Genomic DNA, 57,671 nt, shown 5'->3' with positions numbered 1-57,671 from the left:
CCATCATGCCCGCGCCCGTCTTCTCCCGAAGCGTCTTCACCTGTTCTGCTGTGATAGCCATGGTGCTACGGTCTCCGATGTACGCAAGAAGCGCCGGCCAGGGAACGGTTCCGGCCGGCGCGGAAGTCCACTCTCATCATCCCCGACACGCTGTGGCGTTCCGGGGTGTCAGGCAATCAGGCCGATGCCGGGGCCGCCGCTGGTGCCAGCGGCGGGGCCGGAGGCGGGGCCGGAGGCGGGGCATCCGGTTTCGGCCGCCGCGCCGCGACTCTCGCCGCACGTTCGGTCACCGCTGCCGCGTCGGCTTCCGCCTGCGCCTCGGCGCGAGCCGATTCCCTCATGCCGCGTCCTGCCATGATCGCATCGGCGATGTGCGAGGTGAACAGCCGGATCGACCGCAGGGCATCGTCGTTACCCGGAATCACGAAATCCACATCTTCGGGATCGCAATTGGTGTCGACCACGCCAATGACCGGGATCTTCAGCTTGCGGGCCTCGTCGACCGCGATCTTCTCTTTCCGCGTGTCCACGACGAAAATCGCGTCGGGCAGCTTGGTCATCTGCCGGATGCCATCGAGGTTCTTCGAGATCTTCTTCTTCTCTTTCTCGATGCCCGCGATTTCCTTCTTCGAGAGCGACTCGTACCGGCCGTCGGCGTTCATGGCCTCGAGTTCGCGTAAGCGCGCCAGGCTGCGCTGGATCGTCGTGAAGTTGGTCAGCAGTCCGCCCAGCCACCGCTGGTTCACGAAGTGCATGCCGCACCGCTGCGACTCGTCAGCCACCGCGTCCTGTGCCTGACGCTTCGTCCCGACGAAGAGCACCGTGCCACCATCGGCCGCCAGGTTCGTGACGAAGTCCTCCGCTTCGCGGTAGAGCTTCGACGTCTTGCCCAGGTCGATGATGTAGATGCCGTTGCGTTCCCCGAAGATATATGGCTTCATCTTCGGATTCCAGCGCTTGGTCTGGTGGCCGAAATGCACGCCGGCCTCCAGCAGTTCCTTGATGGCGATCCCGCTCAAGCGTCCTCCCTTTAACCGAAAAAACAGCTCTCGATTACCGTTTACTGAACTGGAAGCGCTTGCGCGCGCCGGCCAGCCCGTACTTCTTGCGTTCCTTGGCCCGCGCGTCACGCGTCAGCAGGCCTTCCTTCTTCAACGCCCCGCGCAGCTCCAGGTTATAGCGGCACAAAGCGCGCGAGATGCCAAGGCGGACCGCGCCCGCCTGGCCCGCAATGCCGCCCCCCGCGACCGTCGCCAGAATGTCGAACTTGTCGGTGGTTTCGGTGAGCACCAGGGGCTGCCGGATCTCGGTGCGCAGCACTTCAGTGGGGAAGTAGTTCGCGAACTCGCGGGCGTTGACGGAGATCGTGCCGTTTCCCGGCCGAAGGAAGACGCGGGCAGTAGAGGTCTTACGGCGCCCGGTGCCGTAGTACTGGATCAGAGTCAAGTTACGCTACCTCGAGCTTGATTGGTTTCTGCGCGGTATGCGGGTGGATGGCCCCCGCGTACACCTTCAGCTTGCGATACATCGCGTCGCCCAGCTTTGTCTTCGGCAGCATGCCCCGAACGGCTTCTTCGACCATACGAAGCGGCGTCCGCGCGCGCACGACGCTGGCGCGTTCCTCGCGCAAGCCGCCTTCGTAGCCGCTATGGCGGCGATAGATCTTGTCTTCTTCCTTGCGGCCCGTCAGCTTGACGCGACTCGCGTTGACGACGATGACGAAGTCACCAGTGTCGAGAAATGGCGTGTAGATCGGGCGATGTTTGCCCATCAGCATCCGGGCGGCACGTGTGGCCACGCGACCCAGCACTTTTCCGTCGGCGTCGATCTCGATCCACTGCCGATCCAGTTCGGCGAGTTTCGCCGTATACGTTCGCATCTGCAAGTCCCTATGTTTCAGTCAATTTCGGCGACGGCAAACCAAAATCGTACCAGTCCTTTCGTGCCTTGTCAACCGCTCCGCCTCATCCTCCGAGAGGCTACACGGGGCTTCGGCAAAAAATCCTGCAGCAAATCTCGTCACGCGCCGATAAGCAGAAGCGAAGTTAGTGCGTGAGGGCTCTCACGCACCGGGTCGATGCCTGGAGCGGTCGTGCAAGTCGCACCCAGGCAGACACTTACGGGATACCGGCCACAGGCAAGGGCCCCGGAGCTTCGGAAAGGGCAGGGAACACCGACGTGTTCGGCATCGGCAAATCCAGAACGGTCGTCGGGCTCGACATTGGATCGAGTGCCGTCAAGGCGGTCGAACTCAAGTCAGCTGGCGGGGGGTACCGCATCGCCGCGATTGCGAGCGAAGCGATCCCGCCCGACAGCATCGTCGATGGCGCCATCATCGACGGGGCCGGGGTCGCCGACGCCATTCGTCGCGTGCTCGACCAGGCCGGCATCAAGTCCCGCGACATGGCGGCATCGCTCTCCGGCAACGCCGTCATCGTCAAGAAGATCAGTCTTCCGCAGATGACCGAGGCGGAGTTGGCCGAGACGATTCGCTGGGAGGCTGAGCAGTACATTCCCTTCGACGTGCAGGACGTCAATCTCGACTATCAGATTCTCGATGCGGGCGGCGCGAGCGGGAAGACGGCGATGGATGTGCTGCTGGTGGCGGCCAAGAAGGACAAGATCGGGGACTACACGAGCGTGATCGCACAGGCCGGTCGCGTGCCTGTCGTGATCGACGTCGATGCCTTCGCGATGCAGAACGCCTTCGAGGCCAACTACGACACGGACCCGGCCGCAGTGAACGTGTTGATGAATGTGGGGGCCAGCGGCATCAACATCAACATCGTCTGCGGCGGAGCCTCCGCGTTCACCCGCGACATCTCGGTCGGCGGCAATGCGTTCACCGAAGCCATCCAGCGCGAGTTCAACCTGCCGTTCGGGCAGGCGGAGCAGGCCAAGCGCGGCGAGGCCGTCGCAGGCGCGCAGATGCAGGAGATGCGTCCGGTGCTGAAGGCGGTGACCGAGAACGTGCTGCTCGAAATCCAGAAGACCTTCGACTTCTTCCGCGCGACGGCCACCTCCGATCGCCTCGACCGCATCATGCTTTGCGGCGGCGGCTCCCGCGTCGACGGGTTCGTCAGCGCGCTCAGCGAGCGATTCGGGCTGCCGGTGGAACCGCTCGATCCGTTCCGGCGCATTCCGTTCGACGCCGCGAAGTTCGGCGTCGCCGCAGACGAGGTGGCCCCGACCTCGGTCGTGGCCGTGGGGTTGGCGCTGCGGCGGGAGGGCGACCGATGATCCACATCAATCTGCTGAGCCCCGAACGCGAGCAGCCCAGGCATCGTCGGGCCGTCTCCTCGTTTGACGGGTCCGGCCAGAAAGTCACGGTCGCATGCACGCTGATTCTCGCCGTGGCTGGCGTCGGTGTGGCCTGGTGGTACTGGTCGCTGCAACAGGAGTCGAGCCGGCTGGCGGAGCAGCTGGCGAATGCCCAGCAGGAGAGCCAGCGGCTGCGGTCCAACATCGTCCAAGTGCAGAAGTACGAGGATCAGCGGGCGCAACTGCAGCAGCGGGTGACCCTGATTGAGCAGTTGCGGCGCGGACAGAACGGTCCGGTCCACATGCTGGACGAGATCAGCCGCAGCCTGCCCGACCAGCTATGGCTCACGCAACTCGAACAGAAGGGCAGCGACCTGACGGTCGAAGGGCGGTGCATCGCGTTGACCTCGCTGTCCGATTTCGTGGGCAACCTCGAGCGGAGCGGGTGGTTCAAGAAGCCTGTCGAAATCATCGACAGCCAGCTGGATCAGGTACAGGGGGCCGAGACGACTCTGATCCGGTTCACGATCAAGGCCCGATTCGCGCCTCCGGGCGCCTGACGTTGTGCAATTCCGGTAAAGCCGGACAGGGTTGACCCCGATACGACTGAAGAAGTCATGGACCTGAGTCTGAATAAATGGCCGTGGTACACCCAGGCTGGAGCCTTTGTCGCCCTCGCCATCTGCGGCGTGGCGGCGTTCTACTACCTGTACGCCACGCCCGTGATCGCCGAGCAGACCGAGCAGCAGGTGCAGCTGGACGCGCTTCGGGTGGAGATCCGCAAGGGGATGGCCATCGCGGGCAAGCTGCCGCAGTTCCGAGCCCAGGTGGCGGAGTTGCAGAAGCGGCTCGACGGACTTCGGGCGGTCCTGCCGGAAGAGAAGGATTTCGGAGACCTGCTTCGCAGTCTCCAGACGCTGGCGATGCAGTCGAACCTGACGATCAGATTGTTCACGCCTGCGCCGGTGGTGGCCAAGCAGATGCACGCCGAATGGCCCATCAACGTCGAGCTCGATGGGACGTACCACAGCCTCGGGATGTTCTTCGATCGGATCTCGAGGTTCTCGCGCATCATCAACATCGGCAACGTGCGCATCCGGGCCAAGGACAAGCCCGATCCCAACACCAGCATCCAGGTCGCGTTCGTGGCGACCACGTTCGTGTTGGTGGACGCCGCCAAGCCAGATACAGGAGTCAAGAAGTGAGGCCCTGGTTGCTGGCGTTTCTGCTCGTGGCCGTGTCGGCGAGCGGTCAGGAACCGGCGCGCCGGATGGTGCCGCCGCAGCCCAGCGCGACCGCGCCGCCGGCGTACGCCTACAACCCGGAAGGGCGCCGCGATCCGTTTGTCAGCCTGCTGCGCCGTGGCCGGGAGACGGTGCGTCGGCCCGACGGCAAGGTGGTAGATGGGGTCCGCAGCCTGCTGGTCAACGAGATTGCGCTCAAGGGCATCCTGCAGAGCCGCGGCGACAATATTGCGCTCGTCCAGGGGCCGGACAACAAGACGTACCTGGTGCGCGTCAACGATCGATTTCTTGACGGGTTCGTGCGAGCTATCACGGCGAACGCGCTCATCCTGATGCAGGACGTCAATGATCCGCTGTCGGTGACCAAACAGCGAGAGGTGCGCAAGACGCTGCGCCCCATGATCGAGCAGAAGTAACGCCGAGAGGAAGGCTGTGATGTCGATGGGCCGCCAAGAATCGTCGAATCGCCGGATGACGCGAGCGGGCCGCCTGGTCTGGCTGGTGGCAGGCGTAGTGCTTCTGATCTCGCCCCTGCACGTTGCCGGCGACGGCTTGGGCAGGGCACGGCTGGTGAATGTCTCGACCCGGATCGAGGGGCGCGCGACGGCCGTCGTGATCGAGACTAGCGAGCCGGTCGCCTACGTGACGGCGCAGCCGGACCCCCTGACGCTACTGGTAGACCTGCGCGATGTCACGATCGGATCATCACCGTTCCTCGAGAAACAGAAGGGCGTGCTCTCTGACCTGAGCGTTGAAGCCGCGAAAGCCGATGACGGCACCAGCATCGCCCGCGTCAAGCTGACGCTCGCCAAGCCCGGCAGACCGACCGTGCGCAGCAGGTGGAACACGGTGATCGTCGAGTTCGGCGCGCGCCTCGGTGATGCGGCCATCGGAGCCTCCGGCGCGGGCCCGCGTGCGGCGTCCGCCGTGCCGCAGGGCGAGTCGTCGGCTCCGGCAGCAGCCCCGCAGACCGTCGTCAAGCCGCCCGTCAAGGCGCCGGCGGAGTCTGCTTCACCGGCCGCCCAGAAGCCGTCGACGGCCGAGCAGCCAGGCGTCGTAGGTACGTTGACCGGGATCGAAATCACGACCGGGCCCGACGGCACTCGCGTGCGATTCACCGGCACGGGCCGACTAGAGCCCTCGTCGGTCGAGCCAACCAGGTTGCTGCCAGCCCGACTCGTGATCGACTTCCCGCAGGTCCTCACCAAGGTGCCGGCGGTCACGGCGGTGGGGAAGGGACCGATCGATAAGATCCGAGTGGCCATCAACAGTTGGCAGCCGCTCGTCACGCGCGCCGTCATTGATCTTAAATATCCGGTCGCGCATCGCGTCGAGACAACCGAGTCCGGCCTCACGATCCTCCTTGACCCGACGCCGGCCGTGCCGCCAACCCCTGCGCCATCGCCGACGCCTGGCGTGGTGCCGCCCCAGACTCCTCGACCCGAGCCTCCGCCTGCGGCAGCCCCGCAGCCCGAGGTGAAACCCGCACCGCCGGCTGCCCCGGCCCCGAACGTCACAATACCGGCTCCGGCCCAGGCAACGCAGGCCGATCCGTCTGGCCAGGGCGTCAAAAAGTACACCGGCCACCTGATCAGCTTCGACTTCCAGCAGGCCGACTTGCGAGCGGTCCTGCGCAGCTTCACCGAGATCAGTGGTCTCAACGTCATCGTCGATCCCAGCATCAACGGGACCGTCGACATCGTCTTGAAGGACGTGCCGTGGGATCAGGCGCTCGAGCAGATCCTCGGCGCCAACAAGTTAGGCTACACCATTGAGAACAACGTCGTGCGGATCGCGAAACTGGACGACCTCGCCGCCGAAGAAGCGGCACGCCAGAAGCTGAAGGAAGCGCAGGCCACCTCGGGCGAGCTGAAGGTGCTGACCAAGACGTTGAGCTATGCGAAGGCTGCCGACATGCAGATGCTGTTGCTGAAGAGCGTGCTGACAAAGCGCGGCGACGTGCAGGTGGATCCGCGGACAAACACGCTCATCATCAGCGACCTGCCGGCGGCGCTCGAACGGGCCTCGCAGTTGGTCAACACGCTCGATCGCCCCGAGCCGCAGGTGGAAGTCGAGGCCCGCATCGTCCAGACGTCGCGCGACAGCGCCCGCGCTCTTGGCGTGCAGTGGGGCCTGTCGGGCAGGGCCGTGCCGCAACTGGCCAACACGACGCCGATCACCTTCCCGAACCAGGTCGGGGTCAGCGGCCGCAGCGGCGGCACGTCGCAGACCGCGCAGGGCGGGGCCCTGAACAACGCGGTCAACCTGGGCGTCACCGCCGCCAGCAGCGCGGTCGGCCTGGCGATGGGCTCGGTCAACGGCGCCTTCAATCTCGACGTGGCGCTCTCCGCGCTCGAGCAGAAGGGCAATCTCCGCGTGCTTTCGTCACCCCGCGTGATGATGCAGAACAACTACGAAGCGGAGATGACGCAGGGCATCCAGATCCCGATCCAGGTGGTGTCGAACAACACCACGACGGTCACTTTCAAGGACGCCGCGCTCACCTTGAAGGTGCGGCCGCAGATCACCGCGTCGAACACCGTCATCATGGACGTCAAGCTCGAGAACTCGAGCGCTGACTTTTCGAAGGCGGTCAACGGCATTCCCCCGATCAACACGCAGCGTGCCTGGACCCAGGTGCTCGTCAACGATAACGACACCATCGTCATCGGCGGCATTGTCGTGAGCCAGGAGCAGGCACAGAACGACAAGGTGCCCGTGATGTCGCGGATCCCGCTGCTCGGGTGGCTGTTTAAGCGTGACTCGTTCACCGACGAGAACCGTGAGCTTCTGATTTTCATCACGCCGCGGATCCGCCGGTAGCCGGCGGATAGAGGGCAGGAGAAGGCGATATGCAGGACAGATGGCACACCCGACGCGCCGCTTCGCGATGGATCGGCTGCGGCTTCCTCACCCTGGCGCTGGCGGCGATCAGCGCGTGCGGGCAGATGAATTCGACGGGACGGGCCTCGTCGTACCTCCTCATCGATTTGCTGCAGGCGGCATCGGGCGCTAAGCCCGACACCTTCTCGACCACTCTGCAGTCCGACGTGCTGACCAAGGGCAGCATCTACGAGGACCCGGGCAAGGTCACGTTGCGCATGGCGCTCAAGGACCCCGGCACCGCCGCGTCGCCCAACGCGCCGACGACCACCAACTGGGTGACCGTGACGCGCTCCCACGTGTCGTTCCGGCGATCGGATGGCCGGAACACGCAGGGCGTCGACGTGCCCTATGCGTTTGACGGCGCGGCCACCGGCACCTTCGACTCGGCCGGCGGTTCGCTGGTCTTCGTCCTGGTCCGGGCGCAGGCCAAACTCGAGTCGCCGCTGGCGGAACTGCGCGGCAGCGGGGGAGACATCATCATCTCCACGCTCGCCGACGTGACGTTCTACGGGCAGGACCAGAACGGCAATCAGGTGTCCGTGACGGGCACCATCTCGGTGAACTTTGCCGACTGGGCCGACCCGGCCTGACGGGCGTGATTGAGGCGACCCGATCTGACGTGGGTGATTGGGACGACCCGATTTGACGTAGGGGCGCGATTGATCGCGCCCGCAACGGATGCGAGCGGCCGGCCGGAGAGTTCGTAATGAGCGCAGCACGGGCTGCATGGGGACGGGGCAGGACCATGACGCGTAGAATCAACGTCGTCGCACTGATCGCGGGAGTGGCGTTGGCGGGCAGCCTTGGCTGCAAGGCCAAGACGCAGGATGCACCGCCGCTGGCGGGGCCTTCGGAACTGGCGACCGCGATTACGATCTACGCGAGCCCGGACACCATCACGCAGGACGGCGCCTCGCAGTCGCAGATCACCATTCAGGCGCGCGACGCCCGCAGTCAGCCGATTGCGAATCTGCCCATCCGTCTGGAGACCAGGGTAAACGGCGTGGTCGCCGACTTCGGGCAACTCTCCAGCAAACAACTCGTGACCGGTGGTGATGGGCGGGCCACGGCCTCCTACACCGCGCCCGACGCGCCACAATCGGCGGCCGACGTGTTGTCGTCGGTCACGATTCTCGCGACGCCGGTAGGCGCCGACGCCGCCGGAGCGACGGCCCGAAGCGTCACCATCCGCCTCACCTCGCCTGGCATTGTTATTCCTCCCTCGAACGCGCCCAAGGCCGTCATGGCCTTTACGCCCAACAACCCTCTCGCCGGAACTGACGTCGTGTTCGATGGCGGGCTCAGCACCGTCACCGGCGCGCGCATCGTCACGTACGCCTGGGACTTCGGCGACGGTTCGACCGGAAGCGGTTCGCCGGTCACACACCGGTTCGTGGAGGGAGGCACCTTCACCGTCCGGCTGACCGTAGCAGACGACCGGGGCCTCACCGGGACCACGACCGGAGATGTCACCGTCAGAGATACCTCGTCGCCGACGGCGAGTTTCGTGTTCTCGCCCACCAATCCGGTGGTCAACCAGCGGATCTTCTTCAATGGAACCGGGTCGACCGCGGCGGCCGGCAGGACCGTCGTCAGCTACGCATGGGACTTCGGCAACGACCAGACGGCAACCGGTGCGAACGTATCCACGAGCTATCCTGCGGTCCAGGAATACGTTGTGTCGCTCACGGTCACCGATGATCTTGGTAAGAAGAACACCGCCACGAAGACCGTCGGGATTGGAGCCGGCGGATCTGTGGCGCATTTCAGTTTCTCGCCGACGGCGCCGACCACGGGCCAGGTTGTGTCCTTCAACGCCAGTGGGTCGTCCAGTCAGTTCCCGATCACCGGCTACACGTGGGACTTCGGCGATTCGTCCACCGGCACCGGGGTGAACCCGACGCACACGTACGCATCGGCGGCGACCTACGTGGTGCGGCTGATCGTGACCGACAGCAACGGCAGCACGGCGAGCACCACGAACAATGTGACCGTCACCGCGTCTGGTGCGACTCCGCCGACGGCAACCTTCACCTTCTCGCCGTCGTCTCCCGGCGTCAACGAGAGTGTCTTCTTCAATGGTTCGACATCCACGCCTGGCGCGGGACACACAATCGTGTCCTACGCATGGTCGTTCGGCAACGTCGCTGGCTTCACCGGGACGGGGGTGACGACGTTCACCTCGTACACGACCGCCGGGACGTACTCGGTTCAGTTGAAGGTGACCGATGAAGTGGGCCAGAGCGTGACATCGGCGGTACAGACCGTCACGGTTGGAAATCCACCGGCGCCGACGGCAAACTTCACGTCCTCGCCGACCGGACCGGTCGTTTCCGACAACGTCGTCTTCGACGCGTCGTCGTCCACGACCGCGCAGGGCCAGACGATTACCAACCTCGCCTGGAACTTCGGCGACGGGACGCCGATTGTCACCTGCCCAGGGGATTCAACCTGCGTCGGGACCCGGATCATCTCCCACTCGTACACTCAGGCCGGAACCTACGTCGTCAACCTCGTCGTGACCGACAGCGCGGGCCGAACTGGTGCGAAGTCCGCGACGGTCACGGTCGGGACGGGGAACCCCGAGCCAGTGGTCACGTTCTCGCCGACCACGGGGGCACACCCCATCACCATCGGCTTCAGCTCTGTTGGTTCAAGACTGTACAGCGGTGCGACGATTCGCACGTGGGCATGGGACTTTGGCGACGCCGCCTCCGGGGTCAACAACACGGCGTCCAACGACAACCCCTCGCACCAATACGTCAGCGGGGGCACGTATACTGTCAGGCTTACGATCACGGACAGCCGGGACCGTGTGGGTACAACGACGGTCACGGTTATCATCCAGTAGCGATGCCCGACAACCCGCGGATTGACAATCTTCGGCGCCGGATCCAGAAGGATCCGGCGTCGATTGCCTTTGCCCAGCTGGCCGAGGAGTACCGGCTGGCGGGCAGTTTTCGCGAGGCGATCGAGGTGTGCACGGCAGGCCTGAAACGGCATCCAGGATATACCTCCGCCCGCGTCACGCTCGGGCGAGCCCTCCTGGAGCTTGGCGAAACCGATGATGCCTACCGGGAATTGACCGACGTGCTGAAGCACGCCCCCGAGAATCTCGCCGCGATTCGCGGTCTGGCGGAGGTGCACCGCCGCCGTGGCGAGCTGCCCGAGGCCATTGAGCAATTCAAGAACGCGTTCGAGTTGGCGGGCAGCGATCCGGGCATCGAACAGCTGGTGCGGGATCTCCGCCGCGAGGTCGGACAGAAGACCGCTGCCGGTGCCCCACGGCACGGGGCGTCATGGGGTGACGTGGGCGCCGCTGCGGCGGCGACGGCCGCCGACGGCCCCGATCAGGCTCGCGGACGGCGCGTGTCGGCCTACCTTCATCGCTGGCTCGAGGCGATCATGGCCGAACGGCGGGGCCGACTCTACCCGGCGAAGTCCTGAGCGAACGCGTTTGTGGGCGACCCGTGAGTCGAAGGGCCCAGTTCTGAGCGAACGCGTTTGTGGGCGACCCGTGAGTCGAAGGGCCCAGTCCTGAGCGAACGCGTTTGTGGGCGACCCGTGAGTCGAAGGGCCTAGTCCTGAGCGAACGCGTCTGTGGGCGACCCGTGAGTCGAAGGGCGAAGTCCTGAGCGAATAAATTCGCGGCCGAATTTGTGAGTCGAAGGGCGTAGTTCGGAGACGCCAACGCCGCCGGCCCACGAATTGTGAGAAAATCCCCATCAGAATATGCCTAATCTGACCGCAGACCTGCTGCAGGCCCGCCACGAGCGGGTGCGTCGCACATTTGATACAGACCGGCTCGACGCGCTGGTGGTCACCCACCTGCCCAATGTCCGTTACCTGACGGGATTTGACGGCAGCGCGGCCATCGCCGTGCTGACGCGAGACGAGCTGGTCTTCATCACCGACGGCCGCTACGTCACGGCGGTCCGGGAGTCGGTCGCGCCCACCTGCCCGGCCTTCCGACTCGTGCCGGTCGACCCGACCTACGACGCGACGCTGGTCGGGGTGATCGACCAGACCCGGCTGCTACGGGTCGGCTTCGAATCAGGCTATTTGTCTGTCCGGCGGCACCAGTGGATTGTTGCAGCCCTGGAGGACCTGGCCAGTCATGGGAGCGCCAGGGTCGAGCTGGTGCCAAGCGACCGCCGGGTTGAGTCCGAGCGTCTTCGGAAGGACCCGGCGGAACTGGCGGCGTTCAGGCAGGCGGGCGAGCTGCTGGACCGGGTGGCCGCCGACGTCCTGGCGTCCATCCGGGTGGGACAGGTCGAGCGCGACATTGCCGCGGAGATTGATTTTCGGCTGAAAAAGGGCGGATTTGAGGGGCCGGCGTTCGACACCATCGTGGCGTCAGGACCGAATTCTGCTCTTCCGCATGCCCGGCCAGGGCCCCGGGCTCTCACGCCGGGCGACCTGGTCGTACTGGACTTCGGGGGGGTGTACGACGGATACTGCGTCGACCTGACCCGCACCGTCTGCGTGGGTGAGCCGTCGGCCGAGGCGCAGCGTCTCTACGACGCGGTTTTCGAGGCCCAGACGGCCGCGCTAGCTGTCATCCGGCCGGGCGTACGGGTCAGCGAGGTCGATCAGGCAGCCAGGGGCGTGCTGGAGCGGCACGGTCTTGGCCCGGCGTTTGGACACGCCACCGGGCACGGCCTCGGCCTCGAAGTGCACGAAGAGCCCCGAGTCGGCCCACTTCGCACCGATGTCCCGGGCGTTGCCCCTGTGTCGCGGGACGAGGTGCTGGAGCCGGGTCTGGTCATCACCGTCGAGCCGGGCGCCTACGTCGCTGGCCTCGGCGGGGTTCGGATAGAGGACGATGTGGCTGTGGTGGCGGGCGGAGCCGAACTGTTGACCCACGTCTCCCGCAAGCTTCTGGTGGTATAGCGTCATGAATGTCGACGAGATTCGAAGCATTCTCGAACTCGTGCGTGAGCACGATTTGACCGAGTTCGAGCTCGAGGTTGACGGGACCAAGATCAAGGTCAAAAAGGCCGGACCCCCACAGTTCGTCCAGGTGCAAAGCGCGCCGTCGTATGCGCCCCTGCCGTCGGTCGCAGTGGCCCCGTTTCCTGGCGCGGCCCAGCCAACGGCCGCACGGCTCGCTGAGGCGCGGCCGGCATCGAGCACGGAACCTGTCGGCGCCGACATGGCCATCGTCAAGTCGCCGATTGTCGGCACCTTCTACCGGGCGCCCGAGCCCGGAGCGCCGCCGTTTGTCGAAACCGGTGCGCATGTGAAGAAGGGCCAGGTGCTCTGCATCATCGAAGCGATGAAGCTGATGAACGAGATTGAGTGCGACTACGACGGAGAGGTTGTGGCCGTCTACGTCGAGAATGCCCAGGCGGTTCAGTACGGAGAGCGTCTGTTCGCCGTCAGGGTGAAGTGATGTTCAAGAAAATCCTGATCGCCAACCGTGGCGAGATTGCCCTGCGCGTCATTCTGGCGTGCCGGGAAATGGGCATCAAGACCGTCGCGGTGTATTCGGAAGCCGACGAAGAGACGCTGCACGTCCGGTTTGCCGACCAGGACGTGTGCATCGGTCCTCCCCGCGCGACCGACAGCTACCTGAACGTGCCAGCCATCATCAGCGCCGCCGAGATCACGGGCGCGGATGCCATCCACCCGGGTTACGGGTTTCTGTCGGAGAGCGCATATCTGGCCGAGGTGTGCGAAGCCTGCCATATCAAGTTCATCGGTCCGAATCCGCAGGTGATCCGCCTGATGGGTGACAAGGCGCGCGCGCGCCGGGCGATGAAGAAGGCGGGCGTGCCCGTGCTTCCCGGATCCGAAGGCACGCTGGACAGCGAAGATCAGGCCCTGAAGATCGCCCAGGACATCGGCTATCCCGTTATCATCAAGGCCACCGCCGGAGGCGGCGGGCGCGGCATGCGCGTCGTCCGGAATCCGTCGGAGATGTCCCGGGCCTACCGGACGGCGTCGCGCGAAGCCGAGGCGGCGTTTGGCGTGCCGGACATCTACGTCGAGAAGTACCTCGAGAATCCCCGGCACATCGAGTTCCAGATCCTCGGCGATCATACCGGCCACGTCGTGCACCTCGGCGAACGCGAATGCTCGATTCAGCGTCGGCACCAGAAACTGATCGAGGAGTCGCCGTCGCCCGCGCTCACCGACAAAATCCGCAGGAAGATGGGCGCCATCGTCGTCGACGCGGCGCGCCGCGTTCAGTACACCAACGCGGGCACGTTCGAATTCCTGATGGACGAGGAAGGCAAGTTCTACTTCATGGAGGCCAACACCCGGCTCCAGGTCGAACACGGCGTCACCGAACTGGTGACCAATGTCGACATCGTTAAGGAGCAAATCCGCATCGCTGCCGGCGAACGGCTGTCGTTTCGCCAGTCCGACATCACCTTCAGGGGCCATGCGATCGAGTGCCGCGTCAATGCCGAGTGTCCCGACACGTTCATCCCGTCGCCGGGTACCATCAGGACATTCAGCATCCCCGGCGGGCCTGGGATCCGCGTGGATACGGCGATGTATGCCGACGCCACCGTCACCCCATACTACGATTCCATGATCGCCAAGATCATGGCCTTCGGCCGGGACCGCGACGAAGCGATTGCCCGGATGCGGCGCGCGCTGGACATGACAGTGATCGAGGGCATCAAGACCTCCATCCCGCTTCATCGCAGGATTCTGGAGTCTCCCGACTTCATCGCCGGCAGATTGAATACCGGGTTCATGGAACGGTTCCTCGCCGCACCGAAGTCGAACGGGCTGGCCGAAGCGGTGTAGGCTGCGTGTTGCTTTCACCCCTCTACGCCATCGTTGATGCCGACGTCGCGTTGCGCGCCGGCTGGACGGTGGCCGACCTGGCCGGCGCCTTTCTCGATGGCGGCGCCCGGCTGATTCAACTCCGCGCGAAGCTGGCGTCCGGACGTGATTTCCTGCGCTGGGCCGAACGCCTGGTGGACAAGGCCCGGCCGGCCGGGGCGCACATCATCATCAACGACCGTGTGGATGTCGCCGCCATGGCGGCAGCCGATGGGGCGCACGTCGGGCAGGACGACCTGCCCCCGCGCCGGGTGCGCGACATGCTGGGTGCCAGGGCGCTCGTCGGACTGTCGACGTACACGGACACTCAGCTGAGCGATGGTTTGACCGAGCCGGTGTCGTACCTGGCGGTTGGGCCCGTGTTCACTACCGGTACAAAGGAGACGGGCTACCCGGCGGGAGGATTGGATCTGGTTCGGCGGGCGGCGCGCATCCTTGCCGAGCACGCCACTCAGACAAACGGAGCCAGGATGCCGCTGGTTGCCATTGGCGGCATCACGCTCGAACACGCGCCAGATGTGATTCGCGCGGGAGCCGATTCAGTGGCGGTCGTCTCCGACCTGCTGTCAACCGACGATCCCGCCGGCCGGACTCGCGCTTTCCTTCGCGCCCTTGGCACGCCGTAGCCCTTCGACAAACTCCCTTCGACTACGCTCAGGGAGCCCCGAGCAACGTCCAGGGGCTCAGGGCGAAGGCGGCGATAGGCGCTTCGCCTGCCCTTGCCGTCCATGTATAATGCCCGCACCCTGGCGGTTACTGCGCCTGCGGCGGATGACTGGACCCCGGGCGTTTACGTGTCGCTACTTGGAGGACCATCTGATGTCGATGTGGGCCACGAAGTCGATGGAGCAGTTGAGGGCCGAGGCGGCCGAAACCGGCGAGCATAGTCTGAAGCGCGTGCTCGGACCCGTCAACCTCATCACCCTTGGAATTGGTGCGATTATCGGGACCGGCATTTTCGTCCTGACCGGGCAGGCCGCCGCGCAGTACGCAGGGCCGGCGATCGTGCTGTCGATGGTGCTGGCCGGAGTGGCCAGCGCGTTGGCGGGCCTGTGCTACGCGGAATTTGCGTCGAGCGTGCCGATTGCCGGTTCGGCGTACACGTACGGCTACGCGACGCTCGGCGAGTTTGTCGCCTGGATCATCGGGTGGGACCTGATTCTCGAGTATGCCCTCGGCGCGGCCACAGTGGCCGTCGGCTGGTCAGGATATGTCGTCAGCTTCCTCCACGATTTTGGCATCCAGTTCCCGGCCGCCCTGAGTGCGGCGCCAGGGACCGTGGTGACGCTTGTCGATGGCAGTTCGGTCACGGCGGTCTTCAACCTTCCGGCCGTGCTCATCACGGTGGTTGTCACGATGCTGCTCATTGTCGGGATTCAGGAATCCGCCAACGTCAACTCGGTGATCGTCATCGTGAAAGTGGCCGTGGTCCTGCTGGTGATCATCGCCGGCGCCGCGTTCGTGAACCGCGCGAACTGGACGCCGTTTATTCCGCCCAACACCGGAGAATTCGGCTACTTTGGGTGGAGTGGCATTGCGCGTGGAGCCGGGGTGATCTTCTTCGCCTACATCGGATTCGATGCCGTCTCGACCGCCGCGCAAGAAGCGAAGAACCCGCAGCGTGACATGCCCATCGGTATTCTCGGATCGCTCGTGATTTGCACCGTGCTCTACTTGGCGGTCTCGCTGGTCATGGTCGGGCTGGTGCCGTACACGCAGTTGGGCGTCCCGGCGCCGATGGCGGTGGCCATCGACGCGGCACGCGTACAGGCGCAGGGCACGGCGTGGGCGGGGTTCGTTGGGATGTTGCCCTTCCTCGTCAAGCTCGGCGCGATTGCCGGCCTGAGCTCCGTGATGGTCGTGATGATGCTCGGCCAGCCTCGCATTTTCTACTCGATGGCCAAAGACGGGTTGCTGCCGGCCTGGGCGAAGAAGATTCACCCGCGGTTCCGCACCCCGCACATCACCACGATCGTGACCGGCGTCGCCGTCGCGCTCGCCGCGGGCTTCACGAAGATCAGTATCCTGGGCGAACTGGTCAGTGTCGGGACGCTGCTCGCCTTCGTCATCGTGTCGCTCGGGATTATCTTCCTCCGGAAGAATCGGCCCGACGTCAAGGCGCCGTTCCGAACGCCGCTGGTGCCGCTGGTGCCGATCCTGTCGGCGCTCGTGTCGTTGGCGCTGATGGCCAGCCTCCCGCTTCCCACGTGGGAGCGGCTGATCATCTGGATGGCAATCGGCATCGCCATCTACTTCGGATATGGCCGCCGTCACAGCGAGTTGCGCAAGCGGCTCGCGGCGGGCGCCAAGGGTTAGGCTTTAGACTGAGAGCCTTGGGTATGTCGAAGGGCGACTGGTTCAGCCGGGTCCGCGGGCCGTGGCTGGCCGTCGCCCTTTTGCTTGTCGTGCTGGCCGGCGGCAGCGTGGGCTATGTGGTCATCGAAGGCTGGTCCCCGTGGGACGGCTTCTACATGACCGTGACCACCATCACGACGGTCGGGTTCAGAGAGGTTCATCCGCTCTCGCGGGCGGGCGAGGTGTTCACGGTCGGCGTGATCGTCGCGGGCGTCGGAACGGCCTTTTACACGTTCACGCTGCTGGCGTCACTTGTGGTCGAAGGAGGGCTTCACCAGCGCCTCGAGCGCCGGCGGCGGCAGCGTATGCTCGAACAACTGCGCGATCATTTCATCGTGTGCGGATACGGCCGGATCGGCAGCACCATCGTCGAGGAACTGCGCCGGCAGCACGTGCCGTACGTGGTCATCGAGCGGGACCCGGAGCGGGTGCACGAGGTCATCGAACAGCGCGGCCTCGCCGTGGTGGCCGACGCGAGCAGCGAAGAGGTGCTGAGACGCGTGGGCATCGATCGGGCGCGGGGACTGATCGCCGCCGTCGGGACCGACGCCGAGAACGTTTACGCCGTGCTCACGGCCCGCGACATCCGGCCCGATCTGTACATCATCGGCCGCGCCGAGACCGCGGACGCGGAGCGCAAACTGCTGCGCGCGGGCGCGAACCGGGTCGTGTCGCCGTACCGCATCGGGGCTCGGGAGTTGGCCCAGACGGCGCTGCGTCCGGCCGTCGTGGACTTCTTCGAACTCGCGACCCGATCGGGCAATCCCGAACTCGCCATCGAGCAGGTGACCATCGCCGACCACAGCGGACTGGTCGGACAGACCATCATCGAGGCCAACGTGCGTCAGCGGTTCGGCCTGATCGTGGTCGGCATCCAGCGCCGGGGCGGGCGTATGGAGTTCAATCCTCCAGGAGACGCGGTGATGCAGGCGGGCGACCAGTTGGTCGTGCTCGGCCGCACCGACGGGCTTCGCGAACTCGAAGTGGCCGCCGCCCAGGCGGCATGACGGTTCTCAGGAGGAACGACCCCGATGGCTGCGCGCATCCTTGATGGAACCTCCGTCGCCGCCGCGATTCGCGACGAACTCCGGCCCCGCATCGCGGCTATCGCCGCCGCGATGGGTCGGCCGCCCGGCCTCGGCATCGTGCTGGCCGGCCACGATCCCGCCTCCGAAATCTACGTCCGGAACAAGTTGAAGAAGGCCGAGGAGATCGGCCTCCATGCCGAATTGATTCGCGTCGAGGCTGATCGGCACGTACAGGACGTGCTCGATGCGGTCGGCCGTCTCAACCGGCGCGACGACATCGACGGCGTCCTGGTCCAGTCGCCCCTTCCCGCGGGCATGGGCGACGAAGCGGAGATGCGCGTGATTGACGCGATCGATCCGGCGAAGGACGTGGACGGATTGACCACGGTCAATGTCGGGCGGCTTGTCCAGAACCGGGGAGGCCTCGCCGCCTGCACGCCCACCGGCGTCATCGAGATGCTCGAGCGTGCCGGTGTGCCCATCAAGGGCGCCCACGCGGTCGTGATCGGGCGCAGCGACATCGTGGGGAAGCCGATGGCCATGATGCTGCTGCATCGTCACGCGACCGTCACGATCTGCCACTCGCGGACGCGGGATCTGCCGGCCGTCGCACGGACGGCCGACATCCTCGTGGCGGCGATCGGCAAGCCGGCATTTGTGACGCCGGACTTTGTCAAGCCTGGCGCTGTCGTCGTCGACGTCGGCACGACACAGGTGACCGATCGTGCCGTCGTCGATGCCTTGTTCGCGCCGGGATCCCCGAGGCTCGCGGCGTTCGCGAGAAACGGTTCGCTCGTCGTCGGCGACGTGCATCCCGCCGTCGCCGAGGTGGCCGGCGCCCTCACGCCTGTGCCAGGCGGCGTCGGGCCCCTCACGATCGCCCTGCTGCTCGCCAACACCGTTCGGGCTGCCGAGGCTCGCCTCGCGAGGTAGCGCCTGATGCTACGTGTGGCGATGACCGGCGGTATCGGTACGGGGAAGAGCGCCGTGCTCGTCGCGCTCGCCGAACTCGGTACGCCGGTTCTCGATGCCGATCCCCTCGCGCACTCGGTGATTGCCCGCGCCACGCCAGGCGCGGCGGCTGTGCGGATGAGGTTCGGCGAGCAGGTGCTCTTTCCCGACGGCAATGTCGACCGCCGCAAGCTCGGCCAGATCGTCTTTGGCGACGATCAGGCGAGGCGGGATCTCGAAGCCATCATCCACCCGGAGGTCTACCGGACGATCCAGGAGTGGATGGCCGCACAGGCGGCTCGCGGCAGCGTGCTGGCGGTGGCGGAAATCCAGTTGCTGTTCGAGATTGGCAAGGACGGCGACTTCGACAGGACCGTCGTCGTGGCCTGTGAGCCGGAGACCCAGGTGCGGCGCGTGATGCGACGGTCGAAACTGCCCGAATCGGAAGTGCGGCAGCGTGTGGCCGCGCAGATGCCGCTCGACGAGAAGGTCCGACGCGCCAGTTATGTCATCTGGACCGATGGCACGCTCGACGACACGCGCAGCCGGACCACCGCAGTCTGGCAGTCGCTCATGCGTGACGCCGGGGCTATCTAATTTCCTGCGCCGGCGCGATGCGGTCTTCCACAAACGAGTCCCACTCGTGACAATGCGGGCACTGCCAGAGCAGCTCGGTGCTCCGATAGTGGCATCGCTGGCACACGTGTGGGTCCAGATAAAACACCGACTGCCGCGTCAGCTCGATGTAGCGCTTGACCAATGACGCGTCGAGTCCGAGGGCGACCAGCGTCTGCCAGATCTCCTGGTGGACCTTGATGGCGTGGGGGCTGTGCGACAGCGCTTCGAACAGCAGCTCCAGCGCCTCGTGGCCAGATCCGCGCGCGAGCAGGTGTCGTGCCAGCGCCGTGTGGGCACGCCAGTCCTGCGGATTGGCGGTGATCAGCCGTCGGCAGAGCACCTGGAACCGCTGGGTATCGGACTGCTTCATCAGCAGCGACTCGAGACGCTCGAACGCCAGGTACGCACGTTCGGGCGCCACTTCCGCGACGCGTTCCCAGGCGGCCTCGGCGGCGGCAAAGTTGCCTTCGAAAAACCGGACGTCGCCCAGGCTGAGGTGCGCCGGGATGACCCGTTCATCCAACTTGATGGCCGAGAGGAAGTGTTCGGCTGCCGCGGCGTAGTCGAGCTGCTTGAGTTTGTCGCGACCCATCTCGTTCTCGAGAAACGCCAGGATCTGCTGGTGACGCGGCTGTTCAGCGTCGTCAGTCACGTCGATGAGGCGCTGGCGCACGTCGCGTGCCTCCTGCCACTGGTGCTGCTCTTCGTGTAGTTTCTCGAGGTTCACCATCGCGTACGGATTCCGCGGATCGAGGCGAAGCACCTCGTTGAATGCCTCGAGAGCGCGATCGACGAATCCGCCCCGCTTATAGTCCAGGCCGAGACAAAGCAGGATGTAGGCGTGTTCGAGATGCGTGAGCTTGGGCCGCTGCAGCAATGCCTGGTGGATCGTGATCGCCCGGCCGACCTGCCCCTTTTCGCGATGCAGGTTGCCCAGGATCATCTCGATCTCGAGCGCGTCGGGCTGCAGCCGGGCCGCCCGGCTCAATTCATCAATGGCGCGGTCGATCTGGTTGGCGACCAGGAAGTTCAGCCCCAGGATGTAGTGCGGCGACTCGCGCGCCTTCCGTCGATCGATCCAGCGTCCCTCCCGCAACTTATAGCGCTCCCAGGCCTTGCCGGCCGCAAGGCCGACGAGCAGGGTGAGCAGTGCCGCGAGGAACGTCGTGTAGGATTCCATCAGAACATCTGCGTGCGCCAGAGGTCGTGCAGGTGCAGCACGCCCTCCAACCTGCGGTCCGCGTCGACGACGACGAGTGAGGTGATCTTGCCCCGTTCCATCAGGGCAAGCGCTTCCACGGCCAGAAGCGTTCGCTCAATGGTGATGGGCCCCGCCGTCATCACGTCCGCCGCCCGCCGTTCGAGCAGGCCGCCGTCAATCAGGTGCCGCCTGATATCGCCGTCGGTGATGATGCCGGCTAGGCGTCCGTCGGCGTTGGTGACGCAGGTCATACCAAGTCGCTTGCCGGAGATCTCGGCCAGCACGACTGGCATCGGCGTATCCAGCGACACCACCGGCATCTGGACTCCCGTGTGCATCAGCGTCTCGGCGCGCAACAGGCGCTTGCCGAGTCCCCCGCCCGGGTGGAGGTACTCGAAATCCTCCTGCCGGAATCCTTTGGCGACCAGCAAGGTCATCGCGAGCGCGTCGCCCATCGCGAGCGCCGCCGTCGTGCTCGCGGTCGGCGCGAGATTGAGCGGGCAGGCCTCCTCGCTCACGCCGCAGTCGAGGACGATATCGGACGCGCGTCCGAGCGTCGACAAGGGCGATCCCGTCATGGCCACGAGTTTGGCGCCAATCCGGCGGATGGTCTCGAGCAGCCTGAGCAGTTCAGCCGTTTCTCCGGTGTAAGACAACGCCACGACGACGTCGTTGCTTTGGACGACACCAAGGTCGCCGTGGACCGCCTCTGCCGGATGGAGAAAGAAGGCCGGCGTACCGGTGCTCGTGAAGGTGGCCGCCATCTTCCGCGCGATGATGCCCGACTTGCCCATGCCCGTGACGATCACGCGGCCCTGGCATTGGTAGAGCAGCGTCACGACCTGCGAGAACCGATCATCAACACGGTCGACCAGGCCGAGCACCGCCGAGGCTTCAATGGTGAGCACCTTGCGCGCCAGGTCCAGGTCAATCGTCACGGCCGACTCCCATCCGAGGCCCGGCGAAGCGCGTCAATCCCGACGAGCAGGCGCAGCAAGGGTTCCAGGGCGTCAAGCGCCAGGGTATTCTGCGCGTCGCTATACGCTGCGGGCGGGTTCTCGTGGATTTCGAGAAACACCCCATCAATGCCAGCGGCCACGCCGGCCGGCGCCAACGTGTCGATGTACTGCGCCTGGCCCGCCGTCACGCCGTCCCCGCCGCCCGGCAGTTGCAGGCTGTGCGTGACGTCGAACACCACCGGGAACCCGAAGCCCCTGAGGATCGGAAACGACCGCATGTCCACCACCAGGTTGTTGTAACCGAACGACGCGCCGCGTTCGGTCACGATGATCTGGCGGTTGTTGGCCGACGTGATCTTCTCGATGGCGTGCCGCATGTCGTGCGGCGCGAGGAACTGGCCCTTCTTGATGTTGATCGCCTTTCCCGTGCGTGCGGCCGCCAGCAGCAGGTCGGTCTGCCGGCACAGGAAGGCGGGAATCTGCAGCACGTCGACCACCTCGGCCGCGCGCGCCGCCTGCCCGGGTTCGTGGATGTCGGTGAGCACGGGCACGCCCAGCTGGGCCTTGACTGCCGCGAGGATGCGCAGGCCGTCGTCAAGGCCGGGACCCCGGTACGAGCGCAGCGACGTGCGGTTCGCCTTGTCGAACGACGCCTTGAAGATGAACGGGACACCGCAGCGGCTGGCGATATCGGCGATGGAGGAGCCGAGGCCGATGGCGTGCGCCTCGCTCTCGATGACGCACGGGCCGCCAACCAGGACGAGCGGATGGCCGCCGCCGATGGTCACAGAGCCGATGGTTACCGGTGTCACGGTGGTCATTATAGCCCCCCCGTCACACGGCTGATTCGGCCCGGCGGGCGTCCAGTCGCTTCGTCTGATGTTCGAGGCTCGCCCCGACGAAGCTGGCAAACAGCGGGTGCGGGCGAAGCGGCTTCGAGAGGAACTCGGGGTGGAATTGCACCGCGACGTACCACGGGTGGTCCGTCAGTTCCATGATCTCGACGAACTTGCCGTCCGGCGACTTTCCGGAGATGCACGCGCCGTGTTCCACGAGGATCTGCTCGTACAACCGGTTGAACTCGTAGCGATGTCGATGGCGCTCCGAGATCACCGTCGAGGCATAGATGCGGTGGGCGAGCGACCCCGGCACGATCTCACACGGGTACTGGCCGAGCCGCATCGTGCCGCCGAGGTCATCGATGCCCAGCAGATCCCGCAGCTTGTAGATGACCTTGTGCGGAGCCTGCTCGTCGCACTCGGTCGAATCGGCGCCTTCGAGGCCGCAGACGCTCCGGGCGAAATCCACGGCGGCCCACTGGAAGCCGTAGCAGATGCCGAAATACGGGATGTGGCGCTCGCGGGCGATGCGGGCTGCGCGCATCATCCCGCGCGTGCCGCGAATCCCGAACCCACCCGGCACCAGGATGCCATCGGCGTCATCGAGCAGGTGTTCGCCGCCGTCACGTTCGAGCGCCTCGGCCTCGACCCAGAGAAACTTCACCCGGGCGCGATGCGCGAACCCGCCGTGGTAGAGCGCTTCATTGAGGCTCTTGTACGAATCGGTCAGCTCGACGTACTTGCCCACCACGTGGATCGTGATGTCGTGCTCGGGGTGCTTGATCCGGTCGACCAGATCCTCCCACGCCGTCATGTTCTTCTCGGTCTGCGGCAGGTGCAGGTACTTCAGCACGATTCGATCGAGTCCTTCATCGGCGAAGGCCAGCGGCACCTCGTAGATGGTGTCGACGTCCCGCGCTGTGATCACGGCCTCCTCGCTGACGTCGCAGAAGAGCGAGATCTTGCGCTTGATGTCGCCCGGCAGCGCACGGTCGGTGCGGCAGAGCAGGATGTCGGGTTGGATGCCGAGCGACCGGAGGTCGCGCACGCTGTGTTGCGTGGGCTTGGTCTTCAACTCGCCGGCCGTGCCGATAAACGGCACCAGCGTCAGGTGGACGTAGAGCGTGTTCTCGCGGCCGACATCCTGGCGCAGCTGGCGGATGGCCTCGAGGAACGGCTGGCTCTCGATATCGCCCACCGTGCCGCCGATCTCGACAATCACGACGTCGACGTCTTTGGCGACGCCCTCGACGCACTGCTTGATCTCGTTGGTGATGTGCGGGATCACCTGGATGGTGCGCCCCAGGTAATCGCCGCGCCGCTCCTTCTGAATCACGGACATGTATACGCGCCCGGTGGTCCAGTTGTGATTGCGCGTCGTTCTCGTGTTCGTGAACCGCTCGTAATGGCCCAGATCGAGATCGGTTTCGGCTCCATCGTCGGTCACGTAGACCTCGCCGTGCTGGTACGGGCTCATCGTGCCCGGATCGACGTTGATGTAGGGATCGAGCTTCTGCAACGTGACCCGATAGCCATGCGCTTCGAGCAGGCAGCCGATCGAGGCCGCCGCCAGGCCCTTGCCAAGCGACGACACCACGCCGCCGGTGACGAAGATGTATTTGACTGGCTGCCGTTCGTTTCTTTCCATAACGTCTCTCACGTGAGCCGTCCGTCCGCCGCCAGCCGGCGGACGTGCTCGAGATCCTCGGGGGTGTCGACCGAGACGGATTGGTACCGGGTGTAAACAACCTTGATGCGATGGCCGTGTTCGAGCGCCCGCAACTGCTCCAGCGATTCGGCCTGCTCCAGCGGCGTGCGGGGAAGCGCGGCCAGCGCGAGCAAGAAGTCGCGGCGGTAGACATACATCCCGACATGCTTCAGGACCGAGGTCCCGAGTATCGTCGCCTGGCACCGATAGGGCACGGCGGCTCGCGAGAAGTAGATCGCGAAGCCTCGGCCATCGACCAGCACCTTGACGACATTCGGGTTGGACAGGTCGTGTGCCTCGTCGAGGGGCGAGCCGAGCGTGCCCATCACAATCGACGGATCGCCCAGCATCGGCGCGATGACCTGCTCGATGGCCTCGGGCGCGAGCAGAGGCTCGTCGCCCTGCGCGTTGACGACCAGCTCAGTGTCCAGTTGGCGCGCGACCTCGGCAACCCGGTCCGTGCCGCTCTCGTGTGCCGGATTGGTCATCATCGCTTCACCGCCAAATGCCCTGACGGTCCGCGCGATGCGTTCGTCGTCGGTGGCGACCACCACACGCGAGATGCCACGGGCCGCAGCCGCCCGGCGGTAGACGCGTTCGATCATGGTCTGGCCGCCAATATCGGCCAGCGGTTTGCCGGGGAGCCGGGTAGATGCGAAGCGGGCTGGGATGACGACAGAAACCCGTGGATCAGCTTGGCGTGGGGCAGCGTCGCGGGTCGCCGAAGGGTGCACGGCGAATCATAGCATGAGGCGGGGACGCGGCCGGTGGCGCCGGAACGCCGGTGGCGTTGAAGCCCGATTGAGGTCGTGGACGCCAGGAAGGCTTGCGATATAATCGCTCGCGGTCGAGTCGCGACCGAGTCGAAGACCTCATAGCTCGGGGACACGATCATCAGCCATATGTAACCAACGCAGGCGATCGGGTGGACATGGGCGGTCATCAGGCCGCCCGTCGTGGAGGACTCATACCATGCTCAAGAAGATCGGACTCATCGGCGGCGGCAATATCGGCGGCGTGCTGGCGCAGGAGCTGTTCCAGCGCAAGCTGGCGGCGACCGTGGCGCTCGTGGACGTGAAAGGTCCGGATGTCGCCAAGGGCAAGTGTCTCGACATCGCGGAAGGCACGCCCATCATCAAGAGCGACGTGAAGTTCGTCGCCGGCAAGGAATACGACGTCCTGCAGGACGCCGACCTCATCATCAACACGGCCGGTGTGCCGCGCACCGTCCGGCCTGACGGGACGTTTCCCAGCCGCGAGGAACTGCTCGCGGTCAACCTGAAGATCACCGACGCCGTCGCCGACGCCATCAAGAAGTTCTGCCCGAACGCCATCGTCATCTCGATTGCCAATCCGCTCGACGCCATCGTGTTCAGGCTGTACCAGAAGCTGAGCCCGCCCAAGCACAAGCTGATGGGGATGGCCGGGGCGCTCGATTCGGCGCGCTATCGCTATTTCGTGGCGCAGGCAGCGGGGGTGTCGGTCGAGAACGTCGAGGCCCTGGTGCTCGGCGGCCACGGCGACGACATGGTGCCCATCCGGAGCTGCTGCCGGGTGGCGGGCATGCCGGTAAACAAGTTTGTCGACGAGAAGACGCTGGGCGCGATCGAGGCCCGCACGCGCAAGGCGGGCGGCGAGATCGTCGGCCTGATTGGCGTCTCGGCGTTCTGGTCGCCCGCCATCGCGGCCATGGAGATGGTGGAAGCGATTGTGTACGACAAGAAGAAGATCATCGCGTCGTGCGTGCTGCTCGAAGGCGAGTACGGCGTGAAGGGGCTGTTTGTGGGCGTACCGGTCATCCTTGGCAGGAACGGCGTCGAGAAGATCATTGAACTCGAGCTGACGGAGGCCGAGAAGGCCGCGTTCGCGAAGTCGATCGACGCGGTCAAGAAGACGGCCGACGAGGTGCTCGCGGCCAAGTAGCGGAATCCCACCAGGCGTGAGGCGTGAGGTGAGAGGCGTTAGGCAACCAACGCCCCACGCCTCTCGCCTATCCCCTGGATCGCCCCAGGGAGCGGCAGGCGTTCTGGAGCATACTTTTGGCATGTCGATGATCCGCCGCCGCGCTTTCACATTCATCGTCTTCAGCGTCGCCATCCTGTCCCTACCGGTGGCGACCCAGCCACAGAATCAGCCGCCGAGCGCGCACCAGAGTCCGCCGGTGCTCGCGTCAGACTGGCCGGTCGCGCGGCTGCGTGAGGTGCTCCTCGCACGCGCCGCGTGGAAGCCGGCACCCTCGATCGCCGACCGGGACAAGTGGAGTGCCCTCAGCGACGGCCTGAAGGCGCGAATCACGAAGGAGGCCCAGCGCGCGCTGGCGCAGGCCATCCCGGCGCTGCCGGCGACGGTGTTTCTCGACTACACGCGCAACGGCAATCGAATTCGCTTCGAGGATCTGATGTTCCGTCGGCGGGCGCGCCTCCATGCGCTCGTGCTGGGGGAGTGTCTCGAAGACCGCGGCCGTTTCCTCGACGCGATTGTCGACACGGTGTGGGCCATCGCCGAGGAATCGTCGTGGACGGTTCCGGCTCACCAGGGGGCGCAGAAGGCCAAAGGCGGCCTTCCCGACACCGATGAGCCCATCGTTGATTTGTTCGCCGCGCAGACGGCGCATTCCTTCGCGTGGACGCTCTATCTGCTTGGCGATCGGCTCGACAAGGTGTCGCCGCTCGTGCGGCCGCGCATGGCCCGCGAGGTCGAACGCCGCGTGCTCGGGCCGTACCTGGCGCGGGACGACTTCTGGTGGATGGGGTTCGCCCCGCGCGCGAGCCGGCCGAACAACTGGAATCCCTGGATCAACTCGAACGTGCTGGCGGCGGCGTTGCTCGTGGAGCCATCCCACCAACGGCGCGCGGAGATCGTCCACAAGGCGCTCAGGAGCCTCGACAAGTACCTCGGCCCGTACCCGAAAGACGGCAGCTGTGATGAAGGGCCGGCCTACTGGACCAGGGCCGGCGCCAGTGTGTTCGAGTCGCTCGAGCTGCTGCAATCGGCGTCGGGTGGGCGTATCAACGAGTTTGCCGACCCGGTCATCGCCAACATGGGACGGTTCGCCTACCGGGCGCGCATCAGCGGCGACTGGGTAGTCGATGTGGGCGACTCCGACCCGCGCGTCGAGGTCGATCGCGCGCTGGCGTACCGCTACGGCGTGAGCATCGGGGAACCGCTCCTGCGGGCATTCGGGGCGTCGGGCGCCACCGAGGATGCTCTCGCGCTTGACGACCGCTCGATCGGCCGCGCCGTCTTCAGCCTGTTCGGATGGGAAGCGATGGCCAGAGAGCGTGACGCGCCGGCCCCGCTTCCGCGCGACGTGTGGCTGCCGAGCGAGGACATGCAGTTGATGGCGGCACGAGACCGCGAGGGCTCGGCCGATGGCCTGTATGTCGCGGCGTGGGGCGCCCACAACGATCAGAGCCATAACCACAACGACGTCGGCAATGCCATCGTCTTTGTCGATGGCGTTCCGGTGGTCGTCGACGCGGGGCGGCCGGTGTATACGGCCCAGACGTTCAGCAACCGTCGTTACGAGATCTGGGAGATGCAGTCGGCCTTCCACAACCTGCCCACCGTGAACGGCGCGATGCAGATGGCGGGAAGGAAGGCGGCGGCAAGAGACGTGACCTACGCCGCCTCGGCTGAAGGGGCGGAACTGCGCATGGACATCGCACCGGCGTATCCGGCCTCGGCCGACATCGTGTCCTGGCTGCGAAGCGTGCGGCTCAACCGCGGTCGCGACGTGACGATCGCCGATCGCGCGACGCTCGGGCATCCCTCCCGCGAGGTGACGCTCAGCCTGATGACACCGTGTGATGTTCGCGAGGAGGGCCTGGGCGTGCTGCGTCTGACGTGCGGGACGTCGAAGGCCGCAACCAGAGCGCCGGTTGTCGTGTTCGCGCGGTTCGACCCGAAAGTCCAGGCGGCGACCGTCGAACGGATTGGTCTCGACGATCCCCAATTGACGAGGGCCTGGGGCGACCACCTGAATCGCATTCTGCTGGCGGCCCGGGAGCAGGCGGAGAAGATTGTCTGGACGCTGGTCCTCTCAAAGTGACGGCGGGCTCCCGCCACCGCACAGCGTGCCGGGATTGGCCTGAGCGGTTGGCGTTGTGGTGGCACCGCCGACCGTGTCGGTGTACGCTACGAGAGGTTTCTTACTCCACACCTCGGGCGTGACATTGACGTCGATGACGGATCCCGGACAGCAGTTCCAGGCGAGACCGGTCAGATCCCTGGTGGCAGGCTTGCTACGGTGGATCACGGAACCGACCGCCTCGTTGCTCGACCCGCTTGATCGAGCGACGGCGACGAGCTTCGGCCGGATCGTCATCGCAGGGCTCTCCGTGCTCCTCTGCTCCGAGATCTACAACCTCTGGACCTACCCGCATCACCGATTCAACTGGAGCGGGGTCGCGGCTTTGGTCGCCGGCTATCTGCTCAACCGAAAGGGGCACCTGAAGGCGGCTGCCTTGGTGGTGGTGGTTGCCATCCCGGTCCTGACCTTCATCCGGATTGCGGGAGATGTCTCCAGCCGCCCGGTGCTGTCGCTGTACCTGCTCTCGGGGAATCTGTTCCTGACAGCGCTCTTCCTGAGCGCGCGTGCCGTGTCCGTCGTTGCCGTCGCACAGACGGTCATGATCGCGCTCATGCCGAAGCTGGCGCCCGCCATTGTGCCCGGTCTTGACCCTATTGTCGGGCCGCTCATGACTCACGGCGTCACGATCGTGTTGGTCGCCTACTTCCTGTTCAGGCGCGACCGCGCCGAGGCCAGTCGCCAGGCGGAGCTGCGGGTCACCGCCGATCGCCTGGCCCTCGCGCTCGAGGGAGCCCGGACCGGCATCTGGGACTGGCGCATTGCCAGCGGTGACGTGAAGTGGTCCGGCCAGGTCGAGGCGCTGTTCGGGCTGGTGCCGGGCACGTTCGGGGGGACGTTTGACGCGTATGCGGCGCTGATACATCCCGACGATCGCGACGTGCTACGGAAGGCGATCGAATCCGCGATGGCTGATCCGAGCGAGCCGTTTGGTGTCGAGCATCGCATCGTGCGGCCAGATGGAACGGTCCGGTGGGTTGAGGGGCGCGGGCGCGTGTATCGCGATGCGCACGGACGTCCCGAGCGGATGGCCGGTGCGGTCACCGACATCACGGAACGGAAAGAGGCCGAGCAGGCGCTGCGGCAGAGCGAGGAGCGGTTCCGCCTGCTGGCCGACTCGAGCTCGGAGGCCATCGTCATCTCCGATGGCGGCGTCGTGGTTGATGCCAATCCGCAGGTGGCGGCGATGCTGGGCCTCAAACCCGATGAGGTGATTGGGCGTCACGTCCTGGAATTCGCCACGCCCGAGGCGGTCTCGGAAATCGAGAAGCGTTTGGCGAGCGAGGAGTACGCTCCATACCAGACCGTCTTGCGCCGATCTGATGGCACGCAGTTTCCCGTCGACGTCCGCGGACGATTTCTGCAATCAGGCTCCAGGAGACTCCGGCTCGCCGTCATCCATGACCTCACCGAGAGCAGGAGAGGTGAAGACGACCGCGTCGCCCTCGAGCGCCAGGTCCAGCATTCTCAGAAGCTCGAGAGCCTCGGTGTACTCGCCGGCGGCATCGCCCACGATTTCAACAACCTGCTGGTCGCGATGCTGGGCAATCTCGAATTGGCGCTCGACGATCTTCCGCCGCAGTCGGACGTCAGGCCCTATCTGCGTGACGCCGAGAGCGCCGCGAAGCGCGCGGCCGCGCTGACGGCGAAGCTGCTCGCCTATTCGGGCCGGGGCCGGTTTGAAGTGCGACCGATGGACATCAACGCCGTGATCACGGAGATGTCGTCGACGATCCGATCCGCGGTTCGCCGATCGATTCGGTTCGACATGAAACTGGGAGCCGATGTGCCGATCGTTGAGGGCGATCCCACCCAGGTCCATCAGTTGGTGATGAACCTCATCGTCAATGCGGCGGAAGCGATCGGGGACGCCGCAGGCAACATCACGCTCACGACAGGCGCTCGAGAATGGACCCGCGAGGAGCTCCGTGGCGGGCACGTGCCCGACGTGGCCGCAGCGGGGCCGTTTGTGTTCCTCACGATCAGCGACACCGGCAGTGGGATGGACCAGACGGTCAAGGCACGGCTGTTTGAGCCGTTCTTTACGACAAAGTTCACCGGCCGCGGCCTTGGCATGGCAGCCGTGCTGGGCATTCTCAGAGCGCACAAGGGGACCATCTTCGTCGAAAGCGAACCGGGTCAGGGAGCCACCGTGACCGTGCTGTTTCCGGCCAGCCTGGCGAGCGCAGAGACCGAGGTGGTGGAACCGGCAGCCGGTGTTCGCGTCGCCGACGCCAGCACGGTGGGCCGCCCGACAGTGCTGATCGTCGACGACGAGGACACCGTGCGGAGCATCTGCCGCCAGATGCTCGAACGTCTGGGCTACGAGGTGGAGGCCGTCGGAAGTGGACGGGAGGCCGTCGAACTCTTGCGCCAGCCCACGATCCATGTAGGGTGCGTCCTGTTGGATTTGACCATGCCAGGCATGGACGGAGCGGAGACGGCGGCGGCCATCCAGCAATTGCGGCCCGACCTGCCCATCGTGATTGCGAGCGGGTACAGCGAGCCGGAGGTAGTGGAGCGGCTCGGCGCCACGCGGGTGGCGTCGGTCGTTCAGAAACCGTACCAACTGCGCACGCTTCGCGATACGTTGGGCCCTCTCGTGGCGCCGGCCCGCCGGTAGCTGTCCTCTAAGCCCGGAGACCGTTCAAGTTGACAGTGGCCGTGCGTCTTTTCTGATGGAGCCCGGGGTCTTCCGCCTTCGCGTTTTGCTTCGGCGGACCGCCGTAGCCTTGGCGGAGGCGGTCAGACCCGACGGACGGCGCTACCTGTGCTTGAGAAACGTCCCGTTCTGGTACTCCTCGAACGCCGTCCTCAACTCCTCTTGCGTGTTCATCACAATCGGGCCGCGCCACGCGACCGGCTCCTGGAGCGGCGTGCCCGACACCAGCAGGAAGCGGAGCCCCTGGTCTCCCGCCTGCACGACCACCTCGTCGCCAGAGTCGAACAAGACAAGCGATCGGTTATCGGCAACATCCATCGCGCCCTGGGGCACTAAGCCAACCCGTTCGGTCTGCACCGGTCTCGGCTCGGAGGCATGCGCAAAGCGACCCGACCCTTCGAACACGTAGGCGAAGGCATGCCGGGTCGTTTCGACTGGCAGGCTGCGACGCAGGCCTGGAGGTACCCAGACGTCGAGATACTGCGGCTCGGCCGCGACGCCATCGACGGGCCCGCCCACGCCCCGGAAGTTGCCGCACACGACTCTCACGCGCGTGCCATCATCGTCGGTGACCTCGGGAATCTCACTCGACCGGATGTCCTGATAGCGCGGCGTCGTCATCTTCAGAGACGATGGGAGATTCGCCCAGAGCTGGAACCCGTGCATCCGACCCAGTCCGTCGCCGTGCGGCATCTCCTGGTGAATGATGCCGCTGCCGGCCGTCATCCACTGGACGTCACCGGCGCCGAGCGAGCCCTGATTGCCCAGGCTGTCGCCGTGGACGACCGTGCCCGCTAGCACGTAGGTGATCGTCTCGATGCCGCGGTGCGGATGCCACGGAAAACCAGCCAGGTAGTCGTCGGGATGGTCGCCCCGGAAATCGTCGAACAACAGGAATGGGTCGTACGCCTCGGTGTCGCCAAATCCGAAGCCGCGCCGCAGACGCACGCCGGCGCCTTCAATCGTCGGTGTGGACTTGAGATGCCGTTTGACTGGTCGAATCGACATGGTGTCCTCCGCCGGATTGGAGTGTTCCCGGACGACGTGCGCTCTACCTTATTCGGACGCGACGACGAGCCGTCCGGATCCTGAAGCCTTCATTTCCGTGGCTCGTCACCCCGGCGAAAGCCGGGGTCCCCAACGCGGCAGCCGCGTTGGGGTGGCATCCGGGGTCCCCAACGCGGCAGCCGCGATGGGGTGGCATCCGGGGTCCAGCCTGGATTCCGGCGTACGCCGGAATGACGAGGAACCGATTCTAGTCGGGCGCCGCGATCGGGCTGTGCTCGTGGTGGGCTGGCCGACGCATCAGGAGAATCAGCGGGAGCAGGATGACAAACACCAGCCCCATGCCCCAAAACACATCGATAAACGCCATCATGGTGGCTTGTTGTTGCACCAACCCGAAGGCCGCGCCATAGCTGCGCTCGACGGCGGTGACCGCGTCGGTCCCACGTGCGACGAACGCAGACTTCATGGCCGCGAGAAACTGCTGCGAGCCCACATCGTAGCCGGTGATATGCGCGACGAGCACGTTGGTGTGCATCTGACGCTGGCGCGCGAGCACGGTCTGCACCACGGCAATCCCCGCGGCCCCGCCGATGTTCCGCATCAGGTTGAAGAGGCTGGTCGCGTTGCCCATGTGTTCGCGTGAGATGCGATCCATCGAGACGGTCGCCAGCGGCGTGAACAGCATGCCGAGACCCATGCCCTGGAACACTTGCGGCCAGAAGATGTCCCAGTAGCCGGCGTTCATGTTCAACTGGCCCAGCCAGAAGAACGTGACGGCTGTGAGGACGAATCCCGCAGCCAGGATCTTACGCGGGTCAAGGCGGCCAATCATGACGCCGACAAACGGCATCACCAACAAGGTACCCACGCCGCGGGGAGCCATGGCATTGCCCGCCTCCACCGCCGAGTAGCCGAGTAGTGTCTGCAGCATGACGGGCATGACGACCAGGCTGCCGTAGAGCACGAACCCGAGCAGGGTCATCAGCAGCACGCCAGCCGTGTAGCTGCGTTCCCTGAAAATCCGGAAGTCGACGATGGGGTTGGAAACGAGCAGTTCGCGGATGATCAGGCCAATCAATCCCGCGGCTGCGATGACCAGCAGGGCCACGATCCAACTCGAGGCGAGCCAGTCTTCTTTCTGACCCTGATCCAGTCCAATCTGGAGCGCCGCGATGCCGATGCCGAGAAGCGTCAGGCCCCACCAGTCAACCCGCGCCGACGACCGGCGGATGTAGGGCGGGTCGAAAATGAAGGCCTCGACCATCAAGAAAGAGATGATGCCAACCGGCACGTTGATGTAGAAGACCCAGCGCCAACTGAGATTCTCGGTGAGCCACCCGCCAAGCAATGGCCCGAGGATGGGTGCGACCACGATTCCGATACCCCAGAACGCCATCGCCTGTCCGCGCTTCCGCGGCGGAAACGCCTCGAGCATGATGGCCTGCGACAGCGGCTGCATCACGCCACCCGTCGCGCCCTGGACGATGCGGCAGGCGATGAGGAAGCTGAGCGTCGGCGCCATGCCGCAGAGCACCGAGGTGAGCGTGAAGCCGACCACCGACAGGAGCAGCAGCCGTTTGCGGCCGAAGAAGTTTGCCAGCCATCCCGTGATGGGCAGAATCACGGCATTGGCAGCCAGGTACGTCGTCAGCGCCCAGGTGGATTCTTCGATGCTGGCCGACAGGCTGCCCGCGATGTGGGGCAGCGAGACGTTGACGACTGTGCTGTCGAGCACAACCATAAACGTGCCGGCCATGACGGCCAATGCCTCGAGCCAGGGATGGACGTCGCCGGACTCGCTGTCCGAGCCGGCACCACCCTGGAAAGCCGCAGCTTTGGGATCGACGCTCATCGTGCTCGGTGCTTCGACTCGCAGTTACCGTTGCGCATTCTTGTAAAACGATCCAGTCATAAACGCTCGCTCAGCACTGAGTCCTGAGTGAATGGATTCGTTCGCCGAATCCATGAATCGAGGGGCTCAGCGGGTCAGCACCGTGGCCGTTACCGACATGCCTGGCCGCAACGGGCGATTGGCGTCGGGCGGATGGTCGAGCAGAAGCTTCACGGGGATTCGCTGCACGACTTTGACGAAATTGCCGGTGGCATTCTCGGGAGGCAGCAGGCTGAATCGGGCTCCTGTCGCCGCCGAGAGGCTGTCCACCTTGGCGGGGAAGTCCTCACCATACATATCCACGTGAATAATGGCGCGCTGGCCGGGCCGCACATCGTTCAGTTGCGTTTCCTTGAAATTAGCCATCACCCAGACGTCGTCGAGCGCGACGACCGCGCAAAGTGGCTGGCCGGGCTGAATCACCTGGCCCGGTTCGACCGACTTCTTGCTCACGTAGCCGCCGACTGGCGCTCTGACCTCCGTGTATTGCAGATTGAACTCGGCCTGGTGCAGGGCGGCTTTCGCCTGGGCCACCCGAGCCTCTGCCGACGCAGCGCGGGCCCTGGTGACGGTGACCTGCTCGGGGGCGGTCTGGGCCGTGCGTAGATCGGCCTGAACCTGCTGGGTCTGCTGGAGCGCCTGTGTGCGGCGGCCTTCGGCAGCCAGCGCGGACTGCTCGGCGTCGGCGAGGGCGGCAGTGGCTGCCTCGGTGTTGGCTGCGGTCGCTTCGGCTGCGGTCGCCGCCAAGTCGTACTGCTGTTGCGACACCTCGTCTTTCGCGATCAACTGCTTCATGCGTTCCAGGTCCTTGGTGGCGCGTGCCTGGTTCGCTCGCGCTTCCCGCAGTCTGGCCTGGGCCGACGCGCGTCGGGCTCGCGCCGACTCAATGTCCTTGCCGGCAATGTCAATCCCTGTCTGTGATCGCTCGACCGCGGCTGTCGCCGTGGTCAACTGGCTCGACGTCGTTGTGGTCGTGATAGGAACACCAGACCGGGCGGCTTCAAACGCGGCTGTCGCATCGGCCAGGTCCGCCTGCGCACGGGCCAGCGCGACGTCGTAGTCGCGCGAGTCGATCTTGACGAGCACTGCGCCGGCTTCGACCAACTGGTTTTCGTGGATGTTGACGGCGAGCACGGTGCCACCGACCCTGGCCGCGATGGGCGTGATGTGGCCGTCGACCTGGGCATTGTCGGTGGATTCGCGCCCGCTGTAGTACCAGAACGCACCTGCGCCGGCAATCATGCCTACCACCACCACGCCGATCAGCACCGCCCGCGCACGCGGATTGTCATTCATGAACGCCATTACTGCCGCCCTCCAAGAAAACGCTCCGCCGACGTTTCGGCAATGCCGAGGGCACGCGCGAGGGCGCCCTTGGCGAGATTGTGCGCGAACTGGCTCGCAATCAGGTTGTCGGAGGCCGTGGCGACGGCTTCCTGGGCCTGCACGACCTCGATGTGACTGGCGACGCCGGCCGCAAACCGGTCCTGCGCCTGCGTCAGTTGCAGGGCCGCCAGATCAGAGGCCCCCTGCGCGACCTTGACGCGCTGGTCGGCGGCGTCGACGTCGAGCAAGGCGGCCCGGACCTCGTATTCGATGCGCACCTTGAGATCGGCGAGCTGGGCGCGCTCCTGCTGCAGAGACGCATCGGCGGCGAGAATCCGGCTGCGCTCGCGGCCCGCCTGGAACAGAGGGATGTGGACGGCCGCCGCCAGTGAGAACGTGCGCAGCGCCGATCCCCACTGCTGGCCGATGTTGCCGATGTCGGCGTCCAGGCCCAGTGTGGGAAGCAGACTGCCGATGGCGGCTTGACGCGAGAACTCGGCCGCCTTGACCAGTTCGAGCGCGCTCTTGTAGTCGGCGCGCGTCGAGGTGGCTCGCGAGATGGCATCGGCCTGAGACATGTCGTCGAGTGAGCGGTACGGGAATCGGTCGGAGAGATCGAAGTTCTGGCCGAGGGGTAACCCAATGGCGCGCGCGAGCTGCAGTTTCTGTTTGGCGAACTCGTTTTCAAAGTAGATGACACGCTGGCGCTGGTTCTCCATCTGCACTTGCGCCCGGATGGTATCAACACCGGCGGCCATCCCGGCCTGCTTGAGTGTGACGGCCCTGTCGTAGAGCGCCTTGGCCGTACTCAACTGCGCCCGGGCGGCCTCGATCCGGCTCTGCGTCGAGACGATCTGCAGGTACATCCCGGAGATCGCAATGACGACCTGCTCGCGGACATCCTGGTTGGCGTACGCGGCGGCGGCCTTGATGGCATTGCCGCTGCGTGCAGATTCGACCGCGCTGTAGCTGAAGAGCGTTTGTGTCACCGACACACGGCGGTCCGAGATATTGAAGGGGCCGATAATTGGAGATTGGCCAGGCGCGACGGGGAACCCGTAGGCCTCGAGGTTGATCTGTTCCCGAGCTTGCGCCAGGGAAGCCGACACAGAGGGCAGCAGCCCGCTCCACGCCGCCCACCTGGCGGCATCTGCCGACCGGACGCGCTGCTCGCCGAGGACGGCTGCGAGATTGTGCGCGAGGCCTCGCTCGAGCGCGTCGTGGAGCGAGAGCCGAGTGGTTCCGGGACCGGCGGCACCGGTTGGGACGCCGCCGACGAGCGGAGAAGTGCCGAGCGCGGCAGCGATGCTCGCGGGCGAGATGGCCGTGAGGCCGGCACCGGTATCGCGAGTGGCCTCGGGAGGACCGGTCTGCGCCGCGGCCTGCGCCACCAGCGCAAGAAGCGCCAGCGTCGCTGGGGGGATCAAACGAGGGAGACGGATCATAGCTTGCTACTCCAACCCCGGGGCGCGGCCGCGTCCAGAGGCGTGCTGTGCTGGATGTCGACGCGCTGGTCACAATCCTGGCAGGGCGAGCAGACACAGGGCTCCGACGAGCAAACAACCGTCCAATCCTATCCCACTTATGAGCGGAATCGCACCTTCGCGACGTGGTACACTCCCGGCCTTGGATCGTCCGATCCGGGAGTGACGACGTGCTACTGCTCAAGAACGCCGACATCTACACCCCAGCGAACATCGGCCGTGCCGACATCCTTATCGCGGGCGGCCGTATCATACGCGTGGAACCCGACATCCACATTCCCGATGCCTACTGCGGCCTGGTGGACGCCACCGGGTTCATCGCGGTGCCTGGCCTCATCGATGGCCACGTCCACGTGACGGGGGGCGGAGGGGAAGGCGGGTACGCGACCCGCACGCCGGAGATGGCGCTGTCTGATGCCGTACGAGGCGGCGTGACGACCGTGGTCGGATGTCTCGGGACCGACGGCGTGACGCGCAGCATGGCGGGGCTGCTCGCCAAGGCCCGGGGTCTAGACGAGGAGGGCATCAGCACCTTCATCTACACCGGCCACTACGCCGTGCCTGTTCGCACCCTGACGGGGAGCATCGAGCAGGATCTGCTGCTCATCGACAAGATCATCGGTGTCGGCGAGGTGGCGCTCTCGGACCATCGATCCTCGCAGCCGACGTTCGACGAGTTCTCCCGCACGGCGGCGGAGGCGCGCCGCGGCGGGATGCTCTCGGGCAAGGCGGGGATCGTCAACGTGCACATGGGAGACGGACCCCGCGGCCTCGCGCTCATCCGGCGTGCGCTGGCGGAGACCGAGATCCCGATCACGCAGTTCCTGCCCACACACATCAATCGAAATCCGACGCTCTTCGACGAAGGCATCGCGTACGCGAAGTCGGGCGGCCTGGTGGATTTCACCACGTCAACGGTTCCCGCGTTTCTCGACGAGGGCGAGGTGAAGTGCAGCGCCGGCCTGCGCAGAATGCTCGACGCTGGCGTGGACGTCTCACACATTACCTTCACGTCGGATGGTCAGGGCAGCCTGCCGGACTTCGACGCGCAAGGTCGATTGCGGCGTCTCGAGATTGGGCGAGTGACGAGCCTGTTCAGCGAAGTCCGCGATGCCGTGCGCGACGAACACGTACCGCTGGAGGTCGCGCTGCAGGTGGTCACCTCGACGCCCGCTCGCATCCTGAAACTGCGCGGGAAGGGACATCTCGCGGTTGGTACCGACGCCGACATCGTCCTGCTCGATCCGGGCGATCTCGGGATCTGCGGCACCATCGCCAAAGGCCGCTGGCTGATGCGGGACCGGCAGGTGCTGGTGAAGGGGACGTTCGAATAGAGACGGTCTGTGCTGATGGAGCCCAGGGTCTTCCGCCTTCGCGTAGAGCTTCGGCGGACCGCCGTAGCCTCGGCGGAGGCGGTCAGACCCCGGGTTGCCCGTCGAGATGGTTGAATTCAGGCGTAGGTGCAGCCACTCTCTGGCCTCCCGCCAGTGGCGAAGATCCGTCGGGAGCCACCCACTTATGACGAGCGCAAAGAAGCCGCTGTTCGCGCGTCTGGTCATGCCGCACACCCTCGTGCTGGTGATGCTGCTCGTCACCCTCGTGCTCGCACTCTCGTGGATCGTCCCGTCCGGGGAATACCAGCGCGTCAAGGTTCAGACGAGCGAAGGCACGCGCAACGTCACCGTGGCCGGGACCTACCGCGAGGTGCCGAAGGTGTACCTCGGGCCGCAGATGGTGCTCGAATCGCCCATCAAGGGATTCATGGATGGGGCCCTCCTCATCTGCTTCCTGCTGGTGATCGGCGGCAGTTTCGCCATCTTCCAGGAAACAGGGGCCGTCGAGTCTGGCATCCATCGACTGACCGATACCATCAGCAGGCGGCCGTACCTCGAGTGGGTTCTCATCCCCCTGTTGATGACAATCTTCTCGCTGGCGGGCTCGATCTTCGGCATGTCCGAAGAGGTTATTCCGTTTGTCATCATCTTCATCCCGCTGGCACGCCGGCTCGGGTACGACTCGATTGTGGGCGTGTCGATTCCGTTTCTCGGGGCCGCCGCGGGATTCGCGGCCGCCTTCTTCAATCCGTTCACCGTAGGCATCTCGCAGAGCATCGCGGGGATCCCGCTCTACTCGGGACTTGGCTACCGTCTCGTGTCGTGGGTCATTGGTACCGCGGTGACGATTGCGTACGTCATGTGGTACGCGCGGCGCGTGAAACGGAATCCCGAGTTGAGCCCGGTGCGCGACATCGACCTCGAGCGCGAGGCGATCGCCTCCCACGACGCGGCCGATGCCGGCTGGGACGCGCGACATGTCGCCACGCTGTCGCTGTTTGTGACCTCGATGGTGCTGCTCGTCGTCGGCGTCCTCGAGTGGAAGTGGTACATCGATCAGATTGCCGTGCTGTTCCTCGGGATGGGGATCGTCCTCGGGCTGGCCGGCGGTCTCGGCCCAAGCCGGATCGCTCGCACGTTCGTAACGGGCGCCAAGGACATGGTGGGTGTCGTCTTCATCGTTGCGTGCGCCCGGGCGTTGCTTGTCATTGCCCAGGAGGCGAAGATTCTCGACACGATGCTCTATGGCGCGTCAGGCACGCTGTCGATGCTGCCGGTCGGCGTCATCGCGCAGGTCATGTTTCTGATCCAGTGCGTCATCAATTTCTTCATCCACTCGGGCACCGCGCAGGCCGCGCTGACGATGCCCATCATGGCGCCGCTGGCTGACCTGGTGGGAATTACCAGGCAGACCGCGGTCTACGCGTATCAACTCTGCGAGTTCATCAACCCCATCCTGCCCACCAGCGCTGTGACCATGGGCGTGCTCGGGGCGGGGAAGATTCCGTGGGAACGATGGGCCAGGTGGTTTTTCCCCCTGATGCTGATCCTGACCGTGCTGAGCTTCCTGCTCCTCGTGCCGCCGGTGCTGCTCTTCCGCTGGGAGTAGGCGTAAGCGGGTGTAAACTATCGGCGATTGACGGCAGACCCCACTGTCTTCAACAGGGAGGGCGTATGGTTCGGCTCGCTCACGAACTTGATCGACGCGACTTCATCCGCGTGGTGACGGCGGGGATGGCCTTGCTGCCAGCGCTTGGCACAGACGGACTGGCGCAGGTGCTTGGGCCACGGCGGAGCCGGGTCGCTATCGTCAAGACCAGCGATCGGAAACGCGGCGTCACCGACGTGCTCAAACTTCTCGATCTGAAGGCCGTCAAGGGCAAGAAGGTCGTCATCAAGCCGAACTTCAACTCGGCCGACGATGCGCCGGGGTCGACCCACAACGACACACTGTCTCAGTTGGTCACTGAGTTGCACGGGTTGAACGCGCGCAGCGTCACGCTGGGTGAGTCGAGCGGTCCGCCCCAGACGCGCGGAGTCATGGAGAAGAAGGGCACATTCGACCTCGCCAGGGAGCTCCGCTTCGACGTCGTGGACTTCGAGCAGAACACCGAGAAGGACTGGGTGACGATCCCGGCCGCCGGTACGCACTGGCCCGAGGGGTTCGCGTTGCCCCGTCTGGTCGTGGAGGCCGAGTACAACGTGTCGACCTGCTGCTTGAAGACGCACGGGTTTGGCGGCGTGTTCAGCATGTCGCTCAAGCTCGCGGTGGGGCTGACGCCGAAGCCGATCCGGAGGGGCATGCACGCGTCGCCCGACATGCGCCGGATGATTGCCGAACTCAATACCGGCTACAAACCACATCTCATCGTGCTCGATGGCGTGGCGGCATTTACCGACGGCGGGCCGTCGCGCGGCGAGCTGAAGGCGGCCAATGTGATGATCGCCGGCGACGATCGTGTCGCGGTCGACGCCGTCGGGCTCGCGATGCTCAAATCGCTTGGTGCGAATCAGGCCATCATGGGACGCAAGATCTTCGAGCAGGAACAAATCGCGCGGGCCGTCGAACTGAAGCTCGGCGTGGCCAGCGCCGACGCGATTGACATCGTCACCGGCGATGCCGAGAGCAAGGCCGTTGCCGATGCCCTGAAGTCCATTCTCGCCCAGGGGTAAGAAGGCCAGAGACCCCATGTCGACGCGTCTTGCGGTCTGCAGCCTCGTCCTGACGGCCGCATGGTCGGTCGGCCCGTCCGGTGCGCCGAGCCGTGATGTTGCCGTTCGCCAGGAGCAGCAAATCACCGTTCCGTCCACCACTGAGATGGAGAAGGATCTCCATCAGGCACTCAACGCGGAGCGCGCCGCGAAAAGTCTCCGGGCCGTCCGCATGTCGCCCGAACTGGTTGAGTTGGCCCGGAAGCATAGCGCGGAGATGGCCAGACGCGATGTCCTCTCACACGAATCGGAGACGGGGAAGTCCTACCAGCAACGACTGACCGACGCTGGAGTCAGTTCTGTCGAGAGCGGCGAGAACGTGGGCCGAGGCAACACCTTCCTGACCCGGCTCATCCACCAGTCATTCATGGACAGTCCCGCTCATCGGGAGAACATGCTCAACCCGGCGTTCGACTCGGTCGGCATCGGGGTCTCGCTCGGGAGCCGAGGGACGTACTTTGTCACGATGGACTTCATCAAGAGTGTCGCGCGGAAGTCCGGCGCCGAAATCCGAACGATGACGCTCGGCGCGCTCAACGACGCGAGGGCGAAGGCGCGCCTGGCTCCCGTCGTACTCATCGACGCCGTCAACCGGATGGCCGATCAGTTGGCGGAGGCGAAGGCGGGCGGGGGGGAGGTTCCGGAAGTGCCCCTAATCGGCAAGCGGAGTACGGCCTTTTTTGTGACGGGCGTGGATCTGGATGGACTAGTTACGTCGGTTCGTGATCTGGAGGTCGAGGGATTTGGACGGGGCGGCGTCGGAAGCACCTTCAGCCGCAGCCGCCAGTACCCAGGCGGGGCGTACGTCGTCTGCATCATCCTGGTCTGGGACGGCTCGTGAGAGCAAGGACGTCAGGAGGCGTCGAGGCGCCCGCACTCAGACGCATTGCCTGGCCGGCTACGCGGTCGGATACAATGAACTCTGCCCCATGATCCCGTCGTGTGAACCGCCAGTATTCAGACCGCCGAGCGAAGCGGAATCCCTCATCCTCCAGATCACCATCGGGTGTTCGCATAACCGATGCACGTTCTGCGGGATGTACACCACGAAGCGCTTCCGGACGAGAACGGCAGACGAGATACGGGCCGACATCGACGAGTCCCTGGCGATGTTCGGCCCAGGCGTGCGGCGGGTGTTTCTGGCCGATGGCGATGCGATGTGCCTGTCGACCCGCCGGTTGATTGCGATCCTCGACCTGCTCAACGACGCCTTTCCGAACTTGCAACGCGTCGGCATCTATGCGAACGCACGCGATGTGCTGACCAAGACCGATGAAGAACTGGTTGAGTTGAGGAACAGAAAACTCAGGATGCTCTACATGGGGCTCGAGAGCGGTGACCCGGAGACGCTGGCCGCGATCGACAAGGGAGCGCCGCCCGGCCAGATCGTGGAGGCCGTGAAGCGGGCCCGTCGCGCGGGGATGACCACCTCCGTGATGGTCCTTATCGGCCTGGCCGGAGTCGAGCGGAGCTTGGAACATGCGCGGCGATCGGCGGAAGCGATCAACGAGATGGCGCCCGGGTTCACTGCGCTGCTGACGTATACGCCGGTTCCAGGCACGGCGCTCTACGAACGGATTGCCTCAGGGCAAGCGGATCTGCCGTCACCGCGCGGCTCGATCGAGGAGATCAAGGCGTTTGTGGAGGCGCTCGATTGCCAGACGTATTTCACCTGCAACCATGCCAGCAACTACCTGCCAATGACGGGACGGATGCCGCAGGCGAAGGCAAAGATGCTCGGCTATCTGGATGCCGCGCTCGCCGGGCAGTTGCCGATAAAGCCAGAGTACCTGCGCGGCCTGTGACACCATGTTCTACGACCTGATTGCGTCAATGCTCCGCCCGATTGGCTGGTGGGGGAGGCTTCGAGTCGAAGGGCTCGAACACGTGCCTGAGACTGGCCCGCTGCTCGTGGTGCCCAACCACGACAGCCAGTGGGATCCGGTTCTGGTCGGGCTCGCCATCAGGCCCAGGCGCCGGGTGCGTTTCCTCGCGCGCGCCAACCTGTGGCACGTGCCGGGCCTTGGACCGGCGCTGAATGCCCTTCAACAACTTCCCGTGACGCGGGGCACCGGGGACTCCGCGGCCCTCGATCGGGCTGTCGAGGCCCTGTGGGCGGGTGATGCGGTCGCCATCTTCCCGGAGGGCCGTCTATCCTGGGGGGAGGCGGTGCGGGCTCGCAGCGGGGTCGGCGTGCTGGCCGGGAGGTGTTCCGCCGCGCGGGTCGTGCTTTGTGCGGTCGAAGGGACGACCGCCTACGTTCGTTGGCCCCGGCGGCCGCGCGTCACCGTCCGGTTCATGGCGCCGGCCAGCGGTCAGCCTCGACCGGGCGAAGACCCTGCCGCACTGGCCGCACGGTTGCTCCAGGATCTGCGCGACCGCGTCCCCGTCACGCCCGCGGGCCGTCGCGCGATTGTCGGCGGACCACCGCGTGTCCGGCAAGCCATGGAAAGGCGACGACTCGCGCCGCGCGCCGGAGACTGAGCGTGAGAGGGCACCGACTCCTCGCGCAACCCGGGAATCGTGTTATTCTTCCGACAATTCCGTCAGATATCTGGATTCGTCAACGCGGCTTCGGGCTGGTTGCCCACGCTGTCTCGGAGAGAAAGTCTCTCGGCCTCGAACTCGGCACGAACTGACGCGGGAGGACAGCTTGGCCATCGAACGACGCATATTCGCGCGAATTGCTCCGGCAATCGCGGCGGCCTTTCTGGGATCGGTGGTGGTCGTCGCGCAGAATCCGTTGCAGCGATTGTTGCAGATCCCCGCACTCGACAAGATTCTCAGCACGCCGGCGGCGCTCACCAGCGGCGTGGCCAACGCCTACCCCGATGCGCCGATCCTCGATGACGAGACCGAGGAGACGGCCGCGCCGATGACCTCGCTGCCGCGCGACGCCGACGGCGCGTTCACGCTCTCGGCTGGCGTCTTCGAGTTTCACGCGAAGAGCTTCTGTCTGCAGACGGGCGCGCCCGGGGCCTCACGCGGCGAGGGCTACCTCTATGCGCCGCTTGCCGGACCGAAGGCGAGGATCGTCGGCGACATCCTGACGCGGCTCTATCGTTTTCCTGACATCAGTCAGGAAGACGCGCAATCGCTCCTGTGGGCGATTCTCTCGCACGCGAAGTTCTCGACGCTGCCGCGCGACCTGCAGGCCGTCGCGGCGCGGCTGCTGCCGCCCGCCGACATCGCCGCGCTCGAAGCGTCGGCGGCCGATCGGATCTGGGAGGCGGTGCGCGAGCAGGCCGAGGCGCGGCTGCCTCCAGCCGTCTTCGCGATCCTGGACGCCCAGGCCAGGCTGCGCGATCTGCTCGCCACCGGCGCCAGTTACTCGGAAATGGCCAGCATCGCCGTGCCCGACGGAACCGCCGAACCGCAGGAGGGCGATCGGGAAATTCCGGTCGGCCGCTGGAACTACGATCCGTCCGGCTTCTTCATTCGTTTCATGGCGTCGAGTTACACGGACACCACCATGCAGGTGATGGTGCCCGAGGTCTACACGATTGAGCGTGACAAGCTTCACCGCATCACGGCCCTCCGATCGCCTGACGGATGGACCACGGAAGCCGCGTACGACGATGCGATCGCGCCGCTCATCGTGCCGGGCGATCCCGGCCTCAAGGGCTATACGTTCAAACGCCTGACGTACAAGCAGCCGGTGAAGGGGCGGATCGAGACGTTTCAACTCGAGGATCAGGGCTGGACGTTTGCCGGTCGATCAAACGGCCGTGGCCGTGTTCCGGATGGCGCGCCAAGCCTCACGCCGATGCTGCACGGCCCCGCTGTAGGGGACGCCGATCCGGGCGATCGCTACGCCGACTGGGGCCAGCGCTACAAGGACGGCCAGAAGTGGGCGAAGAAAACGGCGCCGCCATCGGAGAAGGACGTCGATGACCTCACTGATACCAAGCACTACGTGGACGGCGCGAGAAAGGCTGTGACCGGCAGCGCGAAGGACAAGGTGGAGTGGCTCGCTGAGCACGGCAATCGGGAACGCCGCACCACGGCGTATGTGTTGTGCCGCCTCGAAGGCGGTTGCGATCCCGACGAGAAGACGCCGAAGCCTCCGAGGAAGGTCAACCCGGGCGGCCGCGTGGCGGCGCCGGGGGCAAAGGGCGAACAACTGCTGGGTTCCTCGGGCGTCGGGCGCTGATAGCACCCGACCGCCCTCGATTCAGACAGGCGCCGGTCGCCTCGCGAGTGGAGGTTAACGTCCCGTCCCGACCAGTAGTGCCCTGACGTATTCGCGGCGCATGCGCGCGATGTTCGAGATGGAAATATCCTTCGGGCACACCGCCTCGCACTCGGCTTCATTCGAGCAGTTGCCGAACCCGATCTCGTCCATCAGCGTGACCAACGATCGCACGCGTGACGCGCGCTCGGGATGTCCCTGCGGCAGCAACGCCAGTTGAGACACCTTGGCGCCCACAAACAGCGCCGCCGACGCGTTCTTACACGCCGCCACGCACGCTCCGCATCCGATGCAGGACGCGGAATCCATCGCCGTCTCCGCGATGTCTCTCTGCACCGGGATCGCGCTGGCATCGGCGGCACCGCCGGTGTTGACCGACACGTATCCGCCGGCGGCAATCAGCCGGTCGAACGCCCCCCGGTCCACGACCAGATCCTTCTGGACGGGGAAGGCCTTTGCGCGCCACGGCTCGATGGTGATCGTGTCCCCATCCTTGAACTTGCGCATGTGGAGCTGACACACCGTCGACCCGCGATCGGGACCGTGCGGGATGCCGTTGATGACGAGGCTGCACATGCCGCAGATGCCTTCGCGGCAATCCGAGTCGAACACGATCGGCGGCTCGCCCTTCTTGATGAGGCCTTCGTTGACCACATCGAGCATCTCGAGAAACGACATGTCGGGTGAGACGTGCTCCGCCGTGTACGGGACTATGCGGCCCGGTTGGTTGGCTGTCGTCTGCCGCCACACCCGCAGCTGAAGGGTCATGGTGTCCATGGTCTACTTGTAGCTCCGCTGGCTTGGCTTCACATAGTCGAACGACAACGGTTCGATGTTCCGGATGGGCAAGGCGCCCTCTCCGGCAAACTCCCAGGCCGCCGCGTGCGTGAAGTGTTCATCGTCACGCTGCGCCTCGTTGTCGGGTGTCTGGTATTCCTCACGGAAGTGCCCGCCGCAGGATTCGCGGCGTTCGAGCGCGTCGAGGGCAATCAGTTCTCCAAGCTCGAGGTAGTCGGCCACGCGTCCCGCGTACTCGAGGATTTGGCTGAATTCCTCGCCGCTAGAGGGCACCGAGATTTCCCGCCAGAACTGGTCACGAAGTTCGGGGATGCTCGCGAGGGCCTGCTTGAGGCCGGCCTCGTTGCGGCCCATGCCGACGTGGTCCCACATCAGATGGCCCAGGGCGCGGTGAATCTCGCGCGGGGTCTTCTTGCCGTTGACCGACGTGAGCCGCTTGAGCTTGGCCTGCACCGTCGATTCGGCCTCGCGAAACGCCTCGTGATCGGTCGCAATCTTCGGCAGCGACGCGCTGGCCAGGTAGTGCGGCAGCGTGGACGGCGCCACGAAATAGCCGTCCGCCAGCCCCTGCATCAGCGCACTCGCTCCCAGCCGGTTCGCGCCATGGTCGGAGAAGTTCGCCTCGCCGAGCACGAACAGACCGGGAATCGTCGACATCAAGTCATAGTCGACCCACAGCCCACCCATCGTGTAGTGGATGGCGGGGTAGATCCGCATCGGCCTCTTGTACGGGTTCTCGTCGGTGATCTTCTCGTACATCTGGAAGAGGTTCCCGTAGCGCTCCCGGATGACGTCTTCGCCCAGCCGCTTGATGGAGTCCGCGAAGTCGAGATAGACGGCCAGGCCCGTGTCGCCCCCGCCGCGGCCTTCGTCGCAGACCGCTTTCGACGCGCGCGAGGCCACGTCGCGCGGCACCAGGTTGCCGAACGTGGGATACCGCCGCTCGAGAAAGTAGTCCCGCTCCTCGTCGGGAATCTCGATGGCAGGCCGCTTGTCGCCGGCCGTCTTCGGCACCCACATGCGGCCATCATTGCGCAGGCTCTCGCTCATCAGCGTGAGCTTCGATTGATGGTCGCCCGACACCGGGATGCACGTCGGATGGATCTGCGTAAAGCACGGGTTGGCGAACAGCGCGCCGCGCTTGTACGCCCGCCAGATGGCTGTCGCGTTAGAATTGACGGCGTTGGTGGAGAGGTAATACGCGTTGCCGTATCCGCCCGTCGCCAGCAGCACGGCGTGCGCGTCGAATCGCTCAACCTTCCCCGTGTTCAGGTTGCGGGCGATGATGCCTCGCGCGTGGCCATCGACCACTACCAGGTCGAGCATCTCGTACCGCGGGAACATCTTGACGGTACCGGCCCCCACCTGCCGCATCATCGCCTGATACGCGCCGATCAGAAGCTGCTGGCCGGTCTGCCCGCGCGCGTAGAAGGTGCGCGACACCTGTGCGCCGCCGAACGAGCGGTTGTCCAGCAAGCCGCCGTATTCGCGCGCGAACGGCACGCCCTGCGCGACGCATTGATCGATGATGCTGTTGCTGACCTGTGCAAGCCGGTAGACGTTTGCCTCGCGGGCCCGGTAGTCGCCACCCTTCACCGTGTCGTAGAACAGTCGCGTGATGCTGTCGCCGTCGTTCCGGTAGTTCTTCGCCGCATTGATCCCGCCCTGTGCCGCTATGCTGTGCGCGCGCCTCGGGCTGTCCTGGATGCAGAAGCTGAGCACGTTGTAGCCGGCTTCACCCAGGGTCGCGGCTGCCGCGCCGCCGGCCAGGCCGGTCCCGACGACAATCACCGTGAACTTGCGGCGGTTGGTGGGATTCACCAGCTTCGCGTCGAAGCGGTACTTATCCCATTTCTCCGGCAGCGGGCCAGACGGCAATCGCGCGTCGAGCGTCCGTGTGCCTGCCGGGGCAATCTGCGGTGCGCCGCTCATGATCGGCTCCTCATGAAAAACAGCACGAGAGGAATGGACAGGAATCCGGCGCCGACGATCACGGCGAGGACTCTGCCGATCTTCAGGACGCGCGGCGTGAGGTTCGGATGGTTGAGGCCCAGCGATTCAAAGGCGCTCGAGAACCCGTGCCACAGATGGAAGCCCGTCACCGCGACGCACGGGACGTAGAAGACCACCCAGCGCGGGTTGCTGAACACCTCGCGCACGAGCCGGTAGAGATCACGGCCTTCCACGCCGTGGATGCTGGTCGTGTACCACGCGCCGTACTTCATCGTCGCGACGTGGACGGCGAGGAACACGAACATCACCGGCCCGGTCCAGATCATAGTGGTCGACGCCAGCGACTTGCGGCTCTTGCCCCCGGCCCAGGCGTTCGACTGGTACGGGATCGGCCGCGCGTCGCGGTTGGTCCACCAGAGCGTGACGGTCTCCAGCACGTGGATCACGAAGATCAACGTGAGGCCGACTTCGGCCGGGATGACAAACGGGTTGGTGATGAGTGCGTGGGAGTACGCGTTGAACTTGGCCGGCCCGATGTAGAGCAGGAGATTCCCGGCCAGGTGCACGCACAGGAACCCCACGAGACTCAGGCCCGTCAACGCGACGAGGATTTTCGTGGCGACCGTTGAGAACAATGATGACTGGCGCGATGCCATGAGCGACTCCAGCCCGGGACAAGAGACCCAGGACGCGAGACGTGAGGGACTCGGAGGGGACTGAGCGTCGAGTCCGACCTGAGATTGTATGTGGACACTTCGATTCAGGCAACCCGGGCGGAAATTAATGTTGCCAGTAGCCGGTTGCCAGTAGTCAGTAGTCAGTAGTCAGGGTTCGGGATTCGGGAGGGCCGAGTGATTGGCGATTTCCTGGGATCGCCGGGCTCCAGCCCGGCCACGCTGGAGCGTGGCGACCCCGGGGGCGGAGGAACCGTCGTTCCGAGCCATAGTGCTGCGGGTACGAAGCAAGAAGTATGAACTGGAAACCGGGTCTTGAGACCCGGCAACTGGCGCAGAGCCGAAGACGGTGGCGGGGCGGTCGGAAGTACTCGTCGGCTCCCCGTGTTGGGTGTGTCTGGCTGAGAAGCATCCAGTCTTTGGTTCGAGCACCTCAGCGAGCGCCACGCCACCTGTTACTGTTGTTATCGGCATCGCCGCCGATAGCATGAGCCGCCTTCGCTGCCCTTGGCAGCTTCGGCGCCCGTTGGCCGCCTTCGTGGAATGCGCCAGCTTCGGCGTCCCAAGGGCGCGTGGCGGGCCTGGCCGCCGTAGCCCTTCGACGAGTTCAGGGCGTAGGCGGCCTTGACCTCAGGCGCCCAGCCCGATAGCATCCGGGGTGAGCTTGGTCCCCAAGCGTCGAGGCGAAGTGGACGGCGGGCCCCTTCGCTCTTGCGGCGTCACCTTTCCCTGAGGGCCCGTCACACCCAAGAATCCCGTGAAAATTCACGAATACCAGGCAAAGGCGGTACTCGCCAGGTACGGTGTGCCCGTGCCGCGCGGCGAGGTGGCGTACAATGCCGACGAGGCCGTCGCCATCAGTCAGCGGCTCGGCCTGCCCGTCGTCGTCAAGGCGCAGATCCACGCTGGTGGGCGCGGCAAAGGCGGAGGCGTCAAGCTCGCCAAGACGATCGCAGACGTCGAGCGGTTTACGGCAACCATGATCGGCATGAAGCTGGTCACGCATCAGACCGGCCCCGAGGGCAAGGTCGTTCAGCGCGTGCTCATCGAGCAGGGGCTGCAGATCGCGCGCGAACTGTATCTCGGGCTCGTGCTCGACCGCGCCGCCGGGCGTCCGGTGGTGATGGCCAGTTCGGCTGGCGGCATGGAGATCGAGAAGGTGGCGGCCGATACACCCGAACTCATCTTCAAGGAGTACATCCATCCGACGGCCGGCTTCGAGGCGTTCCAGGCCAAGAAGCTCGCCTTCGCGCTCGGGCTCGAAGGCCCGGCGGTGGCGCAGGCCGGCAAATTGATCCCGGCGCTCTACGAGGCGTTCAAGGCAACCGACGCGTCGCTGATCGAGATCAACCCGCTCATCGTCACGGCCGAGGGCGGCCTGCTCGCGCTCGACGCCAAGATGACCTTCGACGACAACGCGCTCTATCGCCATCCCGAACTGCGCGAACTGCGCGACCTGAGCGAGGAGGACCCGCTCGAGAGCGAAGCCTCGAAGTTCTCGCTGAACTACATCCGGCTCGACGGCACCATCGGCTGCATGGTCAATGGCGCCGGCCTCGCGATGGCTACCATGGACATCATCAAGCTGGCGGGCGGTGAGCCGGCCAACTTCCTCGACGTGGGCGGCGGCGCCACGGCCGAGCAGATCCGGAATGCGTTCAAGATCCTGATGTCAGACGCCAATGTGAAAGCCGTCTTCATCAACATCTTCGGCGGCATCCTGCGCTGCGATGTGCTCTCGGAGGGCGTGATTGCGGCGGTCAAGGAACTGTCGGTCAAGGTGCCCATCGTCATCCGCATGGAAGGCACCAACGTCGAGACCGGCAAGAAGATGCTTCGCGAGAGCGGGCTCAATTTCACGACTGCCGACGCCATGGACGAAGGCGCCAGCAAGGTCGTTGCGCTCGCGCGCGGGTGAGGAGGAAACATGGCAGTCCTGATTGACAAATCGACGCGCCTGCTTGTGCAGGGCCTGACCGGACGCGAGGGGACCTTCCACGCGAAGCAGGCGGCGCAGTACGGAACCACGGTGGTCGGCGGCGTCACGCCCGGCAAGGGGGGCACGACGCACGAAGGCTGGCCGATCTTCAACACGGTGGCCGACGCCGTCGCCAAAACCGGCGCCAACGTCAGCGTCATCTTTGTGCCGCCGCCCTACTCGGCGGATGCAATTCTCGAGTGTGCCGACGCCGGCCTCGCGCTGGTGGTGTGCATCACCGAGGGCATCCCGACGCTCGACATGATGCGCGTGATGGCGGTGCTCAAGGAGACGAACACGCGGCTCATCGGGCCGAATTGCCCAGGGCTGATTTCGCCGGGCAAGGCCAAGGCGGGTATCATCCCCGGCCAGATCTGCCAGGAAGGCCGCATTGGCATCGTCTCGCGCAGTGGGACGTTGACCTATGAGGCCATCCACCAGTTGACGCGCCTCAAGCTCGGGCAGACCACCTGCATCGGGATTGGCGGCGACCCGCTGATTGGCACCAACTTCATTGATGCGCTCACGCTGTTCCAGGCTGACAAGGAGACCGAAGGCATCGTGATGATTGGCGAGATCGGCGGCACGGCTGAAGAGGAAGCGGCCGCGTTCGTCAAGAAGCACGTGACCAAGCCGGTTGTGAGTTTCATCTGCGGTCAGACGGCGCCCCCGGGACGCCGCATGGGCCACGCCGGCGCCATCATCGCGGGCGGCAAGGGTACGGCGGCCGAGAAGATGGTCGCGCTCACCGCTGCGGGCGTGCGCGTCGTGAAGAGTCCGGCCGACATCGGCCAGGCGATGGTGGCGTCGCTCAAGAAGTAAAATCGTGTAGGGGCGCGATCAATCGCGCCCCTACAGCATTCCTTGCTTCCTTTTCCCAGCTCTCCGTCCGCCCAGCCACTCAACTCCGCGTGATATAATCACTAATTTAGTGGGTGTTTCCATAAGTTAACCGTAGGTGGCCGCTGGCGGCCGAGCCTCCGCCAGGGCGTAGCGCCTGCCTGCCATCAATCGGGATCGATCGCATGTCTTCCGAACCCGCCGTTCAGGATCTATCGGCAAGCCCCAACGCCGCCGCCGAGGTCGTCAACGACTTCAGCATCCAGGTGGCCACCGTCAACGGATCAGGCAGTCAGACCGCCAATCTGGTGCTCATCCGGTCGCTCTTCCAGATGGGCATCCCGGTCTCTGGCAAGAACCTGTTCCCGTCGAACATCGCGGGATTGCCCACCTGGTACACGATCCGCGCCAACAAGCACGGCTACGTCGGTCGCAAGAAGGAGATCGACCTGCTCGTGGCGATGAACGCGGAGACCGCGAAGGAAGACGTGCTGGCGCTCGATGCGGGCGCGGCGGTCGTCTACGACGAGCCGCTGAAGTTGCAGGACCTCCGCAGCGACCTGGTCTTCTATCCTGTGCCGTTCGATAAGCTGGTCGCTCCCGTGTGCCCGGACGCGAAGCTGCGGCGCCTCGTCCGCAACATGATTTACGACGGCATACTCTCGAGATTGCTCGGCATCGAGATGGCCGAGATGGAGAGAGCGCTCGGGAAACAACTCGGGAAGAAGGCCAAGGCTGTGGCCCTCAACCAGGTCGCCCTCAAAGTAGGGTACGACTTCGCCGACACGAACCTGCCGAAGCGCGATCCGTTCCGCGTCGAGCGGATGAACGCCACACAGGGGAAGATCCTCGTCGAGGCAAACGCCGCTGTGGCGATCGGCGCGATGATGGCGGGCGTGACAGTCGTCACCTGGTACCCGATCACGCCGTCTTCGACGGTGTGCGAGACGCTCATCGACTACATGAAGCTGTACCGCGTCGACAAGGAGTCCGGGAAGGCGACCTTCGCCATCGTGCAGGCCGAAGACGAGTTGGCGTCGATTGGCATGGCGCTTGGCGCGGGCTGGGCCGGCGCGCGATCGATGACGGCGACATCCGGGCCGGGCATCTCGCTGATGTCCGAGTTCACGGGCCTCGGCTACTACACCGAGGTGCCGGCCGTCATCATCGACGTGCAGCGCGTGGGCCCATCCACCGGGCTGCCGACCCGCACGGCGCAGGGCGACATCCTGTCGACGGCGGTGCTGTCGCACGGGGACACCAAGCACATCCTGCTCATCCCCAACTCGGCCGAAGAGTGCTACGAGCTGACGATGACGGCGTTTGATCTGGCGGAGCGGTTCCAGACGCCGGTCTTCGTGATGACCGATCTCGATCTCGGGATGAACACCTGGATGGCCGACGCCTTCAAGTACCCCGACAAGCCCCTCGACCGCGGCAAGCGGCTGGATGCCGAGACGTTGAAGCGACTGGGAGGGTGGGGCCGATACGAGGATGTGGACGGCGATGGCATCCCGTACCGCTCCGTGCCCGGCGATGGCATGCCAGCCTACTTCAATCGTGGATCGGGCCATAACGCCCGCGGGCAGTACAGCGAGCGCGCCGACGACTACAAGAACAACGTGGATCGGCTCGCCCGTAAGTTCGAGACGGCGCGACAGTGGGTGCCGAAAGAGCTGGTGGATCTGGATCCCGAGGCAGAGGTCGCCTTTATCGCCTACGGCTCCAGCCACTGGGCGGTCGAGGAAGCGCGCGACCAACTTCGGCAGGAGGCGGGCGTAAAGACCTCGTACATGCGCCTCAGGGCGTATCCCTTCACCACGGAGGTCGAGCAGTTCATCGACCGCCACAAGCGCGTGTACGTCGTCGAGCAGAATCGCGACGCACAGATGCTCAGCCTGTTGAAGCTCGATCTCGCGCCGGGACAGGTGGGCAAGTTGCGGAGCGTGCTCTATTACACGGGCCTGCCGATCGATGCACGGTCCGTGTCCGATGAGGTCCTCGCCCAAGAACGGGAATAGCGGAAACCAGGGACTCGATCATGGCCACAGAGACACCAGCTGCACCGGCTCCGGGCAAGAAAGTCAACCGCATCAATCTCGACCTCCAGACGTATCGCGGAAGCAAGACCACGCTTTGCGCCGGCTGCGGCCACAACGCCATTACCGAGCGCATCATCGAGGCCTACTTCGAGATGGGCGTCGACCCGCAGCGGGTCATCAAGCTCTCCGGGATTGGCTGCTCGAGCAAGAGCCCGGCGTACTTCCTCGGCACCTCGCACGGGTTCAACGCGGTGCACGGGCGCATGCCGGCGGTGGCGACCGGCGCGGTGCTCGCCAACAAGCATCTGTGTCCGATCGGAGTCAGCGGCGACGGCGACACGAGCGCCATCGGGACGGGCCAGTTCGTCCACCTGATGCGCCGCAATGTCCCGATCATCTACATCGTCGAGAACAACGGCTGCTACGGCCTGACGAAAGGGCAGTTGTCGCCCACGGCCGATATCGGGTCCAGGCTCAAGAACGGTGTCGTCAACGACCTGCCGCCAATCGACCTGTGCGCGCTGGCGATTCAGCTGGGTGCGACGTTTGTGGCGCGATCGTTCTCCGGCGACAAGAAACAACTGGCCTCGCTCCTGAAGGCCGCGATTGCTCACCGCGGCGCCGTGCTGCTCGATGTCATCTCTCCGTGCGTGACGTTCAACGATCACGAAGGGTCGACCAAGAGCTACGCGTACGTGAAGGATCACGACGACCCGCTTGGCGAGATGACGTTCGTGCCGTTCTTCGACGACATCGTCGTGGACTACGAACCCGGCACCACGCAGGAAGTCAAGATGCACGACGGGTCCAGGGTGTACCTCAAGAAGATCGAGGAGGGCTACAACCCGCGCGACAAAGTGGCGGCGCTGAGCTTGCTCCACGAAACCGCCAGGAAGGGCGAATTCGCCACAGGCCTCCTGTACATCGAGCCCGACCGCGAGAGTTTCACGGACTTGCTGAATCTGGTCGACACACCGCTATCCATGCTGCCGGAAGAAATAGTGCGACCGTCGAGGGAGGCCCTCGATCAGATCATGGAGCGGCTGCGGTAGTTGGGCAGGCGCCAGTAGGGACTAGGGACTTGGGATTCGGGATTAGCGAGTCCGCAGGCGCGGGCCCTCGTGTCGGTGGGAGGGCGGCTTCCGAAGCGGCCCCTCGAACCAAGCCGACGGCGAAGTCCTGAGCGAAGTCGAAGGGCGTCAGTCTGCAAAACGCGTTGCAGGCCAAAGGGATCAGCCGGCGTTTTCGACCGCGGAGCGGCAGCCGGCGTCGAGCGGCCCGCCTCCGGCCGGAAACGGGTTTTGCCGGCTTGCGTGAGCGGGGACGCGGAGGAACCGTCGTCCCGCCGGCGCGCCCCGCCACAGTTGGTATAATCGAACGAATATGGAACGAACATTTGCCATCATCAAGCCCGATGCCGTCGAGCGGCGACTCGCCGGCCAGATCATCCAGCGCATCGAAGAGGCGGGGTTCCGCATTCGTGGATTGCGCCAGGTCAGCCTCACCAAGACCCAGGCGGAAGGATTCTATGCCGTCCACCGCGAACGTCCGTTCTTCCCGAGTCTGACCGACTTCATGTCGTCCGGGCCGGCCATCGTGATGCTGCTCGAGGCCGAGGGCGCCATCAGGAAATGGCGCGACCTGATGGGCGTGACCGACCCGTCGAAGGCGGCGCCAGGCACGCTGCGCGCGGAGTTCGGCACCAGCATCCAGTACAACGCGACACACGGGTCGGATGCCCCCGAGACGGCCGCGTTCGAGTCGAGCTACTTCTTCGCGGGCGTCGAGACGGTTTGACGCTCGCCGGCGAGGGCCACGCGATGGCGGTGGGACGGCTGCTGGTGTTTTTCGGTCTGCTGGTGGCGGCGGCCGGGCTGCTCATCTGGCTTGGTGTCCCCATCGGGAGGCTCCCGGGGGACATCCTGGTGCGCCGCGGCGGTTTCTCGTTCTACATCCCCGTCACGACGTCGATCATCGCGAGCGTCGTCCTGACGGTGTTGTGGGCGCTGTTCCGGCGATAAACCTGGAGGGTTGGGGTGATCGATCCGGAGTACAGTTGCCGGGAAGAGGTGAGCGCGGGATGAGCATCAAATCGGATCGGTGGATCACGCGGATGGCCAACGAGCACCGGATGATCGATCCGTTCGTCCAGGGCCAGGTGCGCGAGGGCGTGATCTCATATGGCGTGTCGTCGTACGGGTACGACGTCCGCGTGGCCGACCAGTTCAAGGTGTTCACCAATATCAACTCGACGGTGATCGATCCGAAGCAGTTCGATCCCCGGTCGTTCGTCGATGTCAAGGCCGACGTCTGCATCATTCCGCCGAATTCGTTCGCCCTGGCGCGCACGGTGGAGTACTTCAGGATCCCCCGCAACGTGCTCACGGTGTGCGTCGGCAAGTCCACCTACGCGCGGTGCGGCATCATCGTGAATGTCACGCCGTTTGAACCCGAATGGGAGGGGACGGCCACGCTCGAGATCTCGAACACGACGCCGCTGCCCGCCAAGATCTACGCCAACGAAGGCATCGCCCAGGTGCTGTTCTTCGAAAGCGATGAGGCGTGCCAGATCTCCTACGGCGACAAGAAGGGCAAGTACCAGGCGCAGCGCGAAGTGACGCTGCCGCGCATTGACCCCAACGCCCGCTGAAGCCGTCATGATTCCAGCCATTCGCGGAACCCACGACATTCTGCCCGGAGAGGTGGAGCGCTGGCAGCACGTCGAGACCGTCGCGCGCCAGATTTTCGAGCGCTACGGCTATGCCGAAGTGCGCACCCCCATCATCGAACGCGAGGAGTTGTTCGCGAAAGGGACGGGCGAGACCACCGATATCGTGCAGAAGGAGATGTACGCCTTCACCGACAAGGGTGGTGAGCGCATCACGCTGAGGCCGGAGGCGACGCCCAGCCTGGTGCGTGCCTTCGTCGAGCACAGCCTGGAACAGGCGATGGCGGTGCCGAAGATCTACCTGATGGGGCCGATGTTCCGGTATGAACGGCCCCAGAAGGGACGATACCGTCAGTTTCACCAGCTCGATGTGGAGGTGTTTGGCGTCAGCGACCCGGCCGTCGACGCCGAGGTGCTCGACCTGGCCTGGACGCTGGTGACCGAACTGGGGATCGCCAACATCGAACTCGTCATCAATTCGGTGGGCTGCCCGGCGTGCCGGCCGGCCTTTGGCGAGGCGCTGGTCAAGGCGCTCGGCGACGACGTCGCGATGCTCTGTGCCGACTGCCAGCGGCGCGCGACGACCAATCCACTGCGCATTTTCGACTGCAAGGTGCCACACGATCAGCCGATCATCGACCGGCTGCCGCACTCGACCGACTATCTCTGCGAGTCGTGCCGTCAGCACTTCGATGCTGTGGTTCGCCACCTTGGCGTCTACGGCATTCCGTACCGCATCTCACATCGGCTCGTGCGGGGTCTCGACTACTACACCCGTACGACGTTCGAGATTCTGGGCGGCAATATCGGCGCGCAGAACGCGATCCTGGGCGGCGGCCGCTACGACGGCCTCGTGAAACAGCTCGGCGGGCCGGACCGTGTGGGGATTGGTTTTGCGGCCGGCATCGAACGCCTCGTGCTCGCGATGCCCGAAGGCGCTGGTGCCGCCAACCGGTCGCCGGTGTTCGTGGCCGCGATGGGCGAGGCGGCGCGTGACGCAGCCATTGGCCTGCTTCGGGACCTGAGGCGTGCCGGCTTCGAAGCGCACATGGAATACGAAGGCCGCAGCATCAAATCGCAGATGAAGCGCGCGGATCGGCTCAAGGCGGTCCTCACGCTCATCATCGGAGACGATGAACTCGCGGCGGGCGTGGTGACGGCCAAGGATATGAAGACGAGCGAGCAGATCCGGGTGCCGCGTGACGGCGTGATGGCGCACGTCGCCGGGCGTCTCAAGGCACGCGCCTGAAGCTGCGGCCTGGGGCCAGGCTGGAGCCTGGCGATCCCAGGGGGAGCAGATCGAGCCCGGGAACGTCCGGGGCCAGACGAGAGCCTGGCGATCCCAGGGGGAGCAGATCGAACCCGGGAACGTCCAGGGCCAGACGAGAGCTTGGCGATCCCAGGGGGAGCAGATCGAATCCGGGAACGTCCGGGGCCAGACGAGAGCCTGGCGATCCCAGGGGGAGCAGATCGAACCCGGGAACGTCCAGGGCCAGACGAGAGCTTGGCGAGCCCAGGGGGAGCAGATCGAACCCGGGAACGTCCGGGGCCAGACGAGAGCCTGGCGATCCCAGGGGGAGCAGATCGAACCCGGGAACGTCCGGGGCCAGACGAGAATCTGGCGAGCCCACAGGGCGCGGTTCGAACCTGGGATCGCCGGGCTCCAGCCCGGCAGGCGGCGAAGTTGAAGAGGAGCGGTTCTGACGTGGTCGACAAACTCGGGAACTGGGCTCGGACACATACGTGCGGGGAGCTTCGTGCGGCCGATATCGGTCAGGAGGTGCTCCTGCTGGGATGGGTGCACCGCGCGCGCGACCTCGGGGCACTGGTGTTCATCGACGTCAGGGATCGCCACGGTCTGACGCAGGTCGTGGTCGACTCGACCGACGTGCTCGAGAAGGCGAAGCACCTGCGCGCTGAGTTCGTCATCGGTGTGAAGGGCCGGGTCCGCTCGCGCGCCGCCGACGCGCTGAACGCGAAGATGCCGACCGGCGAGATCGAGGTGCACGCGGCCGAAATCAAGGTGCTGAGCGAGGCCGCTGTTCCGCCGTTTGTGATCGCCGACGACGTGGCCGCCTCCGAGGAATTGCGGCTGCGGTACCGCTACCTCGACTTGCGGCGCCCGAAGCTCCAGGCCAACCTCGGCCTGCGGCACAAGGTGACCA

51 protein-coding genes (2 of these 51 running past the window's edge) are annotated in these 57,671 nt (G+C 65.3%); 35 read left to right on the top strand and 16 right to left on the bottom strand.

Annotated elements, in window-relative coordinates; translation table 11 throughout:
* From tsf to rplM, 4 genes are all read right to left on the bottom strand, one after another.
* Positions 1 to 61: the beginning of a translation elongation factor Ts gene (gene tsf / locus NT151_12215; protein ID MCX6539680.1), read on the bottom strand. The gene continues 542 nt to the left of window position 1, outside the view; the window shows 61 of its 603 coding nt (coding positions 1–61); the start codon lies at positions 59 to 61; its stop codon lies beyond the left edge, outside the window.
* 115 nt (positions 62 to 176) lie between these two features.
* Entirely contained in the window at positions 177 to 1,019 is an 843-nt protein-coding gene (gene rpsB, locus NT151_12210) for a 30S ribosomal protein S2 (GenBank protein ID MCX6539679.1), read from the bottom strand.
* A gap of 34 nt (positions 1,020 to 1,053) precedes the next feature.
* Positions 1,054 to 1,446, bottom strand: a complete 393-nt coding sequence (gene rpsI / locus NT151_12205; protein ID MCX6539678.1) for a 30S ribosomal protein S9 — start codon at positions 1,444 to 1,446, stop codon at positions 1,054 to 1,056.
* 1 nt (position 1,447) lies between these two features.
* Entirely contained in the window at positions 1,448 to 1,879 is a 432-nt protein-coding gene (gene rplM / locus NT151_12200; GenBank protein MCX6539677.1) for a 50S ribosomal protein L13, read from the bottom strand.
* A 299-nt stretch (positions 1,880 to 2,178) separates the two neighbouring features.
* Here rplM and pilM point away from each other — a divergent pair, with 299 nt between their 5' ends.
* The 16 genes from pilM to coaE all read left to right on the top strand — a co-directional run bounded on the left by pilM (position 2,179) and on the right by coaE (position 19,126).
* Positions 2,179 to 3,240, top strand: coding sequence for a type IV pilus assembly protein PilM (gene pilM, locus NT151_12195; protein MCX6539676.1), 1,062 nt, complete (start codon positions 2,179 to 2,181; stop codon positions 3,238 to 3,240).
* Positions 3,237 to 3,821, top strand: a complete 585-nt coding sequence (locus NT151_12190; protein MCX6539675.1) for a PilN domain-containing protein — start codon at positions 3,237 to 3,239, stop codon at positions 3,819 to 3,821. The genes pilM and NT151_12190 overlap by 4 nt, the downstream gene beginning before the upstream one ends.
* A gap of 57 nt (positions 3,822 to 3,878) precedes the next feature.
* Positions 3,879 to 4,466 (top strand): type 4a pilus biogenesis protein PilO, encoded by a 588-nt coding sequence (gene pilO / locus NT151_12185; protein ID MCX6539674.1) that lies wholly within the window; start codon positions 3,879 to 3,881, stop codon positions 4,464 to 4,466.
* Complete coding sequence (locus NT151_12180) at positions 4,463 to 4,921, top strand: pilus assembly protein PilP (protein ID MCX6539673.1); 459 nt, start codon at positions 4,463 to 4,465, stop codon at positions 4,919 to 4,921. The genes pilO and NT151_12180 overlap by 4 nt, the downstream gene beginning before the upstream one ends.
* A 19-nt stretch (positions 4,922 to 4,940) precedes the next feature.
* On the top strand, positions 4,941 to 7,328 hold the full coding sequence (gene pilQ, locus NT151_12175; protein ID MCX6539672.1) for a type IV pilus secretin PilQ: 2,388 nt from the start codon (positions 4,941 to 4,943) through the stop codon (positions 7,326 to 7,328).
* Positions 7,329 to 7,357: 29 nt separating this feature from the next.
* Entirely contained in the window at positions 7,358 to 7,981 is a 624-nt protein-coding gene (locus tag NT151_12170; GenBank protein MCX6539671.1) for a hypothetical protein, read from the top strand.
* Between the two features lie 155 nt (positions 7,982 to 8,136).
* Positions 8,137 to 10,242 carry a PKD domain-containing protein gene (locus tag NT151_12165; GenBank protein MCX6539670.1) on the top strand — a complete coding sequence of 702 codons (2,106 nt, stop codon included), beginning with the start codon at positions 8,137 to 8,139 and terminating at the stop codon, positions 10,240 to 10,242.
* A gap of 2 nt (positions 10,243 to 10,244) precedes the next feature.
* Positions 10,245 to 10,838 (top strand): tetratricopeptide repeat protein, encoded by a 594-nt coding sequence (locus NT151_12160; protein MCX6539669.1) that lies wholly within the window; start codon positions 10,245 to 10,247, stop codon positions 10,836 to 10,838.
* A gap of 285 nt (positions 10,839 to 11,123) precedes the next feature.
* Positions 11,124 to 12,284 (top strand): Xaa-Pro peptidase family protein, encoded by a 1,161-nt coding sequence (locus NT151_12155; GenBank protein ID MCX6539668.1) that lies wholly within the window; start codon positions 11,124 to 11,126, stop codon positions 12,282 to 12,284.
* A gap of 4 nt (positions 12,285 to 12,288) precedes the next feature.
* Complete coding sequence (accB, locus tag NT151_12150) at positions 12,289 to 12,786, top strand: acetyl-CoA carboxylase biotin carboxyl carrier protein (protein MCX6539667.1); 498 nt, start codon at positions 12,289 to 12,291, stop codon at positions 12,784 to 12,786.
* Entirely contained in the window at positions 12,786 to 14,156 is a 1,371-nt protein-coding gene (gene accC, locus NT151_12145) for an acetyl-CoA carboxylase biotin carboxylase subunit (GenBank protein ID MCX6539666.1), read from the top strand. The genes accB and accC overlap by 1 nt, the downstream gene beginning before the upstream one ends.
* A 5-nt stretch (positions 14,157 to 14,161) precedes the next feature.
* Complete coding sequence (gene thiE, locus NT151_12140) at positions 14,162 to 14,821, top strand: thiamine phosphate synthase (GenBank protein ID MCX6539665.1); 660 nt, start codon at positions 14,162 to 14,164, stop codon at positions 14,819 to 14,821.
* Between the two features lie 193 nt (positions 14,822 to 15,014).
* Positions 15,015 to 16,511, top strand: a complete 1,497-nt coding sequence (locus NT151_12135; GenBank protein ID MCX6539664.1) for an amino acid permease — start codon at positions 15,015 to 15,017, stop codon at positions 16,509 to 16,511.
* Positions 16,512 to 16,534: 23 nt separating this feature from the next.
* Positions 16,535 to 17,557: a potassium channel protein gene (locus NT151_12130; GenBank protein MCX6539663.1), complete on the top strand. Its 1,023-nt coding sequence runs from the start codon at positions 16,535 to 16,537 to the stop codon at positions 17,555 to 17,557.
* Between the two features lie 24 nt (positions 17,558 to 17,581).
* Entirely contained in the window at positions 17,582 to 18,511 is a 930-nt protein-coding gene (locus NT151_12125; GenBank protein ID MCX6539662.1) for a bifunctional 5,10-methylenetetrahydrofolate dehydrogenase/5,10-methenyltetrahydrofolate cyclohydrolase, read from the top strand.
* Between the two features lie 6 nt (positions 18,512 to 18,517).
* Complete coding sequence (gene coaE / locus NT151_12120; GenBank protein MCX6539661.1) at positions 18,518 to 19,126, top strand: dephospho-CoA kinase; 609 nt, start codon at positions 18,518 to 18,520, stop codon at positions 19,124 to 19,126.
* Here the strand turns inward: coaE and NT151_12115 are convergent.
* The 5 genes from NT151_12115 to kdsB are packed head-to-tail and all read right to left on the bottom strand — an operon-like array spanning position 19,119 to position 24,588.
* Complete coding sequence (locus NT151_12115) at positions 19,119 to 20,327, bottom strand: tetratricopeptide repeat protein (protein ID MCX6539660.1); 1,209 nt, start codon at positions 20,325 to 20,327, stop codon at positions 19,119 to 19,121. The genes coaE and NT151_12115 overlap by 8 nt on opposite strands.
* Entirely contained in the window at positions 20,327 to 21,286 is a 960-nt protein-coding gene (locus NT151_12110; GenBank protein ID MCX6539659.1) for a KpsF/GutQ family sugar-phosphate isomerase, read from the bottom strand. Before NT151_12110 ends, NT151_12115 begins: the two co-directional genes overlap by 1 nt.
* Complete coding sequence (kdsA, locus tag NT151_12105) at positions 21,283 to 22,128, bottom strand: 3-deoxy-8-phosphooctulonate synthase (GenBank protein ID MCX6539658.1); 846 nt, start codon at positions 22,126 to 22,128, stop codon at positions 21,283 to 21,285. The genes NT151_12110 and kdsA overlap by 4 nt, the downstream gene beginning before the upstream one ends.
* A gap of 13 nt (positions 22,129 to 22,141) precedes the next feature.
* Positions 22,142 to 23,794 (bottom strand): CTP synthase, encoded by a 1,653-nt coding sequence (locus NT151_12100; protein ID MCX6539657.1) that lies wholly within the window; start codon positions 23,792 to 23,794, stop codon positions 22,142 to 22,144.
* Between the two features lie 8 nt (positions 23,795 to 23,802).
* Positions 23,803 to 24,588, bottom strand: a complete 786-nt coding sequence (kdsB, locus tag NT151_12095; GenBank protein MCX6539656.1) for a 3-deoxy-manno-octulosonate cytidylyltransferase — start codon at positions 24,586 to 24,588, stop codon at positions 23,803 to 23,805.
* Between the two features lie 238 nt (positions 24,589 to 24,826).
* On the opposite strand from kdsB, the gene NT151_12090 reads away from it, so the two are divergent.
* The 3 genes from NT151_12090 to NT151_12080 all read left to right on the top strand — a co-directional run bounded on the left by NT151_12090 (position 24,827) and on the right by NT151_12080 (position 30,567).
* Entirely contained in the window at positions 24,827 to 25,777 is a 951-nt protein-coding gene (locus NT151_12090) for a malate dehydrogenase (GenBank protein ID MCX6539655.1), read from the top strand.
* 121 nt (positions 25,778 to 25,898) lie between these two features.
* Positions 25,899 to 27,905 (top strand): heparinase II/III family protein, encoded by a 2,007-nt coding sequence (locus NT151_12085; protein ID MCX6539654.1) that lies wholly within the window; start codon positions 25,899 to 25,901, stop codon positions 27,903 to 27,905.
* Between the two features lie 133 nt (positions 27,906 to 28,038).
* Positions 28,039 to 30,567, top strand: coding sequence for a PAS domain S-box protein (locus tag NT151_12080; protein ID MCX6539653.1), 2,529 nt, complete (start codon positions 28,039 to 28,041; stop codon positions 30,565 to 30,567).
* 141 nt (positions 30,568 to 30,708) lie between these two features.
* On the opposite strand, the gene NT151_12075 is transcribed toward NT151_12080, so the two are convergent.
* From NT151_12075 to NT151_12060, 4 genes are all read right to left on the bottom strand, one after another.
* Positions 30,709 to 31,614 (bottom strand): pirin family protein, encoded by a 906-nt coding sequence (locus NT151_12075; protein MCX6539652.1) that lies wholly within the window; start codon positions 31,612 to 31,614, stop codon positions 30,709 to 30,711.
* A 247-nt stretch (positions 31,615 to 31,861) separates the two neighbouring features.
* Positions 31,862 to 33,466 (bottom strand): DHA2 family efflux MFS transporter permease subunit, encoded by a 1,605-nt coding sequence (locus NT151_12070; protein ID MCX6539651.1) that lies wholly within the window; start codon positions 33,464 to 33,466, stop codon positions 31,862 to 31,864.
* 126 nt (positions 33,467 to 33,592) lie between these two features.
* Complete coding sequence (locus NT151_12065) at positions 33,593 to 34,810, bottom strand: HlyD family secretion protein (GenBank protein ID MCX6539650.1); 1,218 nt, start codon at positions 34,808 to 34,810, stop codon at positions 33,593 to 33,595.
* A complete protein-coding gene (locus NT151_12060) occupies positions 34,810 to 36,276 on the bottom strand; it encodes a TolC family protein (protein ID MCX6539649.1) in 1,467 nt (488 codons plus the stop codon). The genes NT151_12065 and NT151_12060 overlap by 1 nt, the downstream gene beginning before the upstream one ends.
* 209 nt (positions 36,277 to 36,485) lie before the next feature.
* On the opposite strand from NT151_12060, the gene iadA reads away from it, so the two are divergent.
* From iadA to NT151_12025, 7 genes are all read left to right on the top strand, one after another.
* Complete coding sequence (gene iadA / locus NT151_12055; GenBank protein MCX6539648.1) at positions 36,486 to 37,649, top strand: beta-aspartyl-peptidase; 1,164 nt, start codon at positions 36,486 to 36,488, stop codon at positions 37,647 to 37,649.
* A gap of 184 nt (positions 37,650 to 37,833) precedes the next feature.
* Positions 37,834 to 39,258, top strand: coding sequence for a hypothetical protein (locus NT151_12050; GenBank protein MCX6539647.1), 1,425 nt, complete (start codon positions 37,834 to 37,836; stop codon positions 39,256 to 39,258).
* Between the two features lie 65 nt (positions 39,259 to 39,323).
* Positions 39,324 to 40,322, top strand: coding sequence for a DUF362 domain-containing protein (locus NT151_12045; GenBank protein MCX6539646.1), 999 nt, complete (start codon positions 39,324 to 39,326; stop codon positions 40,320 to 40,322).
* Positions 40,323 to 40,338: 16 nt separating this feature from the next.
* Complete coding sequence (locus NT151_12040) at positions 40,339 to 41,202, top strand: CAP domain-containing protein (protein MCX6539645.1); 864 nt, start codon at positions 40,339 to 40,341, stop codon at positions 41,200 to 41,202.
* Between the two features lie 88 nt (positions 41,203 to 41,290).
* The gene (locus NT151_12035) at positions 41,291 to 42,166 is read left to right on the top strand and encodes a radical SAM protein (protein MCX6539644.1); all 876 of its coding nucleotides are present in this window, start codon (positions 41,291 to 41,293) and stop codon (positions 42,164 to 42,166) included.
* 4 nt (positions 42,167 to 42,170) lie between these two features.
* Positions 42,171 to 42,845, top strand: coding sequence for a lysophospholipid acyltransferase family protein (locus tag NT151_12030; GenBank protein MCX6539643.1), 675 nt, complete (start codon positions 42,171 to 42,173; stop codon positions 42,843 to 42,845).
* Positions 42,846 to 43,014: 169 nt separating this feature from the next.
* Positions 43,015 to 44,514 carry a hypothetical protein gene (locus tag NT151_12025; GenBank protein MCX6539642.1) on the top strand — a complete coding sequence of 500 codons (1,500 nt, stop codon included), beginning with the start codon at positions 43,015 to 43,017 and terminating at the stop codon, positions 44,512 to 44,514.
* A 54-nt stretch (positions 44,515 to 44,568) separates the two neighbouring features.
* On the opposite strand, the gene NT151_12020 is transcribed toward NT151_12025, so the two are convergent.
* From NT151_12020 to NT151_12010, 3 genes are read right to left on the bottom strand one after another with little or no spacing between them, the layout of a single operon-like run.
* Entirely contained in the window at positions 44,569 to 45,330 is a 762-nt protein-coding gene (locus NT151_12020) for a succinate dehydrogenase/fumarate reductase iron-sulfur subunit (GenBank protein MCX6539641.1), read from the bottom strand.
* 3 nt (positions 45,331 to 45,333) lie between these two features.
* Positions 45,334 to 47,283: a fumarate reductase/succinate dehydrogenase flavoprotein subunit gene (locus NT151_12015; protein MCX6539640.1), complete on the bottom strand. Its 1,950-nt coding sequence runs from the start codon at positions 47,281 to 47,283 to the stop codon at positions 45,334 to 45,336.
* Complete coding sequence (locus tag NT151_12010; GenBank protein MCX6539639.1) at positions 47,280 to 47,960, bottom strand: succinate dehydrogenase cytochrome b subunit; 681 nt, start codon at positions 47,958 to 47,960, stop codon at positions 47,280 to 47,282. Before NT151_12010 ends, NT151_12015 begins: the two co-directional genes overlap by 4 nt.
* A 775-nt stretch (positions 47,961 to 48,735) precedes the next feature.
* On the opposite strand from NT151_12010, the gene sucC reads away from it, so the two are divergent.
* The 9 genes from sucC to aspS form a co-directional block, all read left to right on the top strand.
* A complete protein-coding gene (gene sucC, locus NT151_12005; GenBank protein MCX6539638.1) occupies positions 48,736 to 49,896 on the top strand; it encodes an ADP-forming succinate--CoA ligase subunit beta in 1,161 nt (386 codons plus the stop codon).
* 9 nt (positions 49,897 to 49,905) lie between these two features.
* Entirely contained in the window at positions 49,906 to 50,778 is an 873-nt protein-coding gene (gene sucD, locus NT151_12000) for a succinate--CoA ligase subunit alpha (GenBank protein MCX6539637.1), read from the top strand.
* Between the two features lie 203 nt (positions 50,779 to 50,981).
* Positions 50,982 to 52,817: a 2-oxoacid:acceptor oxidoreductase subunit alpha gene (locus NT151_11995; GenBank protein MCX6539636.1), complete on the top strand. Its 1,836-nt coding sequence runs from the start codon at positions 50,982 to 50,984 to the stop codon at positions 52,815 to 52,817.
* Positions 52,818 to 52,837: 20 nt separating this feature from the next.
* A complete protein-coding gene (locus NT151_11990; protein ID MCX6539635.1) occupies positions 52,838 to 53,890 on the top strand; it encodes a 2-oxoacid:ferredoxin oxidoreductase subunit beta in 1,053 nt (350 codons plus the stop codon).
* Positions 53,891 to 54,221: 331 nt separating this feature from the next.
* Positions 54,222 to 54,635, top strand: a complete 414-nt coding sequence (gene ndk / locus NT151_11985; GenBank protein MCX6539634.1) for a nucleoside-diphosphate kinase — start codon at positions 54,222 to 54,224, stop codon at positions 54,633 to 54,635.
* 23 nt (positions 54,636 to 54,658) lie between these two features.
* The gene (locus NT151_11980) at positions 54,659 to 54,859 is read left to right on the top strand and encodes a DUF2905 domain-containing protein (GenBank protein ID MCX6539633.1); all 201 of its coding nucleotides are present in this window, start codon (positions 54,659 to 54,661) and stop codon (positions 54,857 to 54,859) included.
* A gap of 59 nt (positions 54,860 to 54,918) precedes the next feature.
* Positions 54,919 to 55,488, top strand: a complete 570-nt coding sequence (gene dcd / locus NT151_11975; protein ID MCX6539632.1) for a dCTP deaminase — start codon at positions 54,919 to 54,921, stop codon at positions 55,486 to 55,488.
* Positions 55,489 to 55,495: 7 nt separating this feature from the next.
* Positions 55,496 to 56,755, top strand: a complete 1,260-nt coding sequence (gene hisS / locus NT151_11970; GenBank protein ID MCX6539631.1) for a histidine--tRNA ligase — start codon at positions 55,496 to 55,498, stop codon at positions 56,753 to 56,755.
* 456 nt (positions 56,756 to 57,211) lie between these two features.
* Positions 57,212 to 57,671: the 5' portion of an aspartate--tRNA ligase gene (gene aspS, locus NT151_11965; protein ID MCX6539630.1), read on the top strand. 1,307 nt of this gene lie beyond the right edge of the window; the window shows 460 of its 1,767 coding nt (coding positions 1–460); its start codon is at positions 57,212 to 57,214; its stop codon lies off the right edge, out of view.

It is taken from the genome of Acidobacteriota bacterium, from assembly GCA_026393675.1.
Taxonomy (GTDB): domain Bacteria; phylum Acidobacteriota; class Vicinamibacteria; order Vicinamibacterales; family JAKQTR01; genus JBAXOX01.
This window is presented reverse-complemented; position numbering and strand designations above follow the sequence as displayed.

Excerpts from the sequence above, each read along its gene's own strand:
- rplM (MCX6539677.1), bottom strand. The coding sequence starts at position 1,879 with ATGCGAACGTATACGGCGAAACTCGCCGAACTGGATCGGCAGTGGATC.
- NT151_12190 (MCX6539675.1), top strand. The coding sequence starts at position 3,237 with ATGATCCACATCAATCTGCTGAGCCCCGAACGCGAGCAGCCCAGGCAT.
- pilO (MCX6539674.1), top strand. The coding sequence starts at position 3,879 with ATGGACCTGAGTCTGAATAAATGGCCGTGGTACACCCAGGCTGGAGCC.
- pilQ (MCX6539672.1), top strand. The coding sequence starts at position 4,941 with ATGTCGATGGGCCGCCAAGAATCGTCGAATCGCCGGATGACGCGAGCG.
- NT151_12170 (MCX6539671.1), top strand. The coding sequence starts at position 7,358 with ATGCAGGACAGATGGCACACCCGACGCGCCGCTTCGCGATGGATCGGC.
- NT151_12165 (MCX6539670.1), top strand. The coding sequence starts at position 8,137 with ATGACGCGTAGAATCAACGTCGTCGCACTGATCGCGGGAGTGGCGTTG.
- NT151_12160 (MCX6539669.1), top strand. The coding sequence starts at position 10,245 with ATGCCCGACAACCCGCGGATTGACAATCTTCGGCGCCGGATCCAGAAG.
- NT151_12155 (MCX6539668.1), top strand. The coding sequence starts at position 11,124 with ATGCCTAATCTGACCGCAGACCTGCTGCAGGCCCGCCACGAGCGGGTG.
- accB (MCX6539667.1), top strand. The coding sequence starts at position 12,289 with ATGAATGTCGACGAGATTCGAAGCATTCTCGAACTCGTGCGTGAGCAC.
- accC (MCX6539666.1), top strand. The coding sequence starts at position 12,786 with ATGTTCAAGAAAATCCTGATCGCCAACCGTGGCGAGATTGCCCTGCGC.
- NT151_12135 (MCX6539664.1), top strand. The coding sequence starts at position 15,015 with ATGTCGATGTGGGCCACGAAGTCGATGGAGCAGTTGAGGGCCGAGGCG.
- NT151_12130 (MCX6539663.1), top strand. The coding sequence starts at position 16,535 with ATGTCGAAGGGCGACTGGTTCAGCCGGGTCCGCGGGCCGTGGCTGGCC.
- NT151_12125 (MCX6539662.1), top strand. The coding sequence starts at position 17,582 with ATGGCTGCGCGCATCCTTGATGGAACCTCCGTCGCCGCCGCGATTCGC.
- coaE (MCX6539661.1), top strand. The coding sequence starts at position 18,518 with ATGCTACGTGTGGCGATGACCGGCGGTATCGGTACGGGGAAGAGCGCC.
- NT151_12115 (MCX6539660.1), bottom strand. The coding sequence starts at position 20,327 with ATGGAATCCTACACGACGTTCCTCGCGGCACTGCTCACCCTGCTCGTC.
- kdsA (MCX6539658.1), bottom strand. The coding sequence starts at position 22,128 with ATGACCACCGTGACACCGGTAACCATCGGCTCTGTGACCATCGGCGGC.
- NT151_12100 (MCX6539657.1), bottom strand. The coding sequence starts at position 23,794 with ATGGAAAGAAACGAACGGCAGCCAGTCAAATACATCTTCGTCACCGGC.
- NT151_12090 (MCX6539655.1), top strand. The coding sequence starts at position 24,827 with ATGCTCAAGAAGATCGGACTCATCGGCGGCGGCAATATCGGCGGCGTG.
- NT151_12085 (MCX6539654.1), top strand. The coding sequence starts at position 25,899 with ATGTCGATGATCCGCCGCCGCGCTTTCACATTCATCGTCTTCAGCGTC.
- NT151_12080 (MCX6539653.1), top strand. The coding sequence starts at position 28,039 with ATGACGGATCCCGGACAGCAGTTCCAGGCGAGACCGGTCAGATCCCTG.
- NT151_12075 (MCX6539652.1), bottom strand. The coding sequence starts at position 31,614 with ATGTCGATTCGACCAGTCAAACGGCATCTCAAGTCCACACCGACGATT.
- NT151_12070 (MCX6539651.1), bottom strand. The coding sequence starts at position 33,466 with ATGAGCGTCGATCCCAAAGCTGCGGCTTTCCAGGGTGGTGCCGGCTCG.
- NT151_12065 (MCX6539650.1), bottom strand. The coding sequence starts at position 34,810 with ATGGCGTTCATGAATGACAATCCGCGTGCGCGGGCGGTGCTGATCGGC.
- NT151_12060 (MCX6539649.1), bottom strand. The coding sequence starts at position 36,276 with ATGATCCGTCTCCCTCGTTTGATCCCCCCAGCGACGCTGGCGCTTCTT.
- NT151_12050 (MCX6539647.1), top strand. The coding sequence starts at position 37,834 with ATGACGAGCGCAAAGAAGCCGCTGTTCGCGCGTCTGGTCATGCCGCAC.
- NT151_12045 (MCX6539646.1), top strand. The coding sequence starts at position 39,324 with ATGGTTCGGCTCGCTCACGAACTTGATCGACGCGACTTCATCCGCGTG.
- NT151_12040 (MCX6539645.1), top strand. The coding sequence starts at position 40,339 with ATGTCGACGCGTCTTGCGGTCTGCAGCCTCGTCCTGACGGCCGCATGG.
- NT151_12035 (MCX6539644.1), top strand. The coding sequence starts at position 41,291 with ATGATCCCGTCGTGTGAACCGCCAGTATTCAGACCGCCGAGCGAAGCG.
- NT151_12030 (MCX6539643.1), top strand. The coding sequence starts at position 42,171 with ATGTTCTACGACCTGATTGCGTCAATGCTCCGCCCGATTGGCTGGTGG.
- NT151_12020 (MCX6539641.1), bottom strand. The coding sequence starts at position 45,330 with ATGGACACCATGACCCTTCAGCTGCGGGTGTGGCGGCAGACGACAGCC.
- NT151_12015 (MCX6539640.1), bottom strand. The coding sequence starts at position 47,283 with ATGAGCGGCGCACCGCAGATTGCCCCGGCAGGCACACGGACGCTCGAC.
- NT151_12010 (MCX6539639.1), bottom strand. The coding sequence starts at position 47,960 with ATGGCATCGCGCCAGTCATCATTGTTCTCAACGGTCGCCACGAAAATC.
- sucD (MCX6539637.1), top strand. The coding sequence starts at position 49,906 with ATGGCAGTCCTGATTGACAAATCGACGCGCCTGCTTGTGCAGGGCCTG.
- NT151_11995 (MCX6539636.1), top strand. The coding sequence starts at position 50,982 with ATGTCTTCCGAACCCGCCGTTCAGGATCTATCGGCAAGCCCCAACGCC.
- NT151_11990 (MCX6539635.1), top strand. The coding sequence starts at position 52,838 with ATGGCCACAGAGACACCAGCTGCACCGGCTCCGGGCAAGAAAGTCAAC.
- ndk (MCX6539634.1), top strand. The coding sequence starts at position 54,222 with ATGGAACGAACATTTGCCATCATCAAGCCCGATGCCGTCGAGCGGCGA.
- NT151_11980 (MCX6539633.1), top strand. The coding sequence starts at position 54,659 with ATGGCGGTGGGACGGCTGCTGGTGTTTTTCGGTCTGCTGGTGGCGGCG.
- dcd (MCX6539632.1), top strand. The coding sequence starts at position 54,919 with ATGAGCATCAAATCGGATCGGTGGATCACGCGGATGGCCAACGAGCAC.
- hisS (MCX6539631.1), top strand. The coding sequence starts at position 55,496 with ATGATTCCAGCCATTCGCGGAACCCACGACATTCTGCCCGGAGAGGTG.